At 62.8% G+C, this 49,606-nt stretch carries 48 protein-coding genes and 1 riboswitch; of the genes, 17 read left to right on the top strand and 31 right to left on the bottom strand.

What is annotated here, in order from left to right:
- From EOB49_RS04435 to EOB49_RS04420, 4 genes are all read right to left on the bottom strand, one after another.
- Positions 1-986 (bottom strand): acyl-CoA dehydrogenase (locus EOB49_RS04435; RefSeq protein ID WP_245472472.1); only part of this gene is annotated, 986 nt, incomplete at its 3' end.
- Positions 987-990: 4 nt separating this feature from the next.
- The gene (locus EOB49_RS04430) at positions 991-2,094 is read right to left on the bottom strand and encodes a carnitine 3-dehydrogenase (protein WP_127380255.1); all 1,104 of its coding nucleotides are present in this window, start codon (positions 2,092-2,094) and stop codon (positions 991-993) included.
- On the bottom strand, positions 2,091-2,720 hold the full coding sequence (locus EOB49_RS04425) for an HD domain-containing protein (protein ID WP_127380254.1): 630 nt from the start codon (positions 2,718-2,720) through the stop codon (positions 2,091-2,093). The genes EOB49_RS04430 and EOB49_RS04425 overlap by 4 nt, the downstream gene beginning before the upstream one ends.
- 22 nt (positions 2,721-2,742) lie before the next feature.
- Entirely contained in the window at positions 2,743-3,660 is a 918-nt protein-coding gene (locus tag EOB49_RS04420; protein WP_127269383.1) for a 3-keto-5-aminohexanoate cleavage protein, read from the bottom strand.
- Positions 3,661-3,791: 131 nt separating this feature from the next.
- Here EOB49_RS04420 and EOB49_RS04415 point away from each other — a divergent pair, with 131 nt between their 5' ends.
- Entirely contained in the window at positions 3,792-4,772 is a 981-nt protein-coding gene (locus EOB49_RS04415; RefSeq protein WP_127380253.1) for a GlxA family transcriptional regulator, read from the top strand.
- Positions 4,773-4,835: 63 nt separating this feature from the next.
- Here EOB49_RS04415 and EOB49_RS04410 read toward each other — a convergent pair whose 3' ends face one another.
- From EOB49_RS04410 to xylA, 3 genes are all read right to left on the bottom strand, one after another.
- A complete protein-coding gene (locus tag EOB49_RS04410; RefSeq protein WP_127270186.1) occupies positions 4,836-5,045 on the bottom strand; it encodes a hypothetical protein in 210 nt (69 codons plus the stop codon).
- A 177-nt stretch (positions 5,046-5,222) separates the two neighbouring features.
- Positions 5,223-5,699 (bottom strand): N-acetyltransferase, encoded by a 477-nt coding sequence (locus EOB49_RS04405; protein WP_127380252.1) that lies wholly within the window; start codon positions 5,697-5,699, stop codon positions 5,223-5,225.
- 253 nt (positions 5,700-5,952) lie between these two features.
- The gene (gene xylA, locus EOB49_RS04400) at positions 5,953-7,278 is read right to left on the bottom strand and encodes a xylose isomerase (RefSeq protein ID WP_127380251.1); all 1,326 of its coding nucleotides are present in this window, start codon (positions 7,276-7,278) and stop codon (positions 5,953-5,955) included.
- Positions 7,279-7,390: 112 nt separating this feature from the next.
- Between xylA and EOB49_RS04395 the strand changes: the two genes are divergently transcribed.
- Positions 7,391-7,753 (top strand): nuclear transport factor 2 family protein, encoded by a 363-nt coding sequence (locus EOB49_RS04395; RefSeq protein WP_127269938.1) that lies wholly within the window; start codon positions 7,391-7,393, stop codon positions 7,751-7,753.
- Between the two features lie 197 nt (positions 7,754-7,950).
- On the opposite strand, the gene xylB is transcribed toward EOB49_RS04395, so the two are convergent.
- Positions 7,951-9,405 (bottom strand): xylulokinase, encoded by a 1,455-nt coding sequence (gene xylB, locus EOB49_RS04385; RefSeq protein ID WP_127380250.1) that lies wholly within the window; start codon positions 9,403-9,405, stop codon positions 7,951-7,953.
- A gap of 82 nt (positions 9,406-9,487) precedes the next feature.
- Positions 9,488-10,810 carry a tetratricopeptide repeat protein gene (locus tag EOB49_RS04380; RefSeq protein ID WP_127380249.1) on the bottom strand — a complete coding sequence of 441 codons (1,323 nt, stop codon included), beginning with the start codon at positions 10,808-10,810 and terminating at the stop codon, positions 9,488-9,490.
- Positions 10,811-11,034: 224 nt separating this feature from the next.
- On the opposite strand from EOB49_RS04380, the gene EOB49_RS04375 reads away from it, so the two are divergent.
- Positions 11,035-13,824: an autotransporter outer membrane beta-barrel domain-containing protein gene (locus EOB49_RS04375; protein ID WP_127380248.1), complete on the top strand. Its 2,790-nt coding sequence runs from the start codon at positions 11,035-11,037 to the stop codon at positions 13,822-13,824.
- A gap of 51 nt (positions 13,825-13,875) precedes the next feature.
- On the opposite strand, the gene EOB49_RS04370 is transcribed toward EOB49_RS04375, so the two are convergent.
- Positions 13,876-14,499 carry a LysE family translocator gene (locus EOB49_RS04370; RefSeq protein WP_023813669.1) on the bottom strand — a complete coding sequence of 208 codons (624 nt, stop codon included), beginning with the start codon at positions 14,497-14,499 and terminating at the stop codon, positions 13,876-13,878.
- Positions 14,500-14,595: 96 nt separating this feature from the next.
- Positions 14,596-14,718, bottom strand: a complete 123-nt coding sequence (locus EOB49_RS38595) for a hypothetical protein (protein ID WP_127270199.1) — start codon at positions 14,716-14,718, stop codon at positions 14,596-14,598.
- Positions 14,719-14,956: 238 nt separating this feature from the next.
- Here EOB49_RS38595 and EOB49_RS04360 point away from each other — a divergent pair, with 238 nt between their 5' ends.
- The 8 genes from EOB49_RS04360 to EOB49_RS04325 all read left to right on the top strand — a co-directional run bounded on the left by EOB49_RS04360 (position 14,957) and on the right by EOB49_RS04325 (position 21,772).
- On the top strand, positions 14,957-15,724 hold the full coding sequence (locus EOB49_RS04360) for a L,D-transpeptidase (RefSeq protein ID WP_127322091.1): 768 nt from the start codon (positions 14,957-14,959) through the stop codon (positions 15,722-15,724).
- 100 nt (positions 15,725-15,824) lie between these two features.
- On the top strand, positions 15,825-16,991 hold the full coding sequence (locus EOB49_RS04355; RefSeq protein WP_013528281.1) for a diphosphate--fructose-6-phosphate 1-phosphotransferase: 1,167 nt from the start codon (positions 15,825-15,827) through the stop codon (positions 16,989-16,991).
- A 53-nt stretch (positions 16,992-17,044) separates the two neighbouring features.
- Complete coding sequence (locus EOB49_RS04350; RefSeq protein WP_245472490.1) at positions 17,045-17,857, top strand: MBL fold metallo-hydrolase; 813 nt, start codon at positions 17,045-17,047, stop codon at positions 17,855-17,857.
- Between the two features lie 154 nt (positions 17,858-18,011).
- On the top strand, positions 18,012-19,532 hold the full coding sequence (locus EOB49_RS04345) for a DegQ family serine endoprotease (protein ID WP_127380247.1): 1,521 nt from the start codon (positions 18,012-18,014) through the stop codon (positions 19,530-19,532).
- Positions 19,533-19,682: 150 nt separating this feature from the next.
- Positions 19,683-20,294, top strand: coding sequence for a sulfite oxidase-like oxidoreductase (locus EOB49_RS04340; RefSeq protein WP_127328558.1), 612 nt, complete (start codon positions 19,683-19,685; stop codon positions 20,292-20,294).
- Positions 20,291-21,037 (top strand): FAD-binding oxidoreductase, encoded by a 747-nt coding sequence (locus EOB49_RS04335; protein WP_127320468.1) that lies wholly within the window; start codon positions 20,291-20,293, stop codon positions 21,035-21,037. The genes EOB49_RS04340 and EOB49_RS04335 overlap by 4 nt, the downstream gene beginning before the upstream one ends.
- Positions 21,038-21,137: 100 nt before the next feature.
- A complete protein-coding gene (locus EOB49_RS04330; protein WP_127267350.1) occupies positions 21,138-21,371 on the top strand; it encodes an AbrB/MazE/SpoVT family DNA-binding domain-containing protein in 234 nt (77 codons plus the stop codon).
- Entirely contained in the window at positions 21,368-21,772 is a 405-nt protein-coding gene (locus EOB49_RS04325) for a type II toxin-antitoxin system VapC family toxin (protein WP_127380246.1), read from the top strand. The genes EOB49_RS04330 and EOB49_RS04325 overlap by 4 nt, the downstream gene beginning before the upstream one ends.
- A gap of 22 nt (positions 21,773-21,794) precedes the next feature.
- On the opposite strand, the gene EOB49_RS04320 is transcribed toward EOB49_RS04325, so the two are convergent.
- The 8 genes from EOB49_RS04320 to EOB49_RS04285 all read right to left on the bottom strand — a co-directional run bounded on the left by EOB49_RS04320 (position 21,795) and on the right by EOB49_RS04285 (position 29,533).
- Entirely contained in the window at positions 21,795-23,270 is a 1,476-nt protein-coding gene (locus tag EOB49_RS04320; protein ID WP_127380245.1) for a nucleotidyltransferase family protein, read from the bottom strand.
- On the bottom strand, positions 23,267-23,944 hold the full coding sequence (locus EOB49_RS04315) for a glycosyltransferase family A protein (protein WP_127380244.1): 678 nt from the start codon (positions 23,942-23,944) through the stop codon (positions 23,267-23,269). Before EOB49_RS04315 ends, EOB49_RS04320 begins: the two co-directional genes overlap by 4 nt.
- The gene (locus tag EOB49_RS04310) at positions 23,944-24,696 is read right to left on the bottom strand and encodes a glycosyltransferase (RefSeq protein WP_127380243.1); all 753 of its coding nucleotides are present in this window, start codon (positions 24,694-24,696) and stop codon (positions 23,944-23,946) included. Before EOB49_RS04310 ends, EOB49_RS04315 begins: the two co-directional genes overlap by 1 nt.
- Positions 24,697-24,751: 55 nt before the next feature.
- Positions 24,752-25,486 carry a glycosyltransferase family A protein gene (locus EOB49_RS04305; protein WP_127380242.1) on the bottom strand — a complete coding sequence of 245 codons (735 nt, stop codon included), beginning with the start codon at positions 25,484-25,486 and terminating at the stop codon, positions 24,752-24,754.
- A 14-nt stretch (positions 25,487-25,500) separates the two neighbouring features.
- Positions 25,501-26,550: a serine kinase gene (locus tag EOB49_RS04300; RefSeq protein WP_127380241.1), complete on the bottom strand. Its 1,050-nt coding sequence runs from the start codon at positions 26,548-26,550 to the stop codon at positions 25,501-25,503.
- 47 nt (positions 26,551-26,597) lie between these two features.
- Positions 26,598-27,029 (bottom strand): PqqD family protein, encoded by a 432-nt coding sequence (locus tag EOB49_RS04295; RefSeq protein ID WP_127320475.1) that lies wholly within the window; start codon positions 27,027-27,029, stop codon positions 26,598-26,600.
- A gap of 130 nt (positions 27,030-27,159) precedes the next feature.
- Positions 27,160-28,260 (bottom strand): hybrid-cluster NAD(P)-dependent oxidoreductase, encoded by a 1,101-nt coding sequence (locus tag EOB49_RS04290; protein WP_127380240.1) that lies wholly within the window; start codon positions 28,258-28,260, stop codon positions 27,160-27,162.
- Positions 28,261-28,285: 25 nt separating this feature from the next.
- Complete coding sequence (locus EOB49_RS04285) at positions 28,286-29,533, bottom strand: aromatic ring-hydroxylating dioxygenase subunit alpha (RefSeq protein ID WP_127380239.1); 1,248 nt, start codon at positions 29,531-29,533, stop codon at positions 28,286-28,288.
- A 114-nt stretch (positions 29,534-29,647) separates the two neighbouring features.
- Positions 29,648-29,850: riboswitch (cobalamin riboswitch) on the bottom strand.
- 509 nt (positions 29,851-30,359) lie between these two features.
- Between EOB49_RS04285 and EOB49_RS04280 the strand changes: the two genes are divergently transcribed.
- From EOB49_RS04280 to EOB49_RS04270, 3 genes are all read left to right on the top strand, one after another.
- Entirely contained in the window at positions 30,360-30,557 is a 198-nt protein-coding gene (locus EOB49_RS04280) for a DUF680 domain-containing protein (protein ID WP_027039902.1), read from the top strand.
- Positions 30,558-30,643: 86 nt separating this feature from the next.
- Positions 30,644-30,844, top strand: coding sequence for a DUF680 domain-containing protein (locus EOB49_RS04275; protein ID WP_027039901.1), 201 nt, complete (start codon positions 30,644-30,646; stop codon positions 30,842-30,844).
- 68 nt (positions 30,845-30,912) lie between these two features.
- On the top strand, positions 30,913-31,149 hold the full coding sequence (locus EOB49_RS04270; protein WP_023813652.1) for a DUF680 domain-containing protein: 237 nt from the start codon (positions 30,913-30,915) through the stop codon (positions 31,147-31,149).
- A gap of 77 nt (positions 31,150-31,226) precedes the next feature.
- Here EOB49_RS04270 and ugpC read toward each other — a convergent pair whose 3' ends face one another.
- The 5 genes from ugpC to EOB49_RS04245 all read right to left on the bottom strand — a co-directional run bounded on the left by ugpC (position 31,227) and on the right by EOB49_RS04245 (position 37,786).
- Entirely contained in the window at positions 31,227-32,339 is a 1,113-nt protein-coding gene (ugpC, locus tag EOB49_RS04265; RefSeq protein ID WP_127328567.1) for a sn-glycerol-3-phosphate ABC transporter ATP-binding protein UgpC, read from the bottom strand.
- 24 nt (positions 32,340-32,363) lie between these two features.
- Positions 32,364-34,028 carry an alpha-glucosidase family protein gene (locus EOB49_RS04260; protein WP_127380238.1) on the bottom strand — a complete coding sequence of 555 codons (1,665 nt, stop codon included), beginning with the start codon at positions 34,026-34,028 and terminating at the stop codon, positions 32,364-32,366.
- Positions 34,029-34,032: 4 nt separating this feature from the next.
- On the bottom strand, positions 34,033-35,187 hold the full coding sequence (locus tag EOB49_RS04255; RefSeq protein WP_127328568.1) for a carbohydrate ABC transporter permease: 1,155 nt from the start codon (positions 35,185-35,187) through the stop codon (positions 34,033-34,035).
- A gap of 1 nt (position 35,188) precedes the next feature.
- Positions 35,189-36,202, bottom strand: a complete 1,014-nt coding sequence (locus EOB49_RS04250; protein WP_127380237.1) for a sugar ABC transporter permease — start codon at positions 36,200-36,202, stop codon at positions 35,189-35,191.
- A gap of 228 nt (positions 36,203-36,430) precedes the next feature.
- Entirely contained in the window at positions 36,431-37,786 is a 1,356-nt protein-coding gene (locus EOB49_RS04245) for an ABC transporter substrate-binding protein (RefSeq protein WP_127267791.1), read from the bottom strand.
- A gap of 363 nt (positions 37,787-38,149) precedes the next feature.
- Here EOB49_RS04245 and EOB49_RS04240 point away from each other — a divergent pair, with 363 nt between their 5' ends.
- The 3 genes from EOB49_RS04240 (at position 38,150) to EOB49_RS04230 (ending at position 40,509) form a co-directional block, all read left to right on the top strand.
- Positions 38,150-39,172, top strand: coding sequence for a substrate-binding domain-containing protein (locus EOB49_RS04240; protein ID WP_127289688.1), 1,023 nt, complete (start codon positions 38,150-38,152; stop codon positions 39,170-39,172).
- 214 nt (positions 39,173-39,386) lie between these two features.
- The gene (locus EOB49_RS04235) at positions 39,387-39,977 is read left to right on the top strand and encodes an ankyrin repeat domain-containing protein (protein ID WP_127380302.1); all 591 of its coding nucleotides are present in this window, start codon (positions 39,387-39,389) and stop codon (positions 39,975-39,977) included.
- Between the two features lie 13 nt (positions 39,978-39,990).
- Complete coding sequence (locus EOB49_RS04230; RefSeq protein WP_127320817.1) at positions 39,991-40,509, top strand: YHS domain-containing (seleno)protein; 519 nt, start codon at positions 39,991-39,993, stop codon at positions 40,507-40,509.
- Between the two features lie 11 nt (positions 40,510-40,520).
- On the opposite strand, the gene EOB49_RS04225 is transcribed toward EOB49_RS04230, so the two are convergent.
- The 7 genes from EOB49_RS04225 to EOB49_RS04190 all read right to left on the bottom strand — a co-directional run.
- Entirely contained in the window at positions 40,521-42,716 is a 2,196-nt protein-coding gene (locus EOB49_RS04225) for an adenylate/guanylate cyclase domain-containing protein (protein WP_127380236.1), read from the bottom strand.
- A 501-nt stretch (positions 42,717-43,217) separates the two neighbouring features.
- On the bottom strand, positions 43,218-44,600 hold the full coding sequence (locus EOB49_RS04220) for a S8 family serine peptidase (protein ID WP_127380301.1): 1,383 nt from the start codon (positions 44,598-44,600) through the stop codon (positions 43,218-43,220).
- Positions 44,601-44,865: 265 nt separating this feature from the next.
- Positions 44,866-45,534 (bottom strand): anti-sigma factor, encoded by a 669-nt coding sequence (locus EOB49_RS04210; RefSeq protein ID WP_127380235.1) that lies wholly within the window; start codon positions 45,532-45,534, stop codon positions 44,866-44,868.
- On the bottom strand, positions 45,531-46,097 hold the full coding sequence (locus EOB49_RS04205) for a sigma-70 family RNA polymerase sigma factor (protein ID WP_127268161.1): 567 nt from the start codon (positions 46,095-46,097) through the stop codon (positions 45,531-45,533). The genes EOB49_RS04210 and EOB49_RS04205 overlap by 4 nt, the downstream gene beginning before the upstream one ends.
- Before the next feature lie 223 nt (positions 46,098-46,320).
- The gene (locus EOB49_RS04200) at positions 46,321-47,169 is read right to left on the bottom strand and encodes an alkaline phosphatase family protein (RefSeq protein WP_245472469.1); all 849 of its coding nucleotides are present in this window, start codon (positions 47,167-47,169) and stop codon (positions 46,321-46,323) included.
- Between the two features lie 98 nt (positions 47,170-47,267).
- Positions 47,268-48,857, bottom strand: coding sequence for an ABC transporter substrate-binding protein (locus EOB49_RS04195; protein WP_127380234.1), 1,590 nt, complete (start codon positions 48,855-48,857; stop codon positions 47,268-47,270).
- A gap of 183 nt (positions 48,858-49,040) precedes the next feature.
- Positions 49,041-49,606: ATP-binding cassette domain-containing protein (locus EOB49_RS04190; protein WP_127380233.1), on the bottom strand; the 566-nt coding region annotated here is incomplete at its 5' end.

Below are 49,606 nucleotides of genomic sequence, written 5' to 3'. Positions count from 1 at the left end.
TCGGTGGCCTTCAGCTTGGCCATGGCCATGTCCTGGTCGGTGACTGTGCCCTGATCGTACTTCCAGCCGGCTTCGAACACCATCAGGTCGGCGGCCTTCAATTCGGTCGCCATGTCGGCAAGCTTGAACGATACGCCCTGGAACTTGCCGATCTGCTGGCCGAACTGCTGGCGCTGCGCGGCATACTCGATGGCATGGCCAAGCGCCCGCTCGGCACGGCCGAGGCAGGTGGCGCCGACCTGCAGCCGGGTGGCGCCGAGCCAGGAATTGGCGACGTCGAAACCCTTGTGGACTTCGCCCAACACTTGGGCGGCGGGAAGCCGGCAATCGTCGAATTCGAGGATGGCGTTGGTGTAGCCGCGATGCGAGACGTTGCGGTAGCCATCGCGGACGGTGAAGCCCTTCGTCCCTTTGTCGACGAAGAATGCGGTGATCTTCTTGCGTTTGCCGCGCGGCGAATCCTCTTCGCCTGAGGCCATGAAAACGATGGCAAAGTCGGCGAGGTCGGCGTGGGAGATAAAATGCTTGGTGCCGTTCAGTACCCAGTCGTCGCCGTCCTGCACCGCCGTCGCCTTCATGCCGCGCAAATCGGAGCCTGCGCCCGGCTCGGTCATCGCCAGGCAGTCCCATTTCTCGCCGCGGATGCAGGGGAACAGGTACTTTTCGCGCTGCTCCGGCGTGCCGGCCAAAAGGATGTTGGACGGGCGCGCCACGCAGGTCCAGTGCAGTGCATAATTGGCGCGGCCAAGCTCCTTTTCGTAGAGCAGCCAAGTCACCGTATCGAGGCCAGCACCGCCGACATCGGCCGGCATGTTGGCGGCATAGAGCCCGGCTTCGATCGCCTTGACCTTGATCTCCTCGATCAGGTCGCGGCGCAGCACGCCGGTGCGCTCGACCTCGCGCTCATGCGGGTAAAGCTCGTTCTCGACGAACGCACGCGTCGTCTCGACGATGAGCCTCTGTTCCTCCGACAGCCCGAAATCCATGCTCTCAGCCTTTCTTCTTGCCGGGCTTTTTCTTCGGCTTTTCGGCTTTCTTGACCGGTTTCAAGGCTTTGGCCTTCTCGGCCGCCTTGGAGGCCGTGGGCTTCTTCGCCGCCAGCTTGGCCAGTTGCCTGGTATAGTCCCTGTGCAGGGCGCCGGCGCCCCAGCCCTTGCCTTTGTTCTGCTTCGACAGCGCATCCATGATGGCGACCAGATTGTCGTCGCGGATTTTTTCCAGCTCACGGATCGACAGCCCATGCGCCTGGTCGTCCGACTGCGTGGCGATCAGATCGACCAACTCGTCGTTGAACTCCGGCACGTCCATCAGCTTGGTCCATGGCCATTTCAGGCAGGGTCCGAACTGCGCCATGAAGTGGCGCATGCCGGCCTCGCCGCCGGCGACGCGATAGACCTGGAACATGCCCATCTGCGCCCAGCGCAGGCCGAAGCCGTAGCGCATGATGTCGTCGAGTTCCTCGACCGTGCAGATGCCGTCCTTGATCAGCCACAGCGCCTCGCGCCATGCCGCTTCGAGCAGGCGGTCGCCGACGAAGGCCTCGATCTCCTTGCGGATGACGACCGGCTTCATGCCGATCGAGGCATACATCTCCTTGGCGACCTCGATCGCCTCGGGAAAGGTCTGCTCGCCGCCCACGATCTCGACCAGCGGCAGGAGATAGACCGGGTTGAACGGATGGCCGACGACCAGCCGCTCCGGATGCTTCTTCATCGCCACCTGCATGTCGGTTGGCTTGATGCCGGAGGTCGAGGAACCGACAATCGCATTGGCCGGCGCGTGGGTATCGATCTCGGCGAGCACCCGGTGCTTGAGGTCGAGCCGTTCCGGCACGCTTTCCTGAATGAAGTCCGCATCGGCCACCGCCTCGGCGATGGTCTTGGCGAAGGTCAGCTTGCCCTCTTTCGGCAAACCGCCGGGCACCATCTGCTTGTAGGCGCGGCGCGCGCCCTTCATCACTTCGCCGACCTTGCGCGACGCCTCGGGATCGGGATCGAAGATCGACACGTCGATGCCGTTGAGCAGCAGCCGCGCCACCCAGCCGGCGCCGATGACGCCGCCACCGATGGCGGCTGCCTTGTTGATGATGCTCATGCGGAAGCTCCGGTTCTGGTCAAGGCGGTTGTGGGATCTATGAGCGGCACGCGTTCGCCGGCGCGGATCACGGACGGGTCGTAGGCCTTGCGGGCGAAGACTTCGAGGACGAAGGGCCGGAAGAATTCGATCGGCAGCGTGTCATAGTCGGGGTCGAAGCTCGACTGGTCCCAGCGCTCGCAAAACTGGTCGCAATCGTCGAAATAGGCGTGGCCGGCAAAGCGGTCGCGCGCATGGCGGTTGCCGCCGAGGTGATGGGCATAGTAGAGCCGCTGGAAGTCGCCATGTTTCTCCACCACCCAAGTGCATTGTTCGCGCACGAAGGGTTTCAGGATCGAAGCGGCATATTCGTCGTGATTGTATGGCGCGTAGATGTCGCCGATGTCGTGCAGTAGCGCGCAGGCGATCCAGTCGGTGTCGGCGCCGTCGCGCCAGGCACGCGTCGCCGCCTGCAGCGAATGGCCGAGCCGGGTGATCTTGTAGCCCGATAGGCCCGCGTCGAGCTGCACCAGCGCATCGAGCAGCCGCTCGCCGGTCCTGGCGGCATAATCGATCTCATGCGCGGTCAGGAACTCGTAGTCGTCCCGGTCGCCATCCTTCATCGCGGTGAATTTTACGGTAGTCATGCCGACCCTCCCGACGAATAATTTATGCCGCGATCGGCGCCCGCTTGGTGAGGTTGAGCTTCTGCCGTACCTCTTCCGGCCCAAGGATCCTGGCGCCGAGATTGGTGACGATGCTGGCGGCGCGCTCGACCAACTGCGCATTGGTCGCCAGTACGCCCTTGTCGAGCCAGAGATTGTCTTCGAGACCGACGCGGACATTGCCGCCGGCCAGCACCGCCGCAGCAGCATAGGCCATCTGGTTGCGGCCGATGGCAAAGGCCGACCAGTTCCAGGTCGACGGCACATTGTTGACCATCGCCATGAAGGTGTTGAGGTCGTCGGGCGCCCCCCACGGCACGCCCATGCAAAGCTGCACCAGTGCATCCGGATTGAGCACCTTTTCCTCGACCAGCTGCTTGGCGAACCACAGATGACCGGTGTCGAAGGCCTCGATCTCCGGCTTGACGCCGAGCGCCGTCATCATGCCGCCCATGGCGCGAAGCATGCCGGGCGTGTTGGTCATGACATAGTCGGCCTCGGCGAAATTCATGGTGCCGCAGTCGAGCGTGCAGATTTCCGGCAGGCATTGGCGCACATGTTCCATGCGGTTGGTGGCGCCGCCCATGTCGGTGCCTTTTTCGTTGAGCGGCAACGGCGCTTCCGGCGATCCGAACACCATGTCGCCGCCCATGCCGGCGGTCAGGTTCAGCACGACGTCGACATTGGCCTCGCGGATGCGCTCGGTCACTTCGCGGTAGAGATGCACATCGCGCCTGGGCTTGCCGGTCTCGGGATCGCGCACATGGCAATGCACGATTGCGGCGCCAGCCTTGGCCGCGTCGATGGCCGAATCGGCGATCTGCTTTGGCGAGCGCGGCACATGAGGGCTGCGGTCCTGCGACCCGCCGGACCCGGTCACGGCACAGGTAATGAAGACCTCACGGTTCATCGCAAGCGGCATAGAACTCTCCTCCGATAGAAACACTATGCATGTCGCCCAAAAGTGGGACCGGTTTGGGATAACGACATGCACAAAGACTAATCAACAATGCCCGACTTGCCGGAAACTGTTTTGCGTTTTACGAAGCTTCCATGACGAAAAGCGAAAAACCAACGATCTTTCGCGCCGAGCGTCTGCCGCTCAAGGTGACGCTGCTGGTGTTTTCCGGCTCGTCCATCATGTGCGTCGCATCCGCCGTCGATCCGCTGCGCGCCGCCAACCGTATCTCCGGCGAGACCCTGTTCGATTTCAGGCTGGTCTCGGTGACCGGCGAGGCTCCGGTCACCACATGCGGCCTGCCGGTGGCGGTCAGCGGCCGTTTCGACGCGGCCGAGCCGTCCGACGTTCTGGTCGTCGTCGCTGGCTTCGGCACCCAGAACTATGCAACCTCGGCTCTGTTGTCGGGACTGCGCCGGGCCGCACGCACGGCGCGTGCTTGCGGCGGCGTCGAGGCGGGCACCTGGCTGGTCGCACGCGCGGGCCTGCTGGAAGGGCGCAGCGCCACCACCCACTGGGAGGACATGGAGGATTTTTCCTCGTCCTTCCCCGGCGTCGATGTCCGCCCTGACCGCTATGTCATCGACGGGCCGGTGTTCACGTCGGGTGGCGCGTCACCGACCTTCGACCTGATGCTGCATCTCATCCGCACGCGGCTCGGCATGGCCGTGGCGCTCGATGTCGCCAGCGTCTTCATCTACGACCAGGCTCGCGCCGCCACCGACGCACAGCCGCTGGTCTCGCTCGGCCGGCTCGACGGCTACGACCCGCGCCTTGCGCAAGCCATCCGGCTGATGGAATCGCATGTCGACCAGCCGCTGACCATCGAAGCGGTGGCCAAGCGCGCCGGGGTGACGGCACGGACGCTGGAAAGCATCTTTCGCAAATCGATCGGCGAGACGCCGGGCGCCTATTATCTCAGGCTGCGCCTCGGCGCCGCGCGCCGGCTGGTGGTCGATACGAGGGTTGCCATGGCCGATATTGCCGGGCGGACCGGGTTCTCGTCCGCCGCGGCATTTTCGAGGGCATTTTCAAGGGCTTTCGGAGAAGCGCCGGTCAGATTGCGGAGGGGTTGATGTGCATGTCGCCCAAAAGTGTGTAGCGGTTTTGGGATAACGACATGCACAAGGTCGGAGAGCTCAGGCAGCGTTCTGACGGTCACTGCCGCCGTCGATCTGCGAGCGCATCTGTCTGGCAAGATGGGTCTCGAAACGGCTGGCAACGGCGCGGTCCCATTCGTTGGAGCGGCGCGTACCGTCCTTCGGATGCGGCATCGCCATCAGCCGGTCGATGATCGATCCGGCCTCGCCAGGTGAGAGCAGGGCGTCGATTTCACGTTCGTTCTGCATATCGGTTCGCCTCCTTCTTCCTCTCCCGCCACGAGCCACTCTTATACGAGAAACGTGACGGCAGTTTGAAGGCAAGAGCGAGGTCATTGAAGGGCGTCGAAGGGCAAAACCGTGTCGCGGGACCGGGCCATGCGCAAAGCTGTTCCTGCGTCCCGGCAGGTCAGGTCAAGGAGAGATCTACAGCCGCTTTTCGAACAGCACCGTGGTGAAGCCACTGTCCCATTCGTCGTCTGGATAGCGGTTTTTCTCGACATAGCCGACCGCCTTGTAGAGGGCTTGTGCCGGCAGGTTGAACGTGTCGGTTTCCAGCCGCGCCTGCGACAACCCGGCGGTGCCGATTGCCTGTTCGGCATGGGAGAGCAGCTTGCGGCCGACACCTTGGCCTTGACGGGACGCCATGACGTGCAGGGCCTCGATGAAATCGGCGCGCCAATGGATCAGGCCGGCGACCTCGCCATCGATCTCGGCAACGGCGAACTCAGGCCAGCTCCGGTCGACATAGCGCCCGCCAATATCCGTCTCGACGTAGCGCCGCGCCGCTGCTTCGGTGATGTTCGGCAGCCATGTGCCTTCGAACGTCTCCTGCAGCACCTGCTTCAACGCCGGAATATCGCTTGCCTGCGCCGGGCGCACGATGATTCGATCCTCTGCCATTTCCGTCTCCCGCCAATGCATGTCGCCCAAAAGTGCACAGCGGTTTTGGGAATGACGACATGCATAAAAATAAAGGCTGCCGCACGGGCCTTCTTTCGGCGACATGCGTGGCATCTTGATCTCACGCTGGCTGCCGAAGATCTGTGCGATCCTCGGCAGCCTCTCGCGAAGTGGGCTGACTAGCAGATAGCGATGGCGGCGGCTTTCAGCCAGTGGTGCCGGATGTCGGTCCAGAGATGGAGCGGCGTGCGCCTTACACGTAGCGGTTGACGATATTTTCCAGCAGTTCCTGGCGGCCGGACCTCGGCTGCGGCTCGATCTTCTTCTTGACGACACGCTCGGCGATATCCTCAAGCGTGCGCTTGCCGGCGAGCATCGCCTTGCCCTCGGCCGTGTTCCAGCCGGCATAACGTTCGGCCAGCGGCGCCGATAGCGCCTTGTCCTCAACCATGCGGGCCGCGGCTTTCAGGCCACGTGCGCAAGAGTCCATGCCGCCGATATGGCCGATCAGCAGGTCCTGCGGATCGAGCGACTGGCGGCGCAGCTTGGCGTCGAAATTGGTGCCGCCGGTCTTGAAGCCGCCGGCCTGCAGGACCTGGTAGTAGGCCAGCGCCATTTCCGGCACGTTGTTGGGGAACTGGTCGGTGTCCCATCCCGACTGATAGTCGTTGCGGTTCATGTCGATCGAGCCGAAAATGCCGAGCGCATTGGCCAGAGCCAGTTCGTGCTCGAAGGAATGGCCGGCCAGGATGGCGTGGCCCTGCTCGATATTGACCTTGACCTCCTTCTCCAGCCCGAAGCGCTTGAGGAAGCCGTAGACCGTGGCGACATCGTAATCGTACTGATGCTTGGTCGGCTCCTGCGGCTTCGGCTCGATCAGGATCGTGCCCTTGAAACCGATTTTGTGCTTGTAGTCGACGACCATGCTGAGGAACCGGCCGGCCTGTTCCTGCTCGCGCGCGAGGTCGGTGTTGAGCAGCGTCTCATAGCCTTCGCGCCCGCCCCACAGCACGTAGTTTTCGCCCTTCAGCCGCTTGGTGACGTCGATGCAGCTTTTTACCGTCGCCGCCGCGTAGGCAAAGACATCCGGATCGGGATTGGTGGCCGCCCCCGACATGAAGCGGCGATTGGAGAACAGATTGGCGGTGCCCCAAAGCAGCTTGACGCCGGTCTGCTTCATCTTGCCCGCGAAGTAATCGGCGATCTCATCGAGGCGCGCGGCACTTTCGGAAAAGTCCTTGCCTTCCGGCCGCACATCGGCGTCGTGGAAGCAGAAATAGGGAGCGCCGAGCAGCGAGAACATCTCGAAGGCGACGTCCGCTTTCAGCTTTGCCAGCTCCATCGTGTCGGTGCCACCTGCCTTGGGGAACCACGGCCGGTCGAAGGTCTGGCCGCCGAACGGATCGCCGCCCGGCCAGGCAAAGGAGTGCCAGTAGGCGACGGCGAAGCGCAGATGGTCTTCCAGCCGTTTGCCGGCGACGAGCTCGTCGGGATTGTAGAACCTATAGGCCAGCGGATTGGTCGAATCCGGCCCTTCATATTTGATTTTCTTGATGTCGCCGAAAAATCCGCTGCTCATGATTTCTGTCCTCTCACAAAGTTCTGCCGCCATTACCTCAGGCGTAATTGGTTTCAGGCCAGCGCCGGTTGAAAAGGGTCATGTCAAAACCGTCAAATGAAGGAGACAGACCATGACCGACCTCACCAAGATCGCTGAAAACTACATCACCGCCTGGAACGAAAGCGATGCCGTCCGCCGGACCGAATTGCTCAAGGCGACCTTCACGGAAGACGTCAGCTATCGTGATCCGCTCATGCAGGGCGACGGCCATGAAGGCGTCGCGGCTCTGATCGACGGCGTGCAGCAGCGCTTTGCCGGCTTCCGGTTCTCGCTGAAGGGCACGCCGGACGGTTTTGCCGACAAGATACGCTTCTCGTGGAATCTCGGACCTGAGGGGACGCCTTCGGTGATTGAAGGCACCGATATCGGAATCATCGAGAACGGCCGCCTGAAGAGCGTCACCGGCTTTCTCGACAAGGTGCCTGCGCAGTGAGGACTTCTGGGCGAGGCGGGTGCGAAGCGCCCCCCTCTGGCCTGCCGGCCATCTCCCCCTCAAGGGGGGAGATTGGCTGTCTTTCCCGCCATCGCTAATTATCAACCTTGCAAGACGAGTAAAGCCGTCAACGCTGCCGATCTCCCCCCTAGAGGGGGAGATGCCCGGCAGGGCAGAGGGGGGCGCCTCGCACTGAATCACGCGGTTACAGCCCTGATTGCCGGGTACAGCGCCCGGTAGCGCTGATAGGCGTCGGCATAGACCCCGCCAAGCGCCGCGTCCGGTTCGATCGTCGCATCCGTCCTCGGTGCCGTACAGATTTCTAGCGGATCGGCACCCGTCGCCGCGATCAGGCCGAGCCGTGCGGCACCAAAGGCGGCGCCGAAATCGCCGTCGGCGGGAATGTCGACAGGCAGTTGAAGCGCGGTCGCAATCGCCTTCAACCAGTAGCGCGAGCGCGAACCGCCGCCGATCGCCGTCACCCGCGTCAAGGCAGTGCCGGCCGTGGCCAGGGCTTCGAGGCTGTCGCGGAAGGCAAAGGCCACACCCTCCAGCACGGCCTGGGTCAGCACGGCACGGCTCGATTCATGCGCCAGCCCGGCGAACGCGCCGCGAATGGCGGCATCATTGTAGGGTGTGCGCTCACCCGAGAGATAAGGCAGGAAGGACACGCCGCTGGGCGCCTCCAATGTGTCGCCGAGTTCAGCGGTCAATTCGCCGGCGCTCTTCCCGGTGATTTCGGACAGCCAATTGAGCGAATCCGTTGCCGACAGGATGACCCCCATCTGGTGCCAGGTGTTCGGCAGGGCGTGGCAGAAGGTGTGAACCGCGCTAGCCGGGTTGGGCAGGTAGGAAGCGTTGGCGGCAAACAGCACGCCCGATGTACCGAGCGAAACGAAAGCGTGGCCGGCGCCGACCGTGCCCATGCCGCAGGCCGAGGCCGCATTGTCACCGGCGCCGCCGGCGATCGGAATGCCGGCCTGGACGCCCCATTTCGAGGCCAATTCACTGCGCAGTGCGCCTGCCTTGTGCGTACCCTCGACCAGCGACGGCATCTGCTTCTCGTCGAGCGACGTCGCTGCGAGCAGGTCCGTACTCCAGCGCCGCTTGCCGACATCGAGCCAGGAGGTACCGGCAGAATCCGACATCTCCGAAATGTGTTCGCCCGAAAGCCAGAGCCGCAGGAAATCCTTGGGCAGCAGCACTTTTGCGACCTTGGCGAAGAGAGCGGGTTCGTTGTTTTTCACCCAGGCAAGTTTCGGCGCGGTGAAACCGGGAAAGACGATGTTGCCGGTCAGAGCGCGGAAGCGCGGATCGGCATCGAGGACAGCCGCCTCGGCATGGCTGCGCGTGTCGTTCCACAGGATGCAGGGACGCAGCACCTTGTCGGCGGCGTCGAGCAGCGTGGCGCCATGCATCTGCCCGGACAGGCCAATGCCCTTGACTGCCGCGAGTTCATCCGGATGGGAGGATTTGAGCTCGGCGATTGCGTCTTCGCAAGCCCGGATCCAGTGCTCGGGATTCTGTTCCGACCAGCCGGGATGCGGCCGTGAAACATCAAGCGAACCATGGCCGGAACCGACGACGGTTTGCCCGGCATCGATCAGCAGCGCCTTGACGCCCGACGTCCCGAGATCGAGGCCCAGATACATGTCTTCCTCCCACGCCAGTTAATTTTTTCGGGTCTCGAAAAAATCTGGCTTGGCCAGTTTTTAAAACAAGATCCGCTTCGGGTCAATTCTCCGACAAATCGGCGGCGCGTCGCACAAACAGCGCTGACAGCGGACTGTCGGGCCGCGCCATCGAACGCTCGGCCGTGAGCGCCCTGGCCAGCGCACCCTCACCGGCGCGCAACGCTGCCTCGATCAGCGTCAGGTCGATAACATCGCGCTGGGCGTGGCTGCCGCCGAAGCGATGGGAGATCGACCGGATCGGCCGGATCAGGCGCACGGTCTCGGCGTAACTGCCCTCACCGAATGCCTTGATGGCGAGCGTCAGCGGATGGCCGACATCCCGCGTGAAAGCCGCATTGTCGTCGCTGCCACGCATGGCCTCGCGCTGAGCCTCAAGCAAAGCGAGGGCCGGCGCATCTAACCCTGCACCGACAAAGGCCATCATCGCGTGGGCATCGTTGAAGGCATAATTGCCGGCGCCGGCCTTATGCCAATTGGCGGCGAGCGCCGCCCAGCGGTCGCCGACATCGACGCCGCCGAGGGCGAGCCGCCACAGGACTGCCGAGGCATCGACCATGTTGAGCGCCATCGTCGATTGCACGCTGTAGATGGGGCCGTCATAGAGGGCCAGCACCGCGTCGGTCTCGCCGAGATCATAGTGGAACAGCGCCAGGTGCCACCAATTGTGGACCTGCAGGAAACTCTCCCTTGTCCACGCTTCCGGGTTGGTCAGCATCCAGGCGATGCCATCCTTTTGCCGGCTCTGCATTTCCATGACATGGGCGACGGCATGCTGCGCCCAGCCGTCGCGCGGCTCGATGTCGACCGCCGCGCGGCCAAGCTGCTCGGCCCTGACAAAGTCACCCATTTCCTCCAGCCCGAAGGCGTGCATGCCGAGCATGGCGTGGTAGCCGGGCATGCCGCTTTGCCAGGACGGCAGGGCGCGTGCGATGCGGTCGCGCAGCATGCGTGCATTGCCGGTGAAGAAATCGATCTGGTGGCCGACCTGCAGCGCCAGCCCGTCGCGCGGGGTCTCGATGGTGATGTCCTCGAGAATGCGGCTGGCTTGATGCCAGCGTCCGTTGGCGAGATGACCCAGGGCTGTGACATGCGCCCGCTCGCGCGTGGTCGCGGCAAGCGGCAGTGACGCCTCATGGCAAGCCTTGGCCACCGCTGTCGCCTCCCGCTCGGTGGCGAGGCCGAACAGATAGCCCTTGAAGACATGCGCCATGACGAAGCCGGGATCTTCCGCGATGGCGCGGTCGACGGAGGCTACGGGGTCGCCGATGAAGCACTGCAGTTCACGCACCGCCTGGCTGTAGGGGGTGGATCCCGCCGCCGTCGCGCCCGAAAGCGCCAGGCCGAATGCGTCCCTGGTTGCCATGCGATGTCCTTTCATCGATCCGTGACAGGGCCTCGATCCTTCGGCCCAAACCGATCCTAAAGCATGGGCCACGGACACGCCAACCGCACGCTACGCCAGATCATTTCAGTAGTCTTTGCAGTTTAGCAACCATGCGGGGCAGATTAGGCTTTGTAAAATCGAATGAATTGTGTCTTCATTACGGCGGCTGGCGGGGCTGGAATCGCGAATCGAGAGGGGACGCGATGCGGCATATGAAGAACTCGCTTCCGATCAGTCGTTCGGAGGATGCGCAGGTGACAGTTGCTTCGCCACGGCGAAAGCCACATCCGCTACATCCTTGGCTTATTAGCATCTTCTCAACTACGGCCTTTGCGTTGCTGCCCAACTCCGCCGCGTTTGCCGCATGCGTGCTGGGTCCATCCGCTGGAAACACCGTCTACACCTGCGATAGCGGCGACTCTGGCGGCAGCCTCACCGATGCCGATGGCGACAACACGCTCAATTTTCCTGCCGGCGGCACCGGGCAGATATCAGGCAATGTCAGCTTTGGCGTCGGCACGGACCGCATCGACATGCAGTCCGGCACCATCACCGGCACCGTCGATCAGGGTGGCGGCACGGATTTCTTCACCATTGGCGCGGGTACCGTCGGCGGCAATGTCCAGCAGGGCGCCGGCATCGACGACTTCAACATGAGCGGCGGCCAGATCGGCTCGCTCAACCAGGGCGACGGCCTCGACACCTTCACCATGACCGGCGGCCGCATCGTCGATTTCTTCGACGATGGCGACCGCGCCGTGATGACCGGCGGCCGCATCGGCCGCGTCAACATGAAGCTCGACCAGAACTATTTCAACATGTCCGGCGGCACCATCGACCGCAACCTCGTCACCGGCTTCGACAAGGACACGATCATCCTGTCGGGCGGCACCATCGGCGGCAACATCAGCGTCAGCGGCGGCAATGACAGCGTCACGGTCACCGGCGGCACGGTCGGTGGCGATATACTGATGAGCTTTGGCGCCGACAATTTCGTCTGGAACGGTGGCGGCATCATCTATGGCGCCGTCGATCTCGGTGGCGATAACGACACCGCCAGGCTCAGCAACCTCACCAACGCCAATCTCGGTGCCACGGATGCCATATCAGGTGGTGCCGGCACCGATGCGCTGACCCTGGACAACGTCAAACTGGATGGGGTCAGCCGCCTTCAGAACTGGGAAAGCATCGACGCCACCAACGACACCGAACTGACGATGGACAGCAATCTGGTGCTCGGCGATAGCGGCACCGGCACAGGTTCGCTCAATGTCGATGCCGCGAGCACGCTCTATGGCGGCGGCTTCAATGCGGCGATCCAGGCGTTTACGGCAGGCCAGTTGGCGCAGGTCACCAATGCCGGCCGCATCGACCCGACCAATGGCAGCACCGGCGCCACCGACAGCCTGACGATTTCGGGCAATTATGTCGGGCTGGGTGGCCTGCTGCTTATCCAGACCGAGCTCGGTGACGATTCCTCCGCATCCGACAAGTTGGTCCTGTCGAGCGGAACGGCTTCCGGTTCGACCGGCATCTCCGTGGTCAATCTCGGCGGCGCGGGGGCTGCGACCACGCAGGACGGCATCATGGTCGTCCAGGCAATCAACGGGGCCACCTCGGGCGCCACGACATTCGCGCTCGACGCCCCGGTCGCCGCCGGTGCCTTTGAGTATTACCTGTTCAAGGGCGGCGTCAGCGCCGGCAGCGAGGAGAACTGGTACCTGCGCTCGACGCTGAACACGCCGGCCCCGCCGGCCGCCGCCCCGCCAGTGCTGGAACCTACTGCGCCGCCGGAACCTGAGCCGCCGGCGGCCGAACCGCCGCCGCCGCCGCCTTCCGAGCTGCCGCCGACGCCGCCTCCGACCGAGGGCGACATCAACAACCCGCCGGTCGATCCGACACCGCCGGTGCAGGCCGCCGATCCGGAGCCCGAGCCGCCGCCGGCACCACCGCCGGCACCAGTTGCGGATCCGCCCCCTCCGCCGCCGGTTGTGCCAACGGATGTGCCTGACCTGCCGACACCGGCGGCGGGCGAGGAGATCCTGCTCTATCGCATCGAGGTTCCGGTCTATTCCGCCTTGCCCCCGGTCGCCGAACATCTGGCGATGACGACGCTCGGCACCTTCCACGAACGGCGCGGCGAGCAGAGCCTGTTGTCGAACACCGAGCTGTCGCCGGTCTGGGGCCGCATCTTCGGCCAGGACAGCAAGATGGCGTATTCAGGAACGGTATCGCCGTCCTTCGACGGCACCCTGTTCGGCCTCCAGGCGGGCTTCGATCTGTTCGGCCGCGAAACCGCGTCGGGCCAGACCGATCGCGCCGGCCTGTTCGTCGCCTATGCCAGCATGAATGGCGACGTGCGCGGCCAGGCGCTGGGCTGGGACAATCTGTCCGTCGGCAGCATGGATATCAACGGCACCAGCGTCGGCGGCTACTGGACCCGGATCGGTCAGGGTGGCTGGTACCTGGACGGCGTCCTCATGGCCACCTTCTTCGGCGGAGACGCAACATCGTCGCGCGGCATCGGCATCGACGTCGGCGGGACCGGTGTCACCGCTTCGCTGGAAGGCGGCTATCCCATCGCGCTGGGGCAAGGCTGGACGCTTGAACCGCAGGCGCAACTGGTCTGGCAGCAACTGTCGCTCGACGATGCATCGGACCGCTTTGCTTCGGTTTCCTTCGATACCGACGGCAACGTGACCGGCCGGCTCGGCGCACGGCTGCAAGGCGAAACAACGATCAATGGCATGGCGCTGCAGCCGTACCTCAAGGCCAACATCTGGCACGATTTCGGCGGCACGAGCCATGTCAATTTCGACACCACCGATATCTCCACCGAGGGCAGATCGACCTCGTTCGAATTCGGTGGCGGTGTGATCGCCAAGGTGACGGACAAGGTCAGCATCTTCGCCACCGGCGACTACACCACCAATCTCGGCGGCGACGAGCGTCGGATACTCGAAGGCAATCTTGGGTTCAGCGTCAAATGGTAAGGCCGGTCATGACCCCGAAAAACAATTTCGGGGTCATGAGCAAAAAGACAGCTAATTGCTGGAGCGCATCGCCACCGTGGCGATGCCGGCGCCGACCAGCAGCGTGCCGCCGGTGCGGTTGAAGATGCGGATCGCCTTGGGATTGCGCACCACGTTGCGTGCGCGTGAGGCGATCAGCGCATAGCCAAAGGCATTGGCGAAGGCGAGCGCCAGGAAGGTCGTCTCGAAGATCAGCATCTGCGTCCAGAAATCGGCGTGCCGGTCGAGGAACTGCGGCAGAAAGGCGACGAAGAAGGTGATGCTTTTCGGGTTGAGCGCGGTGACCAGCCAGGCGTGCGCCATCATCTTGGCCGAGGAGACCGCGTCGGTGCGCGGTTCGGCTTTCAGCGCGCCGCCGGCGCGAAACAGTTTCACGCCGAGATAGATCAGATAGCCGGCGCCGATCAGCTTCAGGATGGTGAAGACGGTCGCCGACGCGGCCAGCAGTGCGCCGATGCCCAGCATCGACAAGGTCATCGCGGTGAAATCCCCCAGCGCCACGCCGACGGCCATCGGCAGAGCGGTACGCCAGCCCTGGCCCAGCGCGTAGGACACGACGAGAAGGATGGTCGGACCCGGAATGATGAGGAGGATCGTCGACGCGGCGGCGAAGGCGGCCCAGTTTTCGAAGGACATGCTCGTCTCCCTTGAGCTTAAAGAAGAGGATAAATCCTTAGGCCCAGGAGAATGTAAAGAGGCGATTTCCCTGACTGCGCCAGCGGCAGATCGGTGTCAGTTCGCGCCGCTCAGCGTGCTCACGATATCGGCCAGGCTGACATTGGCACCGAGAACGGTTGCCGCCGCGACAATGGCAGCGGCAAAAAGCTTGATGTCGGTTTTTAAGATCTTGCACATGGAGGCCCCTCGCTGATGGTTTGAGGAGTAGGAAACGCCGGCGCCGGGAATATGACCCGACCGAGGTCTTTTTGTGCAGCAGCCTTCGTTCAAGCCCAGGCAAGAAGGTCGGACATCGTCAAGGCCATGCGCAAATGCAGGCTGTGCAACGTCTTCACGCTTTATCAACCATGAATGATGAAAATGCCCGCTATCCGGCCGGACCGTGCTTCCCGCCGACAGCGTAGGGTCTGGGTATATGCGTGAGTTGCCGCAAGGTCTGACGCCGCCGCGAAATGGCGACGCAATCGAAACCGATCATCATCTTTCCCGCCGCGCCATCCTGTCCGGGGCAGGGGCGCTCGCGCTGCTGAGCGCCGCCGGTTGCTCGACCTCGGGCTTGGGTCTGCCGGCGCTCGAGCTCGACGACGTCACCACGGGTTCCGTGCGGCCGATCCGGCCAAGCATCAGCGTCGACAAGAACATCACCAGCCCCGGCGTCATGTATGCCGGGCTGACCGACGGCGGCTTCAACGTGCCGGAAGTGCCATATCTGAAGGTCAAGCCGGAATTCCGCCGCCAGATCGTCGTCGACACGACAGGCGAGGCGCCCGGCACCATCGTCGTCCATCTCAAGGAGCGCATGCTCTATCTCGTCCAGCCGGGTGGCGACGCCATTCGCTACGGCGTCGGCATCGGCAAGGATGGCTTCCGCTGGTCGGGTCGCGCCAACATCCAGTACGGCAGGGAATGGCCGACCTGGACGCCGCCGCCGGAGATGATTGCCCGCAAGCCTGAACTGGTGAAATGGCAAGCCGGACAGCCCGGCGGCCTCACCAATCCGCTCGGCGCGCGTGCCCTCTACATCTACCAGGACGGCAAGGACACCGGCTATCGCATCCACGGCTCGCCCGAATGGTGGAGCATCGGCCAGGCGATGTCGTCGGGCTGCGTGCGCCTGATCAACCAGGACATCATCGACCTCTACAGCCGCGTCTCCAAAAAAAATCCGGTCGTCGTCGTCTGACGCTTATGCGGCGTGTTGGCGCCGCTCGAAACTCCCGTTGCGCGATGCAGCAAGACAGGCCAAGGTGCCTTGAAAACCATCGCGCCGGGAGAAATCAAGCATGGCTGGAACGTTTGTCATCGCGCAGGGCGGCGGCCCAACCGCCGTCATCAACCAGACGGTTGTCGGGGCGACACTGGAGATCCGCAAGCGGCATCCAGGTGCCAAGGTGCTGGGCTCCATCCATGGTGTGCGCGGCATCCGTGACGGCAATTATGTCGACCTTTCCGCCATCCCCGAGGACCGGCTGCGGCTGATTGCCGGCACGCCGAGCGCCGCCCTCGGCTCGACCCGCGACAAGCCCGACGCCGCCTATTGCGATGTCATCCTCAACGGCCTGAAGAAGGCCGGCGCCGACGCCTTCATCTATATCGGCGGCAACGACACGTCGGGTACCCAGCAGATCCTGACCGATGCCGCCGGCGGCTCAATTGCCTTCGTCCATGCGCCAAAAACCATCGACAATGATCTCGAGGAAAACGACCACACGCCGGGCTTCATTTCGGCGGCCGAGTTCGTCGCCGGCGCCTTCCTGTCCGTCGATCTCGATTTTCGTGCGCTGCCCGGCATCTATGTCGGCATCGTCATGGGCCGGCATGCGGGCTTCCTGACCGCGGCCGCGGCCGCCTGGCAGCTCGACCCCGACAGCGGCCCGCACCTCGTCTACGTGCCCGAGCGCCCATTCTCAGCCGCCGGCTTCATCGACGACGTGCGTGCCACGCTCGATCGCCACAAGCGCTGCATCGTCGCCGTTTCGGAAGGGGTCAGCACCGCCGACGGCAAGGCGTTGGTCGAAAGCCTGGTGCCGCCGGACAAGCTCGAGCGCGACGCGCACGGCAACGTCAAGCTGTCGGGCAGCGACCTGCCGGCCGCACTCGAGCGCGCGTTGGCGGAAGGCCTGCCGGGCAAGCGGGCCCGCGTCGATGCGCTCGGCTACATGCCGCGCGGCTATATCGGCGCCATCAGCGCGGTCGACGCGCAGGAGGCGTTCGATGCCGGCGCTTTCGCCGTCACCGTCGCCGAACAGGGCGGCGGCTCGGTGGCGTTGCAATATGACGGCACCAGAACGGTGCTGAAGAAAGTGCCGCTCAAGAACGTCGCCGGCAAGACACGCCACATGCCGGACGATTTCATGAAGCCCGATGTCAATCAGCTGTCGGATGCCGGCATGGCCTATCTCAAGCGGCTGGTGCCGGAAAAGTACAAGGTCGGGAAGCCCTTCGTCTGATGCCCGGCTCGCTTCTCATGCCGGGCTCACACTTGATGCCCGGCTCACAGGTGATGCCCGACTGGTTCAGCAGGAGCGTCGTCGACGACAAGACGACGATGCTGACCGAGCCCTTCGTCCATGCCTATGTTCGGGCCAATATCTGGCATCTGCGCGGTCGCGATGCTGATTTGCTGGTCGACACCGGCATGGGCATCTGTCCGCTGGCGCCGCAGATCGAGACGGCGGAGGGCAAGCCGCTGCTGGTCGTTGCCACCCACATCCATCTCGACCATGTCGGCTCGCTGCATGAATTCCCGTTGCGGGCCGGGCCAAGGATGAGCGCGGCCCGGTTCGAGACCATGGATGAGGCCGCGACCTACGCCTACATGTTCCATGACCTCGACGGTGCCGTCTCGAAACTGCCGGCGCCCGGATGGAAGTCGGCCGACTACAGGATCCCGCCCGCGCCGTTGACGCGAACCCTGGACGAGGGCGATGTCGTCGATCTTGGCGACCGGCAATTTCGCGTGCTGCATTTGCCGGGCCATTCACCGGATTCGATCGCGCTGTTCGACGAGGTCGACGGCCTGTTCTTCAGCGGCGATGCCATCTACGACGCCATGCTGATCGACGACCTGCCGGATTCCGACCGAGCCGCCTATGTCAGCACGATGCGGCGCCTGCTCGACCTGCCGATCCGCATCGGTCATGGTGGACACGGACCGAGCTTCGACGGCAAGCGCATGCGCGAGATTGCCACGGCCTATCTCAAGCGAACCGCCGTGGCTGAGGCTCCAGCGAGACGGCAAGGTGCGGCCCGACGACTTTGCGGCCCTGCCGCCGTGCGGATATTAAATCTTCGTAAGGTCGCCCTAAAACCCTAAATCGGGCCAATCCGCGCCCTAGATGCAAGGCCGTCGATCCGGTTGGCTGCCATGTAGGCGAGACGGGCAATTGCGACCTCGACACGCCGATGACCGATTTCCCCGCACGGGAGAGGCCACGGCGCTGGATCAACTCTCGCCCGGACAAACGACCATGTCAGATATCCTTCGTAGGCATCGCGTCGCGGCCTTGCTGGGCGCTGCGCTGATCATATCCCCCTTCGTCATGTCTTTCGCCCAAGGCGAGAGCAACACTATTCCGACAACCCAGACACCTGTCGCCGGAATCACCGCGCCCAATGGCTCGTTCGCACCCATCGTTGCCGCCGACAAGCCGGCGGTGGTGACGGTCACCACCGTCATGAAGGCACAACCTGAAACGATGAGCGATGCATCTCCTTTCGACGGCGGCTCGCCCTTCGATGACTATTTCCGCCAGTTCTTCGGTGACCAGGGCATGCCGACGCCCAAGACGCCGCCACAACAGCAACCGCAGCGCGCCGAGGCGCTGGGTTCCGGCTTCATCGTCGGCGCGGATGGCACCGTCGTCACCAACAATCACGTCATCGATGGTGCCTCTTCGATCAAGGTGACACTCGACGACGGCACCGAACTTCCGGCCAAGCTTGTCGGCCGCGATGCCAAGAACGATCTCGCCGTACTCAAGATTAAGTCGGACAAACCCCTGCCGACCGTCAAATGGGGTGATTCCGACAAGCTCATGCCAGGCGACCAGGTGCTGGCCTTCGGCAACCCGTTCGGCATCGGCACCACCGTCACGGCAGGTATCGTCTCGGCGCGCGGCCGTGACCTGCATAGCGGCCCGTTCGACGATTTCATCCAGATCGACGCGCCGATCAACCACGGCAATTCCGGCGGCCCGCTGGTGGATGTCGCCGGCAATGTCGTCGGCATCAACACGGCAATCTATTCACCCAATGGCGGCAGCGTCGGCGTCGGCTTTGCCATTCCATCGGATCAGGCCCAGAAGGTGGTCGCCAAGTTGATGAAGGGCGGCTCCATCCAGTACGGCTATCTCGGCGTTCAGATCCAGGAGGTGACACCGGATGTCGCGAGCGCCATCGGGCTCGACCATTCCGGCGGCGCGCTGGTTTCAGAGGTCAACGACGGTTCGCCGGCGGCAAGGGCCGGCATCGAGACGGGTGACGTCATCACCAGCTTTGCCGGGCAGGACGTGAAGGATCCCAAGGACCTGTCGCGGGCGGTCGCCGATGTCGCGCCGGGCGCCAGGGAAACGGTCGATGTCTGGCGCAAGGGCAAGCCGATGCGGATTTCCGTCGATGTCGGCCAAAACAGCGCCGATGCGAAGACCGCGTCGCTGGACGACGGGTCCGACGCGCCGAGCGCCGGGCGCGCTCCCGCGATAGGACTCGGTTTGATGGATATAACGCCCGACATTCGCCAGCAGATGAACCTAGCCGGCAAGCAGCACGGCGCGGTGGTTGCCAGCGTCAACCCCGACAAAGCGGCCGCCGCTTCCGGAATTCAGGCCGGCGACATCATCGTTGCCGTCAATCAGGTGCCGGTCAAGAATGCCAGGCAGGTAACGCAGGCGATCGCCTTGGCCGGCAAGTCCGGCAGGAAATCGGTGCTCTTGCTGGTCGAGCGTGGCGACGCTCAAATGTACATCGCGGTGCCTTTTGCCAGTGGCTGAGAACTGGCGTTGACGTGAACATGGGACCGGCAGGTCCATCGGTGACGGTCCCGCCGGTCTCCGCCCGGCAAGATTTAGGTTGCCCGTCACGACATCTTCGAGAACATTGCGTCAGGCCGATAGTGGCCTGATTGCATGGGGATTGCCGCTATGGTCACCCGAGGTTTCTCTTCAGGACGGCGCCCGCCAGACGATGGCGATGCCCGCATCCCGCCAGGCCAATATCTGGAACAGGGTTTCCCGGTGCTGTCGGCCGGTCCGACGCCGCGCGTGCGTACCGAGGATTGGTCTTTCACGCTGAAACATGGGCCACGCCCGATCAAGAAATGGAACTGGACCGAGTTCAACGCGCTGCCGATGACCAAGATGACACGCGATATCCATTGCGTGACAGCATGGACCAAGTTCGACACGCCGTGGCAGGGCGTGCTGGTCGACGATATCCTTGCCGATGCGGGTGTGGAGCCGCCGACCGGCTTCACGCTGGCGCACGCGTTCGACGGCTACACCACCAACGTGCCGGTCAAGGACCTCACCGCCGGCAAGGCCATGGTGGCGCTGCTCTACGAAGGCAAGCCGATCACACCGGACCATGGCGGCCCGGCAAGGCTGCTGGTGCCGCATCTTTATTTCTGGAAGTCGGCCAAATGGTTGAACGGCCTGCAATTCACCACGCGAGACGAGCCCGGTTTCTGGGAATTGCGCGGCTACCATATCTATGGCGACCCATGGCGCGAGCAGCGCTACACGGACGATCCATGAGCGATGCGGCGGCAGTGCAGTCGCCCTGGCAAACAGCCGGCATTGTCCGCATCGAAAAGCGCACGCCGCGTGTCACCAGCTTCTTTTTCCAGCCTTCTCGGCCCTTCGCCTATCGCGCCGGGCAGCATGTCGACGTCAGGCTGACGGCGCCGGACGGCTATCAGGCGCGCCGCTCCTATTCCATCGCCTCCGCGCCCGAAACGAGCGGCGCAATCGAACTGGCGATCGAAAAACTCGACGATGGCGAGGTCTCGCCCTTCTTCCACGAGGTCGCGGCAGTGGGCGATGAAATCGAACTGCGCGGGCCGCTTGGCGGGCATTTCGTCTGGCCGGAGGATGAGAGTGGACCGCTTGTTCTGGTCGGCGGCGGTTCGGGCGTCGTGCCCTTGATGTCGATGCTCCGCCACCGCGCCGCGCGCAATTCAGCGGTGCCCGTCGTCCTGGTCTTTTCGGTCCGGGTCTGGGACGAAGTGATCTTTCGTCACGAGTTGATCGCCCTCGACGAACGCCAGGACGGCTTCGACCTGATGCTGACACTGACGCGCGAAGCCGCACGCCGTCCAGCCGACTATGCGCGGCGGGTAGACGTCGCGATGATGGTTCAAGCCATGACGCGGCTGCCGGAGCCGCCTGGCATCGCCTTCGTCTGCGGCTCCAACGCCTTCGTTTCCGCGGCCGCCCAAGCGCTGATCGATGCCGGCGTTGCAGCGGAAATCATTCGCACCGAACGCTACGGAGTTTGAACGGACTCTGGCGGTTCGGTCGAGACACGATGCTTCAAGCCTTGAAAATCGACCGATGAGGTAATACCTTGTCGGAATATGGTATTACCAAGGAGTGAAGATGGCCACCACCGTCACGGCAAAGGGACAAGTGACCATTCCCAAACCCGTCCGCGACCTCCTGGGGATCGTCCCGGGCAGCAGAGTCGATTTCCGGCGCGCCGCCGATGGCAGCGTGGTGTTGGCTCGGGTTGACAGAAAGCCGCCTGCGAGCCGCTTCGCCAATCTGCGCGGCCATGCCGGCGAGGGGCTCACGACCGAGGCGATCATGGCGCTGACGCGTGGCGGAGCGTGACGTTCGTCGACACCAACGTTCTGCTCGACCTTGTTACGGACGATCCCAATTGGGCGGGCTGGTCGATCGCGCAACTCGAGGCGGCAAGCCTCGATGGGCCATTGTTGATCAATGATGCGGTCTATGCAGAACTTGCCGTTCGCTACATCAGAATCGAGGATCTTGAGGCATTTCTGGAGGCGGCCGGTCTCGAAATGGCTCCGATGCCAAGAGCCGCCCTTTTCCTTGCTGGAAAGGTATTCACGCAATACCGCCGATCAGGAGGATCGAGGACCGGCGTCTTGCCTGACTTCTTCATCGGCGCACATGCCGCCGTCGCCAAGCTTCCGCTGCTGACCCGTGATGTCGGTCGCTACCAGACCTATTTTCCATCCTTGAGGCTGATCACTCCGGACCCCTGATAGCTGCCGGATGGACCTTCCTTCAGCCGACCGGTGAGAAATCCGCCGACAGCAACTGGAAAGGCAAGGCGCCATAGGCGGCCACCGTGGCCGCGTCGTTCCACTCGCGAAACTGTCGCGATGGTCGCGCCTCGAGCGTCAAGGCAACTCGCGCGCCGCCGAGCGTCACCTTACCGCGAAAATGCAGCACGCGTTCCCTGCCGGACCGGCTGATGGCCATGGCGCGCAGGCGGGCAATATGCTCGCCACCGTCATTGATCTCCATCTCGATGCGGCGCCGGACCGGCGGAACGCCGATCCTGACGGTGATTTCGAGCATCATGTCGCCGGTCGTTTGCGGACAGGCGATGGCCTGCGAAAACACCAAAGGCGCCGATGCTGCTTGAGGCTTGCGCGCGGCCGATCTGCCGCGCCAAGGTGTGGCGGGCGGCTCCTGCTGCAACCGGCCCTTCTTCCGCTTCAGGCGCAACTGCTTGGCAAGCCCGCGCGATAGCCAGACCAGGCCGCCGAAATCCGTGCGCGGCTTGGCTTGCAGAACCGACGACCAACGCGACAGGCCAACCCCGTCGGCCATGTCCAAGATTCTGGCCATTGTCGGTTCCGGCACCGGAATGCCGATCTCGAACGTTAGATAGGATAACGCCACCGCCGCTGGAACCGCCAGGCCGCGTCTGCCGACGATGTCGAGGAACGTGTCCCAATCGACGTCTTCGCCATGGATGGCGACCGCGCAGTCGACAAGCCAGTCGCTGTGGGTATGGGCGTCGAGGCCGCCATGGGCGATGGCCAGGGCCATGCGATCGGCCGGCGACGGCACGAAGACCGCGACGCCGCTGAATTGTGCCGGGACCGCCCGTTGCCAGATCGCCAGGTCGTCTTCCGCGCTCGTCTGCGACCCGTCATAGCCGAGCTGGTGCAGGTCGATGTCACCGAAACGGCCCTTGAAGAAGTTCATCGACCGCAGCGACGCCAACCGGGTTCGCAGATATTGCGCGCTGACGCCCGAGGCGATCTGCCAGTCGCGATCGCGCAAGATGTCGAAGACGGCAGCCATGTCGCGCGGGCGCACCAATATGTCGATATCATGCGCCACCCGGCCACGCTGCGCCGACGCGTTCAAGGCAATGCGGCTGGCGCCCTTTATCAGCATGATGTCGGCGCCGCCGTCGGCCATCGCCTTCAGCGCCGGCTCGGCCTCGCGCATCGCCATGCGCGACTTCGTCCACAGCATCTTCTGCAGGCCGACGAGGCGCGGATGGGCGGCATGCCCGGCCAGCTTCCTGCCGAACCTGTCGGAGATGGCGGCGAGCAGGCGATGTTCTCGAAACGAGACGAGATCGATGTCGTTCTCGTCCAGCCAGCGCGCGGCACAGGCAGCGGCTGCGTCCTCATCGGAGAGCAGCGCCGCCTTCAGCAACAGGTCCAGCTGGCCGGTGGGCCACGACCAGCCATAGTCCGGGAAGCGGCGGCCGATGCGGCGAACGGGCGTGGCGTTCAACTGGAACCTGCCTTGTTCTGGGCTCGCCGCTGCATTGCGAGCCTTGCGACCTGGAGGTAGCCCCGGTCGCGTGCCGGATCGCGGCCGTAGGAAAGGCTGCCCGGACGGATGCGGCGCAATGCAAGCACGTCGTCGAGCATGGCAAGGGCAAAGCCTGCCTCACGAACCCGGGCGATCCAGTCGATCATCTCGCCGCGGCCGCCTGGTGGGTCGATGATGGGACCGACGCTCTGCACCACCTCTTGGCGGATCATCATCGTCGTGCGCGACCAGCCAGCTCCACTGGTCGCATCGGGCAAATCGGGGCTGTCGCCGCGAAACGTCCGCCAATGCGTAAAGACGCCCGTTGTCCCGGGATGACGGTCGAGATGGACCAGCTGCTTTTCGATCTTGTCCGCCAACCACAAATCGTCGGCATCGAGCGTCGCGATGAGCGGCGTCGAGAGTGCCGCAATGCCACGGGTCGTTGCGCTGCCGGGTCCGGCATTGTCCTGTCGCAGCACCCTCACCGGCAGGTTCATCGCATCGATCACCGCAGCCGTATCGTCGGTCGAACCGTCATCGACCACGACGACGGCCTCCGCCCTTGCCGTCTGGGCCAGGACGGAGTTCAGGGCCGCGCCGATGGTGGCGGCCGCGTTGAAAGCCGGAATGACGACGCCGTAGGCTGCCATCAAAGGAACCGCCACTGCGCGAGATCCTTGAAGTCGAAGATTCCCTCCACCCGGCGCAAGTTGGGGTCGGCCTTACGACGCTTCATCGACTTGTGAATGGCGCGCATGAACTCGCGAAAGGGCACATCGGCTTCCTTGGTCATGTTGCCGGGATGACGCCTGTAGTAGAGAGCCACCGTATCGGGCATAACGTATTTTGTCTGGTTCTCAAAGATACGCAACAGATAGTCGGTGTCCTCGGCCTGTTTGAAATCCTCGTCGAAATCTCCGGTGCGCTCGATGAGGTTTCGCGCAAAGATCCCGGCGGACAGGTGGATCCCTCGCACGGTGATGGAGTGGCTGTCGGCGGCCGGTTCCAGCGTCTCGCCATCTATCTTGTCGACCAGCGTCATGCGCGAATAGGTCAGGTCGAGGCCAGGATTCTCTTCGAAGCAGGCGAGATCCGCCTTGAAGCGCCCTGTCGGGGAGATGTCGTCCGAATCGAGAAACGACACCAGGCCGGTCTGCGGCAGCAACTGCTTCAGCCCTGCATTGCGCGCCTTTGTGACGCCGCCATTGCTCTGCTGGAAAAGACGAATGCACGGGGCCTCGTCGATCAACGACCGTACGACGGCTGCCGAGCCATCGGTCGACCCATCGTCGATGACGATGATGTCGAGATCGATGTCTTCGCGCTGCCTGAGCAGCGAGCGCAGCGCGAGGCCAACGAATTGTTCGCGATTGTAGACGGGCATGATGACGCTCAGCTTCATGGGCGTCTCCGGCAGCGTTGCGGGCTTGGCTGATCCGACTTGATTGTGTCGAGCATCATAGCATCCGCCAATCGGTGGGACTCTTCAATTCGAAGATGCCCTGGACCTCTCGCCTTGCAGGATCGGCCTTGCGCCGCCGCATCGACTTGTGGATTGCACGCAAGTGGTTGCGGACCCTGCCGCTATGTTCCTTGGTGATATTTCCGGCATGGCGTCGGTAGTAGATCGCGACGGCGTCCAACAATTCGTAGTTCGGTCCCGCCTCGAAAACGCGCAGCAGATAGTCGGTATCCTCAGCCTGCTCGAAATCCTCATCGAACTCGCCCGTCCGGTCGACAAGCCCCCTGCTGAACACGGCGGCGCTCAGCGAAATTCCCCGAAGCGTCATCGTGCGGCTGTCGGCTGCCGGTTTCAGCCGCTCATCGTCAATCCGCTCGACCAGCGTCATCAGCGAGTAGGTCAGCTCGAGTCCGGGGTCTGCTCTGAAGCGCGCGAGGTCCTTCTTGAACCGTCCGGCCAGCGAGATGTCGTCAGAATCCAGAAACGAAACGAACTCCGCATCCGGCGGCAGTTGCCGCAGCCCGGCGTTGCGCGCCCTGGCCACGCCCATGTTGGATTGCTGGAACAGTCGGATACAGGGGTTTTCGCGCATCATCGAGCGCACGGCCCCAGCAGAGCCGTCGGTCGAGCCGTCGTCGATGACGATGATGTCGAGATCGGCGGCGTCCCGCTGCCGCACCAGCGAGCGCAATGCCGAAACGACATAGCGCTCACGGTTGTAGACGGGCATTATCACGCTCAGTTTCACGAAGCGCCCCGCGTGAGAAAGTCCGCAATCGTACCGGCTATCTCCTGTGGCTGCGTCCCCAGCGACAGACGATAGCACGGCAGCAGGCGGGTCAGATCGCTGAAGAAGCGAAAGCCGCTCTCCCGCTCGCCCGGCATCTGCGCTATGCCCGACGGCGCCAAGGCAATCATGGCATCCCTGCGCGACACCGGCACGATCGAACTTGCCTCGCCTCCGCCGATATGTGGCACCAGCAGCGCGATGATGTCCAGAGTTTCGGGCACCGGCCGGGGCGCGATGTCATCAATGTGAAAAGCATGCTTGCCTTGCCAGTTGAGCGGACCATGCGCTTTCAGCCGATGCTTCAGCCCAAGCCGAACGAACCCCTGGGGATCCTGTTTGAGTGTTGAAAACAGTGGGTGGGCAGTCACGCCGTTGGAGAGGTCGACCAGCACATAGTCGTCGCCGACGCTGTCCAGTCCGTTGAGGAGGCCGGCGGCGACGGTTCCGGATTTCCCGGCGCCGCCCGCCCCGGCCAACAGCACGCCCTTGCCCTTGGTGCCGAGCGTCCCCGCATGGGCCAGCCGCATGCCACGTGCCGCATATTCCCAATGCAGGAAAGCCCGCAGCGGCGCTCCCGGCTCCCACGGTGGAAAGGCATCGGCCGAAGCCATCAATTGCACGCCAACGCGACGTTGCGGATCATAGAACTGCCAGAAATCCAGGTCGTGGAAATGGTTGCCGCGCAATCCGGCCTCGGCCAGCCGGGTGGCGAAGCCATGCTGCGTGAAGGGTCCCTGGCCCCAACTTGCCGGTACCGCGATGCCGTCAATACCGGGATGCGCGACGAAGATGCGGCAGATGTCGGCAGGCGTTCGGTTGCCCGGAGCACTGACAAAGCCATGAGCGACGGCATCCGCCAACGCGCCGGGGCTGACATGCGCGGTCAGATCCAGATGCGGCAAGCCCACCTCGCGGGTCAGCGGATAATGCGCGGCGCTGCTCTCCGCTTGCGCCAGGACATGGCGTGCGTAGTCAGTCAGGTTTTCGAGAGTGACGTTCGGCATGGTCTGCCTGTTCCGGAGCTGTCCGGCAACGAGAACCTGATGGCGCTTCAGTTGGCCTGCTTCACCGCGGGCCAGCCGAGGGGCTCCTCGACCTCGTGGATGGGATCGACGACAATGAGATCGGCGAGATCGTCATGGATGTCGACCTTGAGGGGCTCTCTGGCAGCGGCGAGCTGAGCCAGCAATTCGCTTGGAGCCTGTCTTGCCACGCCATCGGTTACGGCCGCCAGCAAACCGAATTCGAGCAATTGTGAAACAAAGCCGTCAATCGCGGCGGCATCGAGGGCGCCAATGCCGGTCGCGGCGCCGACCAGTTCGGAGGCAGGTACGCCGGACGACAGTGCATCCCAAAGTCTGCTGCCTGAATCAGAGAAGCCGAAATATTTGCCCGTGGTCAGGTCAAGAACGACGGCTTCGCCGTCGAAGGATTCAAAGACGATATCCTTGCTGGCAATGGCATAGATGCCGGATTGTCGCATGTTTGCTCCCCCGCCGAGCAGGCCGCGGAGATGATCTTCGGGCCTTACGGTCAACCCCACCGTTGCAGGCGTCTAACCATTTGCAGGGTTTTTGGCAAGATGGCGCAGGCTCGGGGGCGAGCGCAGCCGGTCACGCTTCGATTTCAAGCGCAGAAAGCGGCTTCGAGCAACAGGCGAGGATAAAGCCGTCCTCGATTTCGTGATCGAGGATGCCGCCATTGTGACTCATCTCGACATCGCCCGCGATCTTCCTCACCTTGCAGGTGCCGCACAGGCCGAACTCGCAGGCGGCGGGAATCCGCACCCCAGAGGCGCGTGCCGTCTGCAGCACGGTCTGGCCGGCGACGCATTCGGCGTCGACATCGGAAAGCGAAAACCGGATTGGTGTCACGGCCTCGACGGCAGCAGCAGCGCCGTCTTCCGCCGGCGGCGAGAATGGCGCCGGGATCTCCTCCACGGCAGGCGCAGCAAAGCTTTCCTGATGGTATTTCGCCATGTCGAAGCCGGCGGCGTCCAGCATGCCGCGCACGGCGCGCATGAAGGGATCGGGGCCGCAGCAGAAAATCTCGCGCTCGCGGAAATCGGGCGCCAGCAATGGCAGCCGGATCGCGTCGATGCGGCCCATATGGCCGAACCAGCCCTCGCGGCTCGACCGCTCCTCGATCATGAAGCCGAGCGACAGGCCGGGCATGCGGCTGCCGAGCAGCTCGAGTTCCTTGCGGAAAATGATCTCTTCCGGGCGGCGCGCACAGTTGACGAAGCCGACATCTGTCCATGGCGCACAGTCGTTCAACCAGCGCAGCATCGACATCATCGGCGTCACGCCGGAGCCCGCCGAAATGAACAGATATTTGGCCGCCGGGTGGCTATGCAGCGAAAAATCACCGGTCGGCCCATAGGCCTTGACGTGTGAGCCCGGCGTCAGATAGTCGAACATCCAGCGCGTGCCGGTGCTGCCTGCCTGCGCCTTGACCGTCACCGCGATCGAGAACGGCCGCGACGGCGAGGACGACAGCGTGTAGGTGCGCATCAGCGGCCCCTCCGATGTCGGCAGTTCCAGCGTCACGAACTGGCCCGGCTTGTAGCGGAACCAGGTCTGGTTGTCGGAGCGGAAGGTGAAGGTCTTCACGTCCGGCGCTTCGTCGCTGACGCCGATCACTTCCAGCACCTGCAGCCGGTCGTTCCAGGGCGTCATCTGGTCGAGATGGCGATAGAGGCCAAGGTCCGTCATCGCATTCATCCTCTTGTCCCCTGGGCTAGGCGACGCTGCGCAGGGCCGGCCGGCCGCCTTCGGCAAGGCGCGGCCCGATGAACGACGCGTACCACTCGACGAACTGGATCACGCCGCCCTCATGCAGCTCCGAATAGGGGCCTGGTTCGTAGGCCGGCGACAGGATGCCGAAGGCGTTTTCCTCGACGATGCGGCGGTCCTGGTCGTTGGTCTCGGTCCAGACATGGGTGAGCTCAGCGAGGTCGTAGTCGACGCCTTCGACCGCATCCTTGTGGACGAGCCATTTCGTCGTCACCGCGGTTTCCGTGGCACTGATCGGCAGCACGCGGAAGGTGACGGCGTGGTCGCCGAGGATATGGTTCCAGGTGGTCGGATAGTGGTAGAGCAGCAAGGAGCCGATGCGGTCGGTTGAAACGCTGTCGGACAGGTTCTTCTGGACCGCCCGTTTTCCCGTCATGGTGTAGCTGACGGCATCGCGCAGCAGCGGCGCGCGGGTGGCGCGGTACTGCCCTGCCGGATCGATGCGGAATTTGCTCGGCAAGCCAGCGGCCTCGCATTTGGCCCAGTGCGCGACCATTTCAGGGTCGCTGTCGGCGCCTTGGACGCCGGTCACGGTCGGAGCCTCGGGGAAGGTCTTGCACAGTTCGGGGTGATTGGCGACGCAGTGGTAGCACTCGCGGTTGTTTTCCCAGACCAGCTTCCAGTTGCCCTTCTCGATGATCGTGCTCTCAAAGGCGATCTTTGCCTCACGCAAACGGTGCGGCAAAAGATAAGGTTCGATCATCGCCCGCATCGGCGCGAAATCCGCCGGCTCCTTGGCCAGGCAGATGAAGATGTAGCCGCCGACGCTCTCGCAGGCGACCGGCTTCAGGCCGAAATCACTCTTGTCGAAACCGTCGGCCATCTGGCGGGCAAACAGCAGGCGGCCGTCCAGCTGATAGGTCCACTGATGATAGGGGCAGACGAGCTTTGCCGCCGTACCCTTCTCCGTGTTGCACACGCGGCTGCCGCGATGGCGGCAGGAATTGTGGAAGGCGTTGATCTTGCCTTGCTGGTCGCGGACAAGGACAACCGGATAGTCACCGATCTGCACGGTGATGTAGCTGCCCGGCTTCGGCAGTTCGCAATCATGGCCGATGAACAGCCAGTCGCGATACCAGATAAGCTCCATGTCGAGCTTGAAGTAGTCTGGATCGGTGTAGAAGGGCTGCTCCAGTGAAAAGCCTTGCCGGCGCCCCTTCAGGAGCCTCAGCATGTCGTTGCGGATATCCATGTCCTGTCCTCGTTTCTAAGGACTGAACTGGTGGTGATGGAGGAAGGATTGAAACGCAGGCCGGCTAGGTGCCGGACATGCGCTATCCACCTCTTGACCGCCCACCGCGATCAGTCGAGTCTAAAAATCTCGGGCTGGTTTCCGGGCTCTGGAGTTGTCCTTGCGGACCATCGCGACACCTTCCCAGGCAGTTGCCCAGTGGTCTCCCGTTGCGACTTGAACTCCACCACCGTTGCGGGGGCAGCGCCGGATTCTGACCGGCTTCCCAATTCTCCGCCTCGTCGTCACGAAGCGGCACCTGAGATGGTATGATCTAACCACGATCGCGGGCGCGCCGTCGGCATGAAAACGACATCGTATCCATGCGGCGCGACACGGCATGCGAAACGTCACCGCAGATCGTCGCGGGCCGAAATCCCGCCTCCCGGGCCGCCATTTGCCGGCCGCGATCTTCCCTAATCCGACCCTTGGCGGGGGTCAAAAAAGGTTGACGGCTTCGAAAAGTGACTATTAGCTTGCCCTAAAATCGAACCGAACGGTTCGTTTCTGTTGACGGTGCGTGCAGGACGGTGTGAACGCTGGGCTTTGAAACAGTCAGTGATCCATCGGATGGCTAAACCTAACATACTGATATGAAGAAGAAAAATGTACCCGTAGATTCCCTTGGCACAATTTCAAGGTGTGGATTCATGGTCCACACGGAACAACTTCGTGATTGGAAAAGGCGGGGTTGCCCTCCCACATCGGGGCTGTCCGAACGACGCGATTTCATTTCCAAGACACGCCGCTAGACGGACGGAAAAAAGACGATACTGGAGTACCAAAAATGAAAAAGATCATTCTCACTGCCGCAGCCCTTCTGGCCATTTCCGGCAGCGCCTTCGCTGGTAGCGACCACTACGGTTCGAACGCCGCGGCAGCCACTGCTGTCGACAGCTCGTACACCGCTTCGACCAAGAAGTCGGAACCGGCTGCTCAGGCGCCTGCCCAGGGTGCTGACCACAACCTCTTCGGCAACAACTAACAGCCGATTCCCAGTCGACGGCGGGCTCGCTCGCCGCCCTGGCGAACTTCAGGCATTCGAAATTCGGACATTCAGGAGTATTTAAGATGAACAAGATCCTCATTGCTGCCGCCGCCGTTCTGGCCATCACCGGCAGCGCTTTCGCGGGCAGCGACAACTACGGTTCGAACGGCTCCAATCAGCCTGCCGCCGCTGTGGACCAGTCGTACACGGCTTCCACCAAGACCTCGGAACCGGCTGCCCAGACGCCCGCTCAGGGCAGCGACCGTAACCTCTTCGGTCGCTAATTACCAATTTCGCAACCGACGGCAGCTGTGTCTGTCGTCTGGCGAAATCCAGAATTCAGGAGACTAAAATGAACAAGATCCTTATTGCTGCCGCCGCCGTTCTGGCCATCACCGGCAGTGCCTTCGCCGGCAGCGACAACTTTGGCTCCAACGGCGCCAACCAGCCTGCGGTTACTTCGGTTGACAGCGCGCATACGAGCTCGGTCCGCAACAGCGGTGGCCTCGTCGAGAAGCTGCTCAATTCGTCGGGCGACGTAGAGAAGTCCGCCCCTCAGGGCAGCGACCGGAATCTCTTTGGCCGTTAACAGCCGAAGCTGATCTTCAACAAAAGAGTGGCGGGCCTGGCCCGCTGCTCTTTTTGCGTCCAAGACGCGGTCCTGCGTCAGGCCGCCTTCGCTTCAGCCTCATGAAGGGCAAACGACCGCCCATCGGTGTCGAAGATATGCAGGTCCTCGCCATTGGCGCTCAGCCTCAATGTCGAACCGCGCTTGACCTCGACATTGCCGGGCAGCTTGGTCACCAGCGGCAGGTCGGCGCGACCGATGTCGACATAGACCAGCTGCACCTCGCCGAGCTGCTCGACATAGTCGACCGTCCCCTCGAACAGATAGTCCGCGCCGCTGGCGATGATCAGGTCCTCCGGCCGCACGCCAAAACTCACCGCAGCGCCCTTCGCCGAAGCCGGCGTCGCGATCGGCACGGTTGCCTTGCGTCCGCCGACATGGCTGACGACGGTCGGATTGCCTGATTTGTCGATGGTTGCGGGCAGGATATTCATGGCCGGCGAGCCGATGAATTGCGCAACGAACAGATTGCCGGGCTTCTTGTAGAGGTCCATCGGCGTGCCGACCTGCTCGATATGGCCGTCCTTGAGCACCACGATGCGGTCGGCGAGCGTCATCGCCTCGACCTGGTCGTGGGTGACGTAGATCATGGTCGTGTTGGGCATCGATTCCTTGAGCTTGGCGATTTCGATGCGGGTGGCGACTCGCAGCGCCGCATCAAGGTTCGAAAGCGGCTCGTCGAACAGGAACACCTTCGGATTGCGCACGATGGCCCGGCCGATGGCGACGCGCTGGCGCTGGCCGCCCGACATCGCCTTGGGCAGGCGGTCGAGATATTTGGTCAGCTGCAGGATCTCGGCGGCCTGACGCACGCGGCGGTCGATCTCGGCCTTGTTCTCTTTGCCGATCTTCATCGAGAACGCCATGTTGTCGTAGACGGTCATGTGCGGGTAGAGCGCATAGGACTGGAACACCATGGCGATGCCCCGTTTCGACGGCGGCACGTCGTTCACCACTTCGCCGGCTATTCTGAGCTCGCCGGAGGTGATTTCCTCGAGCCCGGCGATCGATCTCAGCAATGTCGACTTGCCGCAGCCCGACGGGCCGACGAAGACGATGAACTCGCCCGACTTAATATCGAGGTCGATGCCGTGGAGAATGTTCAGATTGCCGTAGGACTTCTTCACTTGTCTTAGCGTGACATCGGCCATTGGTTTCCTCCAGTGATTGGAAATTCAGTCGAGACGCCCGAACCAGGCGCCGTAGCCGCCAAGCTCGATGGAACCGCTGTTCGCCTGCCCCGAAAATCCGTGCCCGGGCAGAGGTTGCAGCGATCGGCCGCCAAGGTCAACCTTGGCCGGCCCGGCTCCCAGATTGAAGACGCAGACGATCTGCTCGTTGCCTGCGCGGCGCGTGAAGGCGACGGTGTCGCCCTCACTTTCGATGAAGGTGATGTCGCCCTTGGCGAGCGCCGGATGGGCACGCCGGAAGGTGAGAAAGCGCCGGTAGTGCTCGAGCAGCGAAGCCTCGTCGCCCTGCTGGACATTGACCGCTTGCGCCAGATGCTTGGCCGGCACCGGCAGCCAGGGCTTTGCCTGGGAGAAGCCGCCATTCTTGGCGCTGCCATCCCACACCATTGGCGTGCGGCAGCCGTCGCGGCCCTTGAATTCCGGCCAGAAGCGGATGCCATAGGGATCCTGCAGATCCTCGAACCGCAGCTCTGCCTCACCGAGCCCAAGCTCCTCGCCCTGGTAGATGCAGACCGAACCGCGCAACGACATCAGCAGCGCCGAGATGACCTTGAGGTAGGCGGTCGGGTCGGCCTCATTGGCGGCCCAGCGCGAGGCCGGGCGCATCACGTCGTGGTTGGAGAAGGCCCAGCACGACCAGCCGTCGCTGGCGACTTTGCCGAAGGATTCCAGCACCGAGCGGACCTTGCCCGCGCTGATCTTTTCCGGCGCCAGGAAATCGAAGGAGTAGCACATGTGCACGCGCTTGCCGCCTGCGGTGTAGGCGGCAACCACTTCAAGCCCGCGCTGCGAATCGCCGACCTCGCCGACCGCTGCGGTTGCCGGATACTCATTGAGCAGGGCACGGAACCGTTCGAGGAAGCCGAGGTTCTCGGGCCGGCTCTTGTCGTAGAGATGGTCCTGGTAGTTGTAGGGGTTGACCGCCGGCGCGGTCTGGTCGTTGCGCTCTTCCGGCGGCAGCGGCGGATTGTTTTCCAGACCCTGGCTGTGGAAGTAAAAATTGATGGTATCGAGCCGGAAACCATCGACGCCGCGTTCCAGCCAGAAGCGGGTGACGTCGAGCAATGCGTCCTGGACTTCGTGGTTGTGAAAGTTGAGGTCGGGCTGTTCGGCCAGGAAATTGTGCATGTAATATTGCTGGCGGCTGGTGTCCCATTGCCACGCCGAGCCGCCGAAGATCGACAGCCAGTTGTTGGGCGGTGTGCCGTCCGGCCTGGCGTCTGCCCAGACGTACCAATCGGCTTTCGGGTTGCTGCGGCTCGACCGGCTTTCCTTGAACCAGGGATGACTGTCGGCAGTGTGCGACAGCACCTCGTCGATCATCACCTTCAAGCCCAGCCTGTGTGCCTCGGCGGTCAGCGCGTCGAAATCGGCCAGCGTGCCGAACATCGGATCGACATCGCAGTAATCCGTCACGTCATAGCCGAAATCCTTCATCGGCGACTTGAAGAACGGCGAGATCCAGATGGCATCCGCGCCGAGTGCGGCTATGTAGGAGAGGCGGCCTATGATGCCCTTGAGATCGCCGATGCCGTCGCCATTCGAGTCCTGGTAGCTGCGCGGGTAGATCTGGTAGATCACCGCGCCCCGCCACCAGTCGCGATCGATGGCGAGGTCAGGCTTCGAGCTGGCCTTCAAAGCGGATTGCATCGTCTCAGCCTCCTTTCACCGAGCCGGCAAGCAGCCCGCGGACAAAATAGCGCTGCAGCGAGAAGAACACGATCAGCGGTACGATGATGGTCACGAAAGCCGATGTCGTCAGAATCTCCCAGTCGCCGCCGCGCGAGCCCAACAGCGCGTTGAGCTTGGCGGTCAGCACGATCTGGTCTGCCTCTGTACCGAGGAAAACCATCGCCACCAGCAGATCGTTCCATACCCACAGGAACTGGAAGATGGCAAACGAAGCCAGCACCGGGAACGACAGCGGCAAGACGATCTTGACGAAGATCTCGAAATCGCTGGCGCCGTCGATGCGCGCCGATTCCATGATCTCGCGCGGCAGGCCGGCAATGTAGCTGCGCAGCAGGTAGATGGCGAAGGGCAGGCCGAAGCCGGTATGCGCCAGCCAGATGCCGAGATAGGTCTTCGACGGCATGCCGAAGAAAGCGCCGACGCCATTATAGAGTTTCAACAACGGGATCAGCGACATCTGCAACGGCACCACCAGCAGGCCGATGATGACCGCGATCAGCAGCGCCCGGCCGGGAAACCGCATCCAGGCCAGCGCATAGGCGGCAAAGGCGGCGATCAGGATCGGGATGACGGTAGCCGGAATGGTGACGGTCAGAGAATTCATGAATGACCGTCCGATGCCTTCGGAGAACAGCACGGTTTTGTAATTGTCGGTGGTGAATTTCGGCGGCGCCGACGAAGCATAATAGACGCGCTGGCCGCGATCGCCTTCGAACGCTTTCGGGGACTGCATGATGAAGCTGCCGTCGGCATTGAGCTGCAAGGTCACGCCGTCGCCGAGATCGGCTGTGGTGCCGGCGGGATATTGCGTCGGTGCCGCCGATTTGACTCCGAAGGCGCTGATGTCGCGCTTGGCGCCGTCGCCGAAGATATTGCCTTCGAGGACGAACTTGCCGTCCTTCTCGACTTGCGCCGAGGCGGGCGGCAGCCGGCCGGCTTCCGTCTGGGTGGAACTGGCGAAAGAGTTCCACCATCCCGAGGCGATGATCTGGTTCTTGTCGCGCAGCGACGAGACCAGGATGCCGAGGGTCGGTATGGTCCAGATCGCGACGAAGATGAGCACGGCGATGTGGACGCCAAAGCGGCTGGCGAAGGAATTTCCGGTCGCGACGGCCATCTCAATGTCCTTCCGTCTCTTTGTTCGCCTGGCGGATGTTCCAGACCATGATCGGAATGACGGCTATCATGATGATGATGGCGATGGTGGCGCCGCGGCCGAAATCGCCGCCGCCGCGGAACATCCAGTCGAACATCAGATTGGCCAGCACCTGGCTGTTCCACTGGCCGTTGGTCATGGTCAGCACGATGTCGAACACTTTGAGCACCAGGATGGTGATCGTGGTCCAGACCACGGCGATGGTGCCCCAGATCTGCGGCACCATGATCTTCCAGAAGATCTGGAACGGATTGGCGCCGTCGATGACGGCGGCTTCCAGCGTTTCTTCGGGAATGCCGCGCAGGGCGGAAGACAGGATGACCATGGCAAAGCCGGTCTGAATCCAGATCAGGATGATCATCAGGAAGAAATTGTTCCAGAACGGCAGCGATATCCAGACCTGCGGTTGGCCGCCGAAATGCTGGATGATGGCGTTGAGGATGCCGATCTGCGTCTGGCCGTCGCCCCGATACTCGTAGATGAATTTCCAGATCACACTGGCGCCGACGAAGGAGATCGCCAGCGGCAGGAAGATCAGGCTCTTGGCGATCGTGCCCCACCAGATCTTGTCGGTGAGCACGGCGATGATCAGCCCAAGGAAGGTGCAGGCGGCCGGCACGACCGCCAGCCAGATGATGTTGTTGAGGATCGAGTTGCGGAACTCGCGATCGCCGAACGCCCATTGATAGTTCGCCAGGCCGACGAAATTGATGCCGCTGCGATCGAGGAACGACAGCCGCAGCGTCTCGACCACCGGATAGATCAGGTAAATGGTGAGGATGATCATCGCCGGGCCGACGAACAGCCATGGCCTGACCAGCCCTTGCCGGCGCAGATTGTCGATGGCCGCGGCACCCGCGACGCCGCGTGACGGGAATATCAGGTCGACCAGTTTGTTGGCGCCCCAGAAATAGGCGACGCAACCGCCGACCCCGACGATGATGACTGTTATGGCCGAGAAAATCTGAGCCGCCATGGGTCCCTCTCCCCCTGCGCATGACCCGCCAAGGAATGACCTTGGTGACGGGGACCATGCGCCGATTCAGTTGTTTGGAGCGCGTCATCGGCGGCTTGCGCACATTGCCGATCGCGCTTCATGTCAATGCGCTCATGACGAAAGGCTGCGGCACGGGCCGCCGTCGGATCCGGGCCAGTACGGCCCGGATCCAGTGCGAGAATGGTTGGTCGCTTACGTGCCGGCCGCCTACTTGATGGCGTCCCAGCTCTTCTGGATATCGGTGGCGACGTCCTGTGCGGACTTGCCGCCGACGAGGTCGATCATGCCGGTCCAGAAGGCGCCGGCGCCGATCTTGCCCGGCATCAGGTCGGAACCGTCGAAGCGGAAGGTCGAGGCATTGGCGAGGATCTCGCCCTGCTTCTTCAGCGCGTCGCTGGCATAGGCATCCTTGTTGACCGACTTGAGCGGCGTCACGAAGCCGCCTTCGGCCATCCAGATCTCGTGGGCGAGCGGCATCTTCAGGAATTCGATGAATGCGCGCGCGCTCTTGCTGTCCTTGGTGATCATCGCCAGCGTACCGGCGCCGAGCACGGGCGTGCCCAGTTCAGGCTTGGAGGCATAAGGAGGGAAGTAGAAGAAGTCCGCGTCCTGGCCGACCTTGGTGCCTTCCGGGAAGAAGGTCGGAATGAACGATGCCTGGTGGTGCAGGTAGCATTTCGGCGGCACCGAAAAGAGGCCCTTCGGGCTGTCGCGGAAATCGGTTGCCGCAACCGCCTTTGCGCCGCCGTCGACCATCTTGTCGTCGGTCGCGATCTTGCCGAAAATGTCGATGGCGTTGACCACTGCGGGGTCGTTGAACGGGATCTCGTTCTTCACCCATTTGTCGTAGACCTCCGGAGGCTGGGTGCGCAGCATCAGGTCTTCGACCCAGTCGGTCGCCGGCCAGCCGGTGGCGCCGCCGGAGCCGAGGCCGATGCACCACGGCTTGCCGCCATCGGCGATGATCTTCTTTTCGAGATCGGCGAGTTCTTCCTGCGTCTTCGGCACTTTGTAGCCGGCTTCCTCGAAATTATCCGGCGAATACCAGACCAGCGACTTCACGTCGGCCTTGTAAGGGAAGGCGAAGAAGCCCGGCTTGCCGTCCTTGTCCTTGAAGGTGCCGAGATCGACCCATGACTGGCCGGCACCGTAATTGTCCTTGACCCATTTGGCGGTGTCGTCACCGAGCGGCGTCAAAAGGCCCTTCGACGCCAGGTCCTGGATGAGACCCGGCTGCGGCAGCACGGCGATGTTCGGCGGGCTGCCGGCCTGCGTATCGATGACGATCTGCTGCTCGTAATTCTCCGAGGAGGAGTATTTGATCTCGACGCCGGTGGCTTCCGAGAAATAGTCGAGAACGCCGCGCACCAGGCCTTCGTCCTCGCCGCGCCACGGTCCGAAGATCGACAGCGTCTCACCCTTGAGGTCGACTTTCTTGAGCTCTTCGTAGTTCGCCCAGTTGAAGCGCTTGTCTTCGCCGGGCTTGAACTTCAGTTCGGCCTGCGCGGGCGCGTTCAGGGCGAACGTGGCAAACGCAGCACCCAGCAAAAGCATTTTCTTCATCGGTATTCCTCCCAGTGGGTCTCACACACCGGACGGAACCTCCATTCCGCCCGCCGACGCCGCAGGACTGTGACTCAGTCGGAAAGGAACCGCAACCTTTCGAAGAGTCTTCCAAAGCGCTTTGGCTTTCTCGATCACGCCATTGAATTGCTGGGAAGTCAAGAGGCCGGCGGATTAATCGATTTAGGTTCGCGCATTTGCACCCCTGAAAGTGCGCTGCAACATACTATTATGGCGATGCAGCAGCAATTTTTGTTTCAAACACGCCCGAACCGCGTCTATGGTTCGGCTCGGTATGGCTCGGCCCCGCTGGCACTTGGGTCGATTCAATTTAAAAGCGCTTTGAGGGAATGGAGACCTTTCGTGAACCTCAAGCAGCTCGCCCATATGCTGGCACTTTCGCAAACCACGGTAAGCCGTGCGCTGAACGGCTATCCCGAGGTCAACGAGGAGACGCGCAGGCGTGTCATGGATGCCGCCAAGCGCCATGGCTATCGTCCCAATCCGAGCGCGCGCCGGCTGGCGACCGGCAAGACTGGCATGATCGGCTATGTCCTGCCGACCGGTGCGTCCGTCGACATCGATCCGCATTTCGTCGAGTTCCTGTCCGGCCTTGGTGACTATGCCCGCTCGCACGAGCTCGACCTTGTGCTGTCGCCGGCCGACGCCGACGACCAGGAGACGACCTACCGGCGCATCGTCGCCAACCGGCAGGTCGACGCTGTTTATATCTCCTCTCCAAGGCCCGCGGACCGACGCGTGGCGCTGGTCAACACGCTCGGCATTCCCTTCATCGTCCATGGCCGCAGCGAAGGTTTCGATTTCGACTATGCTTTTACCGACATCGACAATGAGGGCGCCTTCCATGAAGCGGCCAGGCTGCTGATCCAGCTCGGTCATCGGCGGCTGGCGCTGATCAACGGTGACGACCGCGAGACCTTCGCCATCCATCGCGAACGCGGCGTGCGCCGGGCGCTCGCCGCGAGCGGACTGTCATTGAGCGAACGCCATGTCTGCTCGGTCGATATGACCGAGGAGAACGGCTATCGCGCCACCAGGCGTTTGCTGGAAGAGGACGACGCGCCGACGGCGATCGCCTGCTCCAGCCTGATCATGGCGCTGGGCGTCGTGCGCGCGGTGCGCGACCTCGGCCTGAGCATTCCCGGCGATGTCTCGCTGATCGCCCATGACGACGTCTTCCCCTGGCTGAGGCCGGAGAATTTCTCGGTGCCGCTGTCGACGACGCGTTCATCGATCCGTCTCGCCGGCGCCCGTGTCGCCGAGCGGCTGGCGGCGCGGATTTCAGGACTGGAGGAGGGGGCGCGAGGCGAGGTCTGGCCGGTCGACCTGGTGGTCCGGGGATCGGTGGCAGGGGCGCCTGGCTGAGGTCCGAACTTAATCACCTGTAGCGATCGAGCTCGACCCAAAGCCTACGTCCGTCTTCCACGACGCTAGTGGCCGCTACGCGCCCAATGTCGGACGTCGAGCAGACCATAGCCGCATCCCAAAAGCGGACATCCGGCCGCGCTGTCCCCCGGCATTTGCCCCGACGAGCCTAATGCAGCTTGTATAAGTCGAAGCTAATATGCTATTCTACATGATGCGCGGACTGCTGGCACTTACTATGCTGGTATTGGCGGCTACAAGAGTAGTCGCAGGTGAGCCGTTGTTCGACTCCATCACCGCCGGCGACAAGAATGCCGTGGAGCAAGCCTTGGCGGGCGGTGCCGACGTCGACAGCCGGGCACGCGACCAGGCAACGCTCCTCATCGCTGCTGCTCTCGACGATCAGCTTCCCATTGCGGAATTCCTGCTGAGCAAGGGCGCCGACGTCATGGCGCGCAATTCCGGTGGGTTTACCCCCCTCCACGCGGCTGCCTTTTCTGGAAGTCTCCCAGTCGCCAAGCTGTTGCTCGAACAGGGGGCGGTGCTCGAAGACTCGGCTAACAAGTCTGGGGTCACACCCTTGGTGATAGCGGGTGAGGAAAACCATCTAGAACTCGCAGAATTCCTCATTGCGCAAGGTGCGGATGTGAACCATGCCGAGGGTCATGGCTACATGCCGATTACCCGCGCGTTCTGGAAAGGCAATACCGACATCATAAAACTATTCAAACGGCATGGCGCGACGTGCCAGGCGAACGTCCTTGGCGAAGCGAACGCTGCGAAGTGCGAAGCTATCCACGATTGAACGGAGAACGCAGATGAACAGATCGACTAGACTGGTTTCCAATTCGGCGTCGGCAGTCATATGTGCGCTCACCTTGATGGCCGGTGCAGGCTCTGCCTTGGCCGACTCGGTGAATACCGGCTACTTCGGCGGAGTGGCGATCATGGGCTACGACACGGTCGCTTATTTCACCGATGGCAAGGCCGTGAAGGGTTCCGAAGACTTTTCCTATGAGTGGCTTGGCACGCCGTGGCATTTCGCCAGCAAGGAACACAAGGAAATGTTCATGAGCGAACCTGCCAAATACGCTCCTCAATACGGTGGTTACTGCGCGGGCGAGGTCGCACTCCACGAATCCGTCACCGTCAATGTCGATCCGGAAGCATTCAAGATCATCGATGGCAAGCTCTACTTGATCTACGACGAAGGGAACGCGGCCGCCTTTGCGGACAATGCCGATGATCTTGTTCCGAAGGGCGATGCAAAATGGCCGATCGTCGAAGCAAAGTTGGCAGTCGATGTGCCGGATTGGAACTTGATCAATAACCCCTGAGTCTTGCGAGCTCAATTCACTGTCACGAAGTGAAACACCATACCTGTATTGACATACGAATACCCGTTGCCGGCAGCGTCCCTGCGTCTGTAGACGGGACCACAGATGGGCCGCCCAAACATATTTTCGCTATGCTCACATAAGAGGTCGCGATCGACGTAGACCCTCTCGGTGAGCATTCGTGTCATCGTTCGGAAGACTGCCGTGCCGTCCTGTTCTATCTGCATAATGGCTGGAAGCCCGTCCGGTTCGAGGTTGCCTTTCAAGGTCTTGCCAACAACAAAAGATGCGATTTCCGCACCGTTCAACCGGTCCTGTTCGTCGGCGGTGAAGCCGAACGGCCATTCGGGAAGTCCTGCCAGACGGAGGGCGTCGATGAGCGGTGCCAAATCTTCAGCGTTGCGAAGATGGGCATAGTGATTCCGAAACGCGTCCAACGACCGCAGTCGAGCCAAGGATTCGGTCTTCGTCACCAGCCGGAGGCCGTCCGCAATCGCCGCTTTGGCGTCCTCTGTGCGGCCGGCGCGGGCATAGGCCGCTGCGAGCAGAATCCTCAGGCTGCCCGCCTCTGGAGCATCGTCGCGAGCGCGCTCGAGAGTCTCAATGGCTTTCCTGATGTCCGCGAGCAAAAGCAAGACAACCCCGACAACCTCCCGGTCTATCGGAGCCAGATTGGGATCAAGTTTCAATGCCGTCTCGACCGCCAATGCCGCTTTGTTATGGTTGCCGGCGAACAGCTGGATATAACCAACGGCAATTTGCGTCGCAGCGTCTCCGGAGCCTAATGCGACAGCACGCTCCGCCGAGGTGATCGCATCTTCATAGCGGCGATCCATGACCTGCATAATCCCGAGAACGGCGTAGGGCGATGAAAAATCCGAATCGAGCTCCAAAGCACGGCTTGCCTTCTCATATGCTCTCTTTCGCGCAAGCGCGCTCTGAATGATATCATCGGAGGCAGTCCGCCAAAGATAGACACTCAGCCGTGCGTCGGCGGCAAAGGCCTCGGCGAAGGTGGGGTCGAGCTTCTGCGCCTTCTCATACAGCGCAAGCGCCTCGCGCAATCCGTCGCCTCGACCGGTGCGCGCCTCCCGCTCCGCACGGAGGTAGGTATCATAGGCTTCGAGATTTGCAGTCGGCGGGCGTGCCATTCGCTCTCTCTCGGCTGCCGAAGCTTGGACGCCAAGCGCCTTGGCGATTTCCCGGCTCATCTCGTCCTGGACCGCAAACACGTCCGCGATGCCGCGATTGAACCGATTAGCCCATAGATTGTCGCCAGTGGCGATATCGATGAGCTGCGCGTTGAGGCGGATTTGATCGCCGGTCCGCCTCACACTGCCGTCAACGACAAATTGCACGCCAAGGTCACGCCCAATATCTGCCAAAACGGGGGAGGTTCCTTTGTAGGCGAAGACGGAGTTACGGGCGATCACATCGAGCCCGGAAAGCTTCGCAAGATCGGTGATCAAATCTTCAGTGATGCCGTCGGCAAAATAGTCCTGGCCAGGATCGCCGCTCAGGTTCGTAAACGGCAGTACTGCAATGGAGGGCTTTTCGAGCGCGGAGAGTTTTTGCCATTGCCATGCAAAAATGCCTGCAAGCAAGACGACGAGCAGCGCTGCTACTCCTGCCAAAATCATGATGGGCGAACCTGGCCGGCGTGGCGCCGCTAAGATCTTCCCCGCGTCTCCGGGATCGAGCAGAACCCGATAGGCGCGAACCGAATCGGCGATATTTTTGAGGCGCTGCCCTCCGAGATCCGCAAAGCCGACATCCACTTTGTGCACCGCGTGATCGAACGCCGTCCCGGAGATGCAAACACCGCCTGGCTCGGCCATCGCTTCCAGGCGCGCCGCGATATTCACGCCATCTCCATAGATGTCGTCGCCCTCTACGATGACGTCGCCGAGATTGACGCCGATGCGAAACCGGAGCTGCCGGGCTTCGGGGATACCCTTGTTGCGGTCGACCATCCGGCGCTGGATCACAGCAGCACACTGGACGGCATCGACGACGCTGGCGAACTCGACGAGCGCGCCGTCGCCCATTAGCTTGATTATGCGGCCGTGGTGTTTCTTGATCTCGGGGTCGATCAGTTCGCGACGGCAGCTCTTCAGTCCCTCAAGCGTTCCTACCTCGTCCTCGCCCATGAGGCGGCTGTAACCAACCACGTCGGCAGCAAGTATTGCTGTAAGCCGTCGCTCCATACGTGCCCTGCGCCTTCCCTGGTCGGTCCAAGCGGCTTTGGCTCCAGCCTATTCTAGTCCTGCTTCGGACGCGAGTGTGCGCGACCGTGTTATGGCACAGCTAGAGGGGCGGTGTTACTCGGAATGGCAACGCGCCGGACCTTCCACCCACGAATCTGAACGGAATGCTCTCTCGACAAGATGTCTGCTTAGGTCATCAGCGCCGGCTTGGTTTGAGTGTCCGCTTTGGAGACGCCGAAATGCTCTGGGAATGACCGGAATGGGTCAGATCGCGTCGATGCTCCCCAAGTTCTGAAAGTCCGCTTCCACCCCTTTTAACAGTTGAAAGCCGACCGTCAGCTTCCGGCCTCATCCCGGTCACTCGACAACGGTGGCGGATGACTGTTTCTGGTTAATGTAGTTGCTGCTCGGTGCCAGCCTCGGGCTTCCGCTGCCCACCCATCTCAGCCATTGACGGCAGTCACTTGATAGAGTTTTGACCCAAACCCACTTTGACTGACCTTATTCCCTCGCCGCCGCCTTGATGTCCAGCAGGCCGTGGCCGAAATCATTGTCGCGTCCCTTGGGGCCGAGATCCCTGGCCGTTGCCGCGAGCGCCTTCTCGATGTCGTCCGCCGTTCGGCCGGGCGCCGCATGGATGAGATTGGCGATGGCGCCGCTCACGATCGCCGCCGCGAACGAGGTGCCTGTGACCACATCCGAGCCAGCGCCGCTCGGCGCCACCATCTCGACGCCGGGCGCCGAGATGAAGACATAGGCGCCGCGATTGGCCTGCGGCATCAGCCCGTCCTTGGCATCAGTGGCGGTGACTGCGATGACACCATCGAAAGCCGCTGGATAGCCATAGGGCGCCTTCGGCCCGTTGTTGCCGGCTGCGGCGACCAGCACCATGCCGAGTGCGCGGGCATTGCGGCAGGCGACGCCGAGCAAATCGTTCTTCGGCCCGACGAAGCTCATATTGATGATGCGCACGTCCTGTTCCGCCGCCCAGTCGAGCGCCGACAGGATGACGTCCATCGTCGATTTGCCGTTCTCGAAAGCGCGGGCGTGATAGATTTTTGCGCCCGGCGCCATGCCCTCCAGCGCGCCGACGCCGGCGATCAGCCCGTCGATCGACGTGCCGTGATCGCGCTTTTCGATCGGCACGTCGGGCATGGCGTCGAACTGCCCGGCAATGACGCCCGACAGCGCCGGGTTGGTGTCGTCGATGCCGGTGTCGATCACCGCAATGCGGACGTTTTCGCCGCTGGCCTGCTTGGCATCGAGCGCGATACGATCGAACGCATAGTTGACGATGCCGGCGGCCTGCTGCAGCGAATAGACATGGTTGGGCTCGCGCCGCTGGGTGCGGCCATCGGCGGCCAGTTGCGCCAGCACGATGCCGACGGGCCGGCCGTCGGGAATGCCGAAGCGCACCAGCGTGGTGCCGAGCAGAAGCGACTGGCGCTGCGAGCGCACCTGCAGGCCGAAAGAAGCGGCGATCTGCTGGACGGCGCCGGCATCGCCGTCGACGGTCACCAGCACCTCGTCGGCCACGAAATCGCCGACCACCGCGCGCGGCGGCTGAACGGCAATAAGATCGGTCGGCGAGACGATCGGGCCACCGGGCGGGGGGCCGGCTTGAGTATCGGCCGGCGGCGTTGCGGGCGCCGGCCGGGGCGTCGGTACCGGTGTTGGAGACGCCGCCGGGTTGGGAAACAGGTCGACGATCAGCGCCGGCAGGAAGACCGCGCCGGATTGGCCTGCGTCCGATCCGCTCTTTGTGTCATTGCCATCCTTGGCGCAATCGGCGCCCGCCGCGTTGGTCCCGTTGCGGCAGTCGATTTTCGTCTGGTCTGGATTGGGGTCGTTGGTCTGCGCCGACGCGGGCACGACGATTGCCATCGCCGTCGCAAGCACTGCCGCAAATCGAGGGTTGGGAAACAGGTCGACGATCAGCACCGGCAGGAAGACGGCGCCGGATTGGCCTGCGTCCGATCCGCCCTTTGTGTCATTGCCGTTCTTGGCGCAGTCGGCTCCCGCCGCATTGGTCCCGTCGCGGCAGTCGATCTTCGTCTGGTCGGGATTGGGATCGTTGGTCTGCGCCGACACGGGCACGGCGGCGATTGTCATCGCCGCCGCAAGGATTGCCGCAAATCGAATGACTGCCTCAGCCGCCATCAACCGGTTTCCTTCCCTCGATCACGGTCTCCGTAAAAGCCTGGGCGGCAACAAGGCCGATTTGCTTGTTGTAGTCGGCAGCGGTCGCGGCCGGAATGCCAAGCCGGAACACGCCGTCGGCGGTCGGTCCGCCGATGATCTTCAGCCCGTTGCTGCCGAGGAAGGCGGAAATGTCCGACATCTTGGCATCCGGCTTGAACTTGACCAGGGCGAACGGCATTTTCGCCAGATCGTCTTGCGCGCCGGCAATCTCGAAATCATTGCCCTTGCCGCCGGGTTCGACAAACGACTGCACCATGACCAGAGCCAGCAGAACCGCGGCTGCCGCCCAGGCGACACCGACCGGCACCGCCATGAAGCGGCCCCAGGCCTGCGCCAGCCAGGACGATTCTGCCGGCTTGCGCGCAGGCCCGGCCTCGGCGTCGAGTGCCTTGGCAAAGCGGCTGAGCGCATCGACCGGCGGCCGGATTGCTTCGTTGGCGGCCGTGGCGCCGGAGAATTCGGCTTCAGCCTCGCCAAGGGCGGCAAGTGCGGCCGGATCGCTGGCCAGCCACTCCTCGACCGCTTCCAGGTCGGAACCTTCCAGCGAGCCGTTCAGGTAGAATGGCAGCAGCGTTTCCATTTCGTCGCGGCGCGACATCTTTTCAGCGGCACTCATGGCCACCCCCTGTCGTAACCGGCGGCCTTGAGGGCCTCGCCGAGTTTCTTGCGGGCGTAGAACATGCGGGTCTTGACGGTGGCGACCGGAATGTCGAGCACCTCGCCGATCTCGCTCACCGATTGTCCGTGATAATAGGCAAGATCGATGACCACGCGATGCTCTTCGGGCAAGGTGTCGACGAAGCGCCGCAGGGCGGCGGCCTTGTCTTCCTTCATGGTGACGACTTCCGGCGTGTCCGCGCCATCGGGCACCGCGGCGGCGGCCTCGTCGTCGATCCAGTCTTCCTTCTTCTTGCGCAGAAAGGACAGCGCCTTGAAACGGGCGATGCCGAGAAGCCATGTCGAGACTTCGGAACGCCCTTCGAAGCCGGGCGCCTGGCGCCACAGTTCGAGGAAGACTTCGTTGGCGATATCGTCAGCCATCATTTCCGATCCCGTCTGGCGCGCCACGAAGCGGTAGACCCGCGCGTGATGCCGCATGAACAGGAGCCGCACGGCGGCACGGTCGCCCTTCGCGACCCGGTCGACGAGAGCGCGATCGGTCTCCGTCGCTGCCGTCATGGCCGGTCGAGCCGCCTGGCTCCTGTCTGCTCTGTCGCTGATCGGTCCAAAAAGGTTCATCCTCCGCCAAGGAATTTTGCGGAGGCTAACCGAAGTAAGGAAGTGTTGCCAGAGGCAGGGTCTTCCCTTCCCCCACAAGGGGGAAGGGAAGAGTTCTGCGCGCCCGCTCACTCCAAGAAAGATTTAGCCTTCATCGTCTCCGGTATTGCCACACCCAGTCGGCTCAGCACCGTCGGCGCCAGTTGCAGCTGGTCGAGCAGCGTGTCGGTATTGCCACACCCAGCCGGCTCAGCACTGTCGGCGCCAGCTGCAGCTGGTCGAGCAGCGTGTCGGCCTGCGGACCCTTACCTTGTCCAAAATAGTACAGCGCGAAATCCTGCATCTCGTCGTCATGGCCGCCATGATGGCCACGATCGGTCTGGCCGTGATCGGCGGTGACGATCACCTCATAGCCGGCTTCGATCCAGCGCGGCAGGAAGGCGGCCAGCATGCCGTCCATCGCATAGACGGCATGGTCCATCTCGTGGCAGTCGTGGCCGAAGCGGTGTCCCATCGAGTCCAGCGTGCAGGTGTGCAGGATGCCGTAGTCGATGCCATGGCGTTTCGTCAGCATGGTCAGCGTCGCGAACAGGTCGACATCGCTCGGCGTCATCTGGTTGCGGAGATTGTAACCGGTCATGGTGTGGAAGCGGCCATGCGTGATCGGCCCGCTTGGCTCGTCGAATTCCATGTCCTCGACCAAGTCGAACGGATAGGCGCGGAAGAATTCCGACCAATAGGAATGGGTCACCGCCCCCGTCTTGCCGCCTGCCTTGCTGACTTCGGAGAAGATATCGGGCTGCTCGACGCGGAACCGGTTCTCGTTGGAGAGAACCCCGTGCACTTGCGGTGAGACCCCGGTGTGGATCGACGCATAGCAGCAGGCCGAGGTCGACGGCAGCACCGAGCGCATCTTCCAGACGCGCGCCTCGCCCGATTGCACCCAGCCTTCGAGATTGCCCATCAGCCGGCGCCAGTTCCGGTAAGGCACGCCGTCGAGGATGATCAGCAGAAGCTTGGACTTGAGCGCCACGGGCTGCTCCATGCGGTTGGCAGTTGAAACGGGAACGCCGTGTGCCGTCCCGGGCACACGGCGTTCTTGATAGATGAAATCGGACGATCAGAGTCCGCTCAAGCGTTGAGCCAGCACTCGGCAAGCGCGTAGCCGTCCATCATTTCGCCGATAGGGCTCTTGGCATAGCCGCCGATCTTGCTGGTGGCGGCCGCGTCGATGAACTGGTTGAAGAAGGGCACGATCAGCCCGCCTTCGTCACGCATCATCACTGCCATGTCGTGGTAGATCGCCTGGCGCTTGGCCTGGTCGAGCTCGCCGCGCGCGGTAAACAGCATCTTGTCGAATTCCGGCCGCTTGAAGCGCGTGTCGTTCCAGTCGGCGGTCGAGACATAGCCGGTGGAATACATCTGGTCCTGCGTGGCGCGTCCGCCCCAGTAGGAGAGCGAGAAAGGCTGCTTGTTCCAGACCTCCGACCAGTAGCCGTCGCCGGGCTCGCGCTTGATCTCGATCTTGATGCCGGCTTTGGCGCAGGACTGCTGATAGAGCTGTGCGGCATCGACGGCGCCCGGGAAGGCGACGTCCGAGGTGCGCAGCACGATCGAGCCGCTGTGGCCCGATTTCTTGTAGGCTGCCGCCGCCTTGTCCGGATCGAACTTGCGCTGCTCGATGTCGGCGGAAAACAGCGGATAGGCCTCGTTGATCGGGAAGTCGTTACCCACCGAGCCATAGCCGCGCAGGATCTTTTCCAGCATCTCGTCGCGGTCCAGGGCAAGCTTCAGCGCCATCCGCAGATCGTTGCTGTCGAAGGGGGCGGTGTCGCAGAACATGTTGAACGGATAGTAGCCCTTGCCCGAGACGTTCTCGATGGAGACGCCCGCGATGCGCTTGACCAGATCGACGACCTTCGGCTCGACGCGGTTGATCATGTGCACCTGGCCGCCCTGCAGGGCGGCAAGCCGTGCGGTCGCGTCATTGATGACGATGATCTCGACCTGGTCGGCATGGCCGGCCTTGTCGCCCAGCCAGTAATTGGCGAAGCGCTCGCCGCCATGGCGCACGCCGGGCTGGTTGACGCTAACCTTATAGGGACCGGCGCTGATGCCGGCGTTCGGATCGTCCTTGCCGCCATTCGGCTGGATGGTGAGATGGTAGTCGGCCATCAGATAGGGGAAGTCGGCATCGGCGTCGCCGAGCGTGACGATGACCTCCTTGCCGCTCGCCTTGATCCCCTTGATGTTCTTGAGGATGCCGAGTGCTCCGGACTTGGACTTCTCGTCCGCATGGCGCTCAATGGTGGCAGCAACATCCTCCGCGCCGACCGTCTTGCCATTGTGGAACTCGATGCCGTCGCGGATCTTGATCGTCCATGTCTTGGCGTCGGCCGAGGCGCCAATCTCCTCGGCAATCAGGTTGACCAGCTTGTTGTCCGGGGTGAGGCGCACGAGATACTCGCCCCAAAGCTTGCCGAAGCTGAAGGTAACCTGGCTGAGGTTCAGCGCCGGATCGAGGCTGTTGGTGGATTCACCGCCCTGCAGACCGGCCTTGATGATACCGCCCTTCACCGCCGTCTGGGCAAATGCCTTGCCGGCCAGCGCCGGCATCAGGGCCGCCGATACGCCGAGCGCGGCGGCGCGCCCAAGAAAGGCGCGGCGCGATATCCGGGCTTGACCGGCGAGTTCGGCGAGATAATCGAGTTCAGTCTTCATGTCCTACCCCTGTTTCAAAAGTCGTGCGAGCAGCGCTCGTCCCGAAGGACGTTTGGCGCTCTTGTGTTGCATCCGGATGACGGTCGCCGGCGCCCCATGTGGCGGCTTGGTCTGGTGCAATTCCCAGGGGGAAGCGCCATGCGCTTCTTCTGGGAGAACCGGTTCCAGTTTCCCCGAATTGCTTTAGTTGCCCGCGCTGGCCATGCGCCGTCCCTTGATTGCCTTTTCCAGCCAGCCGATTTCCATCTCTGGAACCGAGGAGAGCAGCAGGTCGGTGTAGGCGTCGAAGGGCGGGCTTAGCACCTGGCTCTTGGGGCCGTAGCGCACCACCTCGCCGCGATACATAACCGCGATCGAATCGGCGATCGACTTCACAGTGGCGAGGTCGTGCGTGATGAACAGATAGGCGACGTTCTCCTCCTTCTGCAACTCCAGCAGCAGCTTGAGGATGCCGTTGGCGACCAGCGGATCGAGCGCAGAGGTCACCTCGTCGCAGATGATCAGCTTCGGCTTGGCGGCAAGCGATCGGGCGATGCAGACACGCTGTTTCTGGCCGCCGGAAAGTTCGGCCGGATAGCGGTCGGAAAAGCCCTTGCCCATTTCGATCTTGTCGAGCAGTTCGGCGACGCGCCTGTCGCGCTCGCGGCCGCGTATGCCGAAATAGAATTCGAGCGGCCGGCCGATGATGGTGCCGACGGTCTGGCGCGGGTTCATCGCCACGTCGGCCATCTGGTAGATCATCTGCAACT

Origin of the sequence: Mesorhizobium sp. M7A.F.Ca.MR.148.00.0.0 (genome assembly GCF_003997735.1) — a bacterium.
Taxonomy (GTDB): domain Bacteria; phylum Pseudomonadota; class Alphaproteobacteria; order Rhizobiales; family Rhizobiaceae; genus Mesorhizobium.
The sequence above is the reverse complement of the archived record's forward strand: the minus strand, read 5'-3'. Positions and strand labels throughout refer to the sequence as shown.

Excerpts from the sequence above, each read along its gene's own strand:
- EOB49_RS04430 (WP_127380255.1), bottom strand. The coding sequence starts at position 2,094 with ATGAGCATCATCAACAAGGCAGCCGCCATCGGTGGCGGCGTCATCGGC.
- EOB49_RS04425 (WP_127380254.1), bottom strand. The coding sequence starts at position 2,720 with ATGACTACCGTAAAATTCACCGCGATGAAGGATGGCGACCGGGACGAC.
- EOB49_RS04420 (WP_127269383.1), bottom strand. The coding sequence starts at position 3,660 with ATGCCGCTTGCGATGAACCGTGAGGTCTTCATTACCTGTGCCGTGACC.
- EOB49_RS04415 (WP_127380253.1), top strand. The coding sequence starts at position 3,792 with ATGACGAAAAGCGAAAAACCAACGATCTTTCGCGCCGAGCGTCTGCCG.
- EOB49_RS04410 (WP_127270186.1), bottom strand. The coding sequence starts at position 5,045 with ATGCAGAACGAACGTGAAATCGACGCCCTGCTCTCACCTGGCGAGGCC.
- EOB49_RS04405 (WP_127380252.1), bottom strand. The coding sequence starts at position 5,699 with ATGGCAGAGGATCGAATCATCGTGCGCCCGGCGCAGGCAAGCGATATT.
- xylA (WP_127380251.1), bottom strand. The coding sequence starts at position 7,278 with ATGAGCAGCGGATTTTTCGGCGACATCAAGAAAATCAAATATGAAGGG.
- EOB49_RS04395 (WP_127269938.1), top strand. The coding sequence starts at position 7,391 with ATGACCGACCTCACCAAGATCGCTGAAAACTACATCACCGCCTGGAAC.
- xylB (WP_127380250.1), bottom strand. The coding sequence starts at position 9,405 with ATGTATCTGGGCCTCGATCTCGGGACGTCGGGCGTCAAGGCGCTGCTG.
- EOB49_RS04380 (WP_127380249.1), bottom strand. The coding sequence starts at position 10,810 with ATGGCAACCAGGGACGCATTCGGCCTGGCGCTTTCGGGCGCGACGGCG.
- EOB49_RS04375 (WP_127380248.1), top strand. The coding sequence starts at position 11,035 with ATGCGGCATATGAAGAACTCGCTTCCGATCAGTCGTTCGGAGGATGCG.
- EOB49_RS04370 (WP_023813669.1), bottom strand. The coding sequence starts at position 14,499 with ATGTCCTTCGAAAACTGGGCCGCCTTCGCCGCCGCGTCGACGATCCTC.
- EOB49_RS38595 (WP_127270199.1), bottom strand. The coding sequence starts at position 14,718 with ATGTGCAAGATCTTAAAAACCGACATCAAGCTTTTTGCCGCTGCCATT.
- EOB49_RS04360 (WP_127322091.1), top strand. The coding sequence starts at position 14,957 with ATGCGTGAGTTGCCGCAAGGTCTGACGCCGCCGCGAAATGGCGACGCA.
- EOB49_RS04355 (WP_013528281.1), top strand. The coding sequence starts at position 15,825 with ATGGCTGGAACGTTTGTCATCGCGCAGGGCGGCGGCCCAACCGCCGTC.
- EOB49_RS04350 (WP_245472490.1), top strand. The coding sequence starts at position 17,045 with ATGCCCGACTGGTTCAGCAGGAGCGTCGTCGACGACAAGACGACGATG.
- EOB49_RS04345 (WP_127380247.1), top strand. The coding sequence starts at position 18,012 with ATGTCAGATATCCTTCGTAGGCATCGCGTCGCGGCCTTGCTGGGCGCT.
- EOB49_RS04340 (WP_127328558.1), top strand. The coding sequence starts at position 19,683 with ATGGTCACCCGAGGTTTCTCTTCAGGACGGCGCCCGCCAGACGATGGC.
- EOB49_RS04335 (WP_127320468.1), top strand. The coding sequence starts at position 20,291 with ATGAGCGATGCGGCGGCAGTGCAGTCGCCCTGGCAAACAGCCGGCATT.
- EOB49_RS04330 (WP_127267350.1), top strand. The coding sequence starts at position 21,138 with ATGGCCACCACCGTCACGGCAAAGGGACAAGTGACCATTCCCAAACCC.
- EOB49_RS04315 (WP_127380244.1), bottom strand. The coding sequence starts at position 23,944 with ATGGCAGCCTACGGCGTCGTCATTCCGGCTTTCAACGCGGCCGCCACC.
- EOB49_RS04310 (WP_127380243.1), bottom strand. The coding sequence starts at position 24,696 with ATGAAGCTGAGCGTCATCATGCCCGTCTACAATCGCGAACAATTCGTT.
- EOB49_RS04305 (WP_127380242.1), bottom strand. The coding sequence starts at position 25,486 with ATGCCCGTCTACAACCGTGAGCGCTATGTCGTTTCGGCATTGCGCTCG.
- EOB49_RS04300 (WP_127380241.1), bottom strand. The coding sequence starts at position 26,550 with ATGCCGAACGTCACTCTCGAAAACCTGACTGACTACGCACGCCATGTC.
- EOB49_RS04295 (WP_127320475.1), bottom strand. The coding sequence starts at position 27,029 with ATGCGACAATCCGGCATCTATGCCATTGCCAGCAAGGATATCGTCTTT.
- EOB49_RS04290 (WP_127380240.1), bottom strand. The coding sequence starts at position 28,260 with ATGACGGACCTTGGCCTCTATCGCCATCTCGACCAGATGACGCCCTGG.
- EOB49_RS04285 (WP_127380239.1), bottom strand. The coding sequence starts at position 29,533 with ATGGATATCCGCAACGACATGCTGAGGCTCCTGAAGGGGCGCCGGCAA.
- EOB49_RS04280 (WP_027039902.1), top strand. The coding sequence starts at position 30,360 with ATGAAAAAGATCATTCTCACTGCCGCAGCCCTTCTGGCCATTTCCGGC.
- EOB49_RS04275 (WP_027039901.1), top strand. The coding sequence starts at position 30,644 with ATGAACAAGATCCTCATTGCTGCCGCCGCCGTTCTGGCCATCACCGGC.
- EOB49_RS04270 (WP_023813652.1), top strand. The coding sequence starts at position 30,913 with ATGAACAAGATCCTTATTGCTGCCGCCGCCGTTCTGGCCATCACCGGC.
- ugpC (WP_127328567.1), bottom strand. The coding sequence starts at position 32,339 with ATGGCCGATGTCACGCTAAGACAAGTGAAGAAGTCCTACGGCAATCTG.
- EOB49_RS04260 (WP_127380238.1), bottom strand. The coding sequence starts at position 34,028 with ATGCAATCCGCTTTGAAGGCCAGCTCGAAGCCTGACCTCGCCATCGAT.
- EOB49_RS04255 (WP_127328568.1), bottom strand. The coding sequence starts at position 35,187 with ATGGCCGTCGCGACCGGAAATTCCTTCGCCAGCCGCTTTGGCGTCCAC.
- EOB49_RS04250 (WP_127380237.1), bottom strand. The coding sequence starts at position 36,202 with ATGGCGGCTCAGATTTTCTCGGCCATAACAGTCATCATCGTCGGGGTC.
- EOB49_RS04245 (WP_127267791.1), bottom strand. The coding sequence starts at position 37,786 with ATGAAGAAAATGCTTTTGCTGGGTGCTGCGTTTGCCACGTTCGCCCTG.
- EOB49_RS04235 (WP_127380302.1), top strand. The coding sequence starts at position 39,387 with ATGCGCGGACTGCTGGCACTTACTATGCTGGTATTGGCGGCTACAAGA.
- EOB49_RS04230 (WP_127320817.1), top strand. The coding sequence starts at position 39,991 with ATGAACAGATCGACTAGACTGGTTTCCAATTCGGCGTCGGCAGTCATA.
- EOB49_RS04225 (WP_127380236.1), bottom strand. The coding sequence starts at position 42,716 with ATGGAGCGACGGCTTACAGCAATACTTGCTGCCGACGTGGTTGGTTAC.
- EOB49_RS04220 (WP_127380301.1), bottom strand. The coding sequence starts at position 44,600 with ATGGCAATCGTCGTGCCCGCGTCGGCGCAGACCAACGACCCCAATCCA.
- EOB49_RS04210 (WP_127380235.1), bottom strand. The coding sequence starts at position 45,534 with ATGAGTGCCGCTGAAAAGATGTCGCGCCGCGACGAAATGGAAACGCTG.
- EOB49_RS04205 (WP_127268161.1), bottom strand. The coding sequence starts at position 46,097 with ATGACGGCAGCGACGGAGACCGATCGCGCTCTCGTCGACCGGGTCGCG.
- EOB49_RS04195 (WP_127380234.1), bottom strand. The coding sequence starts at position 48,857 with ATGAAGACTGAACTCGATTATCTCGCCGAACTCGCCGGTCAAGCCCGG.